We start from the raw sequence: 57,671 nt of genomic DNA on the forward strand, positions 1-57,671 counted from the left end.
CGGCTGCTCTCAGTGAAGAGCGCGTGGTGGTAAGTGGTACGGAGAAATTGTCGGGCTTCAGCAATGGAAGAACGTCGTCGTGGGCAATCAACGAAACGTCCTTTCCGGGCTTTAGGCCGCGCTGATTGAGCGAACGGACGGCGCCCAAGGCAAGCGCGGTACTGGCGCAGAGAACCGCGGTCGGGCGTTCAGCCTGCGAAAGCAGTGCTTCCATGCCCAAAAAACCTTCCTCATCGGTCATGCTGCCGTAACGGACGTGGTCTGGTCGGAGTGGCAGACCATGAGCGGCAAGGGCGCTCTCGACACCGAGAAAGCGTCTGAAGGTGAAATCGTATCCTTCCGGCCCATTCAGAATGCCAATGCGCCGATGACCAAGCTGCAGCAGCAGATTGGTTGCGTCCTTGAAGGCACCTTCGTTGTCGACATCGAGAAACGGATAGTTTTCGTCCAGGCCCCAGGAACGACCATGGACGAGGAAGGGGATGGATAGCGACCGCATCATCCCCACACGCGGGTCGTTTTTCTTCATGTAGGCGAGGTAGATGCCGTCGACGCTGCCGCTGGCGGCCAGTCCGCGCAATGCTTCTTGCTCGCGCTCCAGTTCGGTGGGCATGATGACGAGGTGAAAGCCGTTGCGGGCTGCCTCTTCGCCAAGTCCGCTCAAAAATTCTCCGTAGTGGACGTCCGAGCGGTGATGCGCGCCGATCGGCATGACAAGTCCGATGGACCCGACCTTGCCGGTTGCCAGTCGTTGTGCGGCGGCATTTGGCCGATAACCGGTTTTTTCGGCGGCTTCCATGACGCGGCGGCGCGTTTCCGCGCTCACTTCAGGATATCCGTTGAGTGCCCGGCTGATCGTTGTCTGTGAAATGCCAAGCAATTGCGACAGTTGTTTCAAGTTCATGTCGCTTTTTCCTCCATGCAATTGCTTTGGCAACAAAGGCGAAACGCCCCTCCTCAAAAGTTCCAAAGCGCTTAGATTTTTATCAGCGCTGTGGATTTATCTCAATGGAAAACAATGGACCAATTTTCACGAATTGCCTCTTGGTCGATTTACTGTAACGTTTCCGTGCAAAGAGTCTCTTGACTCGCTCTTGCAGTCGATGAGATGAATAGGCAGCCAAAGCGCTTTGATTAATTTTTGAAAGTGTTCAGCGGTTGATGTGATGGGAGGTAAATCACATGCATAAGACTTTTTTGACGACGGTAGCCGTGATGTCGCTTCTGTCGGGAGCAGCCTTCGCTGCTGATCTGAAGTTTGCACCTGGTCAGGATGCCAAATTCAACTGGAAAAGCTACGAGGATTTCAAAACGGCGAATGCTGACCTGAAGGGGCAGACGCTGACGATCTTCGGTCCGTGGCGTGGTGAAGACGAAGCTCTGTTCCAATCCGTTCTGGCCTATTTTGCCGATGCTACGGGTGTGAACGTTCGTTACTCCTCCTCGGAAAACTACGAGCAGCAGATCGTTATCGACACGCAGGCGGGTTCGCCGCCGAACATCGCCATTCTGCCGCAACCTGGCCTGCTGGCAGATCTTGCCGCCAAGGGTTTTCTTGTTCCGCTCGGCGATGAGACCGCCAGTTGGGTCAAGGAGAACTACGGCGCCGGACAGTCCTGGGTCGATCTCGGCAGCTACAAGGGCAAGGATGGCAACAAGGCCTACTTCGCGTTTCCCTTCAAAGCTGACGTGAAGTCGCTGGTCTGGTACGTGCCGGAAAACTTTGAAGAAGCGGGCTACGAAGTTCCGCAGACGATGGAAGACCTGCTCAAGCTGACCGACCAGATCGTGGCCGACGGTGGCACGCCCTGGTGCATCGGTCTTGGTTCGGGTGGCGCAACCGGTTGGCCGGCGACCGACTGGGTAGAAGACCTGATGCTTCGCACGCAGCCGCTTGATGTCTACCTGAAATGGACGACCAACGAGGTGAAGTTCACCGATCCTGCGGTTGTCGGAGCGATCAACGAATTCGGCAAGTTCGCCAAGAACGAAAAATATGTCAGCGGCGGTGTGGCTGCCGTTGCCTCCACCGACTTCCGTGACAGCCCGAAAGGCCTCTTTGACATTCCGCCGAAGTGCTATCTGCATCATCAGGCATCCTTTATTCCTTCCTTCTTCCCGGAAGGCACGAAGGTCGGAACGGATGCGGACTTCTTCTACATGCCGACCTATGCATCGAAGCCGGATCTCGGCAAGCCTGTTCTGGGTGCTGGCACGCTGGTCACGGTCACCAAGGAATCTCCGGCGGCCAAGGCTTTTGTCGAGTTCTTGAAAACCCCGATCGCGCACGAAGTCTGGATGGCGCAGTCCAGCTTCCTGACGCCTTACAAGGGTGTGAACGTCGAGACCTATGCCAACGAGCAGATGAAGCGTCAGGGTGAAATCCTCACCACGGCAACAAGCTTCGGCTTCGACGGTTCGGATCTGATGCCGGGCAAGATCGGTGCTGGTGCATTCTGGACCGGCATGATCGACTTCGTCGGCGGTAAATCCGCTGATCAAGTTGCGGCCGATATCCAGAAGGCCTGGGACGGCCTCAAGTAACGTCAATTGGACTTGGCCCGGCAGAGCAAATTTGCCGGGCCTTTTCCCAACGGAACGGCTCCGGCGATCGCTGACAAAAACAGGGCGACGCGGATAAGGAATCAAGGGAGGGGAAAATGGCTGCCCAACTCGTTTCGGCGATCGGCGTCATGGTTGCCGGCGTTTTTGCCTGCGCTGCCTATTACTGGCTGTCCGATAAATTGCTGCAGGTTATCTTTCCAGTGCGATCGGGTGACGTCATTCATGCGTCCCGCAACCTCAATCGCCGCGCAGCGGTCAGACCATGGCTTTTCATTGGTCCGGCTGTTCTTCTTCTTCTCGTCTATCTCGTCTACCCTGTCGTCGCGACGCTGATCCTGTCGTTCCACGACCGAACGGGCAATGAATTCGTCGGCCTTGCCAACTATCGTTGGGCACTGTCTGACGCCGGGTTCCGTCAGTCGATTTTCAACAACATACTCTGGCTCGCCGTCGTTCCGGCTGCCTGCACCTTCTTCGGGCTGGTCATCGCCGTGATGACGGACCGTATCTGGTGGGGCAACATCGCCAAGTCGATCGTCTTCATGCCAATGGCGATCTCCTTTGTCGGTGCCTCCGTCATCTGGAAGTTCATCTACGAGTATCGCGCCGAAGGGCAGGTTCAGATTGGCCTGTTGAATGCCATCGTCGAGTTCTTCGGCGGCAACCCGCAAGTGTGGATCTCGATGCCGTTCTGGAACAATTTCTTTCTGATGGTCATCCTCATCTGGATTCAGACCGGCTTCGCCATGGTCATCCTGTCGGCGGCGTTGCGCGGTATTCCGGAAGAAACCGTCGAAGCGGCTGTTATCGATGGCGCCAACGGCTGGCAGATTTTCTGGAAGATCATGGTCCCGCAGATCTGGGGCACCATTGCGGTTGTCTGGACGACGATCACCATTCTTGTCCTCAAGGTGTTCGATATCGTGCTGACCATGACCAACGGGCAATGGAACACCATGGTTCTGGCCAACCTCATGTTTGACTGGATGTTCCGTGGTGGTGGCGATAGCGGCCGAAGTGCCGTGATCGCGCTGATCATCATGGCGGCCGTAACGCCGATCATGGTCTGGAACATTCGCCAGGCCAACCGCGAGATGGAGGGGCGCTGACATGGATATCGTAAAGCGCATCCGTCGCGTCGGGCTGCCGCGCCTCATCGTTCACGCCAGCGTTCTCTTCGTTGTCCTGCTCTGGCTCCTGCCCACACTCGGCATTCTGGTCAGCTCGCTGCGCGACAAGGATCAGATTACCGTCTCGGGCTGGTGGACGGCTTTTTCCAGCTCTGAACAGACGGCTGCCGTTCGCCTGGCCGACGCTTCGGTTCAGAAACAGGATGGCAACCGCTACGTCATTTCCGGTAGTGTTTTCGAAAATGGCGCTGGTGGAAAAGTCGCGGCTTTCGGTGTTCGCGTGCAGGAGCCGCGAGCCTTCAAGGCGGGCGAGGCTGCCGATATCGGTGATGGTGAAACCCTGCTCATCAATGCCGATGGCACTTATGAATATAGCAAGACATCGAGCTTTGAGGGTGCGCGCGGCAAACGCGTCTACATTTCCGTCGCCACACCGCCGGTCTTTACGCTCGACAATTATCGCACCGTTCTGACATCCGAAGGCATCGGTCAGTCCTTTGTCAATTCGCTGACGGTTGCAGTACCGGCGACCGTGATCCCGATCCTCATTGCCGCATTCGCTGCTTATGCGCTGTCATGGATGAGCTTCTCCGGACGCAATCTGCTGATTGCCATGGTGGTGGGTCTGATCGTTGTGCCGTTGCAGATGTCCCTGATCCCGCTTCTTAGGCTCTACAACGAGATCGGCAACATTTTCGGAGTTCCCTCCAAGACTTATGCGGGCATCTGGCTGGCGCACACCGCTTTCGGTTTGCCGCTCGCCATCTATCTGTTGCGCAACTACATTTCCGGTCTGCCAAAAGAGATCATTGAAAGCGCGCGTGTCGACGGCGCCAGCGACTTCGAGATTTTCGTCAAGATCATCCTGCCGCTGTCATTCCCGGCGCTGGCCTCCTTTGCCATCTTCCAGTTCCTGTGGACATGGAACGACCTGCTCGTCGCCATGGTCTTCCTTGGCACGCAGAAGGATGAGCTGGTTCTGACTGGCGCGCTGAATGCGCTGCTCGGCTCGCGCGGCGGTAACTGGGAAATCCTCACCGCCTCGGCCTTTGTCACGATCATTGTGCCGCTGCTCGTCTTCTTCGCTCTTCAACGTTATCTCGTGCGCGGCCTGCTTGCAGGCTCCGTCAAGGGAGGCTGACAACCATGAACGCCCATACCAAACAGGATTCGACAATGACCGCTTCGGTGACTTCCGCTCTGACACCCAACAAGGATTGGTGGCGCGGCGCTGTTATCTATCAGATCTATCCGCGCTCCTATCAGGACTCGAATGGCGATGGCATCGGCGATCTGAAGGGCATTACCGACCGCCTGGAATACATCGCCAATCTCGGTGCCGATGCAATCTGGATCTCGCCATTCTTCACCTCGCCGATGAAGGACTTCGGCTACGACGTATCGAACTATGTCGATGTTGATCCGATGTTCGGCACGCTTGCCGATTTTGACGGTCTGATTGCAGAGGCGCATCGCCTCGGCGTTCGCGTCATGATCGATCTGGTGATGTCGCACACATCCGACCAGCATCCCTGGTTCGTCGAAAGCCGCTCCAGCCGCAACAATCCAAAATCCGACTGGTATGTCTGGTCCGACGGCAAGCCGGACGGCACACCGCCAAACAACTGGCTGTCGATCTTCGGTGGTCCGGGCTGGCAGTGGGACCCGACCCGCATGCAGTATTACATGCACAACTTTCTGACGTCGCAGCCGGATTTGAACCTGCACAATCCGGAGGTCCAGGAAGAGTTATTGAACACCGTCCGGTTCTGGCTGAAGCGCGGCGTCGATGGTTTCCGCCTCGACACCATCAACTTCTATTTCCACGACAAGCTGCTGCGCGACAATCCGGCATTGGCGCCGGAACGCCGCAATGCCTCGACAGCGCCGGCCGTGAACCCCTACAACTTCCAGGAACATATCTACGACAAGAACCAGCCGGAAAACATCGAGTTCTTGAAACGCTTCCGCGCCGTGCTGGAGGAGTTCCAGGATATCGCTGCCGTGGGCGAAGTTGGCGACAGCCAGCGCGGCCTTGAGATTGTCGGTGAATATACCTCCGGCGATGACAAGATGCAGATGTGCTACGCCTTCGAATTCCTTGCTCCGGACGCGCTGACGCCACAGCGTGTCGCAGACGTTCAGGCCGATTTTGCCAAGGCTGCTCCCGAAGGCTGGGCCTGCTGGGCCTTTTCCAACCACGACGTGGTGCGCCATGTCACCCGTTGGGGCGAGCATGTCGAGGACAAGGATGCCTTCGCCAAGGTTCTGTCTGCTCTGCTGCTGACGCAGCGCGGCTCTGTCTGCATTTATGAAGGCGAAGAGCTTGGTCTTACCGAAGCGGACATCGCTTTCGAGGATTTGCAGGATCCTTACGGCATTCAGTTCTGGCCGGAATTCAAGGGGCGTGACGGTTGCCGTACTCCGATGGTGTGGGATGCCGGTCATGCGCAGGCTGGTTTCTCGACCTCCGAGAAGACCTGGCTGCCTATTCCCGTCGAGCATAAGCAGCGTGCCGTCAGCGCCCAGCAGGGCAATGATGCGTCGGTTCTTGAACACTATCGACGTTTTCTCAGCTTCCGTAAGCAGCACGCGGCATTCGCCAAGGGTGGTATCGAATTCCAGCCTGTCGAGGGCGAGGTGCTGAGCTATAGCCGTAAACTTGGCAATGAGACCATTCTTTGCCTCTTCAACCTGTCAGCAACTGCGGCAACCGCCGCTCTTCCTGATGGGGACTGGGAGGTGCTGGAAGGGCACGGCTTTGCGAGCAGCGCGAATGGCAACAAAATTGAACTGCCGGCCTGGGGCGCTTTCTTCGCCCGTTACGCTTGAGCAGATAGGGAGGAACGCCGTATGACAAGTCTCGTTCTCAAGGATATTCGCAAATCCTACGGACAGGTGAAGGTTCTGCACGGCATCGATCTGAAGATCGAGCAGGGCGAATTCGTCGTTTTCGTTGGCCCGTCGGGCTGCGGTAAATCCACGCTGTTGCGCATGATCGCCGGTCTTGAGGAGATTACTGGCGGTGAAATGTTCATTGACGGCCAGCTCGTCAATGAAATTCCGCCGTCGCGTCGCGGCATTGCAATGGTGTTCCAGTCCTACGCGCTCTATCCGCACATGACTGTTTACGACAACATGGCCTTCGGCATGAAGATCGCCAAGGAAAGCAGGCAGGAGATCGACCGCCGCGTTCGCGCTGCTGCCGAAATCCTGCAGTTGACGCAATATCTGGAGCGGCTGCCGAAGGCGCTTTCGGGTGGCCAGCGTCAGCGTGTTGCTATCGGTCGTGCCATCTGCCGCAATCCGAAAGTCTTTCTGTTCGATGAGCCATTGTCGAACCTCGATGCTGCGCTTCGTGTTGCCACACGTATCGAGATTGCCAAGCTGTCAGAGCAGATGTCGGATACGACGATGATCTACGTCACCCACGATCAGGTGGAAGCGATGACACTGGCGGATCGTATCGTCGTCCTCAATGCGGGTCGCGTCGAGCAGGTTGGCGCGCCACTTGAGCTATACGAAAATCCCGCCAATCTTTTCGTTGCGCGTTTCATTGGATCGCCTGCGATGAATATTCTCGCTGCAAAGGTCGCGGCCACCGGTGAGCGGACCACGATCGAATTGGCAGGCGGCAAGTCTCTTGCCATCAACGTTGCAACCGCTGCGTCGGAACAGGGCAAGGCTGCAAGCTTCGGCGTTCGCCCGGAAGATTTGAACGTCGTTACCGGTGACGACTATCTGTTCGAAGGCAAGGTCGCGATTGTCGAAGCACTTGGTGAGGTAACGCTGCTTTATCTTGAGGCGCCGAAGGGGCAAGAGCCGATCATCGTCAAATTGCCAGGCATTGTCGCGGTGCAGAAAGGGGAAACGCTACGCTTCGCTGCCCCCCAGGAAAAGCTGCATCTCTTCGACGCTGACGGCAAAACCTACCGGACGTAGCCGAAGCAATAGGATAAAACGAGAGGCCCGGAACAGGATCTGTTTCGGGCTCTTATTTTAGTGCGGGATACGCCGCGCCGATATGAATTGTTAAAGACTGCACGCTACTCTCTGAGCCATGAATTGCATACGGGGGTATGGAAGTTGCAAAGCGGTGCGAGCAGTTTCAAAAATAGCTATTTGAGCAAGGAAGAATCCTTCATGTACGACCGCGAAGGGCGGTTCCGCATGGAGGACACGATGAACGCGGCGCGCATCGAATACACCGAAAAGGCTGTCATGCACATGGCGGCGCGTCGTTGTGATGTGATCCGTATTTCTCAGACGGAAGCAGTGCTCGCGCTGTTGACGCAGTATAATCTGCCGAACCAGTTTTACCTTGATATTCCCGACGCCCGTATCAGCAAGATCGGCTGCATGCTCTTGCGTGTTAACGCCAACAACACGATCCACGTCCGTTTCCTGCGCATGTTGGCGCAGAAGGAACTGGACCGTATCTTCGTGTTCAGCACGCATCCAGCACACCGGGACCGCAAGCTCGATATCCGCTCTTTCTGAGCAACCCCGGACTACGAAGTGGCGCGCGACCATCACGGTTGCGCGTTTTGCATTTGAGGAACGGTAATCGGGCCGACGTGCCGCCTCTAACTCAGGCTCTCAAGCACTATCTGCTTCAGCTTGACATCGGGAAGCTCGGCGAATGTCAGGTCGCTGCGGCCGAAATAGGATTTCTGGTTCATGGCCGACCAGTCGTTGCAGACGAGCTTGTAGCGCTGCTTTGTTTCAGGCTCTTCAGGCATCGCGTAGAGATAGTCGCCGGTGCGCTTGGAAAGCGCAATGTCGCCATCTTGATTGCAACGCGTGAGAATTTCCGCAAGAACGTTACCATCGACCTCTGTGACCATCAACTTGCCGTCGAAACGCAGCGAGGCATTGAAGTCGTAGCGACGAATGTCACCCTTCGGCAGACCTGCACCGAACGACGTATGGCCGAGAAAACCGATGTCCGAGCCTGTCTTCGCGGCAATGGCCATGGCTGCATGCCGCCCGGCCTGGTCGACCGTCAATGCTGCTGAAGATGTGCCAACGACCGTTTTTTCCTCGTCAGTCAAATGCTTTTCCAGCGTCTGTGTGATCAGTGTTTTAAGTGCGGGTGAAGCCGGAGCCGTGTCGTCGATGGCGATGGCCTCGATCGTCGGTGCTTTTCCGGGGTAACCGAATGTCGCAACGGTCATGGATGTGCACCACGAACCGGTGTGGACGTAGCGCGTGGCGTTCTCATCATGGACAAAGTTTAAATGGTCGTGGCCACCGACGAGCAATGTCCCATCCGGCAAGGTTGGCAGGATATCGCGATCGGCAACGACGCCGGCGTGGCTGAGGATGATGCTGAACGCATCCTGCTTCACGATGGCTGGAAGGTTATTTCTTGCCCACGCCGTTGGCTCTGGAATATCCAGCGTGTCTCGTGTGGCCTTAGGGTAGGTGTTGAGCGCATTGGTCGCAAGCCCTGCTACGACTACCTTCTGTCCCCCGACACTTATGTCGGCATGGGCTGGAGCGTAGGGAGCGCCGCTACGTTTATCGACGATGTTGCTGAGAACCGTAATGCCGAGTTCGCTGGCACGGCTGACGAAATGGGCCAGGTCGTTGTCAATGTCGGGCTCGTGGTTGCCGATGTTGATGACAGTCGGAGCAAGTTTTGCGAGCGCGGAGAGAAAGGCCCATTCGATTTCACCGGCCGAGCGCATTGCCACAGCGTTGCCGCTTTCAAACAGGTCGCCATTCAGCAGAATGATGTGCGGCGTCTTGTCGGAGGCAATACGGGTTTCGATTGCGGCAAGAAGCTGACCGATACGCTCATAGGCGGAGTGCAGGTCGGCAATCACGATGGCGCGCAACGCCGTTTCTTGCGCGACTGCGGACGTGACGGCGACCATCATTGGAAGGATGGCTGTCCCCGCCATCAGCTTCAGAACGTCGCGGCGCTTGCTGGAAAAAATCGTCATGTCTTGTCCCATTCCGTCCAGTCGCCTGATCATCTGCGGCTGGTTGAGGAGGGGACTATAGGGCAATCATCACAGTTGCATGACAATTTTTTGCGCCGGCCATGAAAGGCCGGAAGCCGGAGATGATTGTTCGACTGAGCAAAAGCCGGAAGCCGATGGCTTCCATCATCATCCCTTAGTGGAACACGCTGGCGCCCTGGTCGGCAGGGCCGGCATTGCGGCGGAAGGTTGCGAAGAGTTCGCGGCCCATACCCCATTCATTGCCGGAGAGGTCAGCTTGAGCCGGTTCGCGTTTTGCCAGTTCGGCGGCAGAAACCAGCACCTCCAGTGTGCCGGATACAGCATCAAGGCGGATGATATCGCCATCGCGGATTAGCGAGATCGGGCCGCAGTCGGATGCTTCCGGTGTCACGTGGATGGCGGCAGGCACCTTGCCCGACGCGCCGGACATGCGGCCGTCGGTCACGAGCGCGACCTTGAAGCCGCGATCCTGAAGGACGCCAAGCGGCGGTGTCAGCCGATGCAGTTCAGGCATGCCGTTGGCTTTCGGACCCTGGAAGCGGACAACGGCGATAAAATCGCGCTCAAGCTTGCCTTCCTTGAAGGCGTCCTGAAGTTCCTGCTGGTCGTGGAAGACGATTGCCGGTGCCTCGATGATATGGCGTTCCGGTTTGACGGCGGAAATCTTGATGACCGATTTGCCAATATTGCCGGTCAGCATCTTCAGACCGCCCGTCGACTGGAATGGCGTTTCGATGCTGGCGAGAACCTTCGGGTCGTGGCTCTGTTCCGGTGACGGCTGACGCGCCACCGCGCCATTTTCGCCGAGCTTCGCGTCAACGGTATAGGCTTCCAGGCCATGGCCGAAAACAGTGCGAACATCGTCGTGGACGAAGCCATGTTTCAACAGTTGCTTGATCAGGAAGCCCATGCCGCCGGCGGCGTGGAAATGGTTCACGTCGGCCAATCCGTTGGGATAGACGCGGGCAAGCAGCGGAACCGTATCGGAGAGATCGGAAATATCCTGCCAGGTCAGAACGATGCCTGCAGCACGCGCCATGGCGATGAGGTGCATTGTGTGGTTCGTCGAGCCGCCGGTTGCGTGCAGTCCGACGACGCCATTGACGACCGAACGCTCGTCGATCATTTCACCGGCCGGCGTAAACTCGTTGCCCTGCGCAGTAATGGCCAGCGCACGCTTTGTCGCCTCGCGGGTCAGCGCATCGCGCAGCGGCGTATTCGGATTGACGAAGGACGATCCGGGCATGTGGAAGCCCATGATCTCCATCAGCATCTGGTTGGAGTTAGCCGTACCGTAGAACGTGCAGGTGCCTGGGCCATGATAGGACTTCGATTCTGCTTCGAGAAGCTCGGCGCGGCCGACCTTGCCTTCTGCATAAAGCTGGCGGATGCGCGACTTCTCATCATTCGGCAGGCCTGATGTCATTGGGCCTGCGGGAATGAAGACGGATGGAAGATGACCGAAGGAAAGAGCTGCGATCACGAGGCCCGGCACGATCTTGTCGCAGACGCCAAGATAGACGGCTGCATCGAACATGTTGTGGGAGAGGCCGATCCCGGCTGCCATGGCAATTGCGTCGCGCGAAAAAAGCGAAAGCTCCATGCCCGGCTGTCCCTGGGTGACGCCGTCGCACATGGCCGGAACGGCGCCGGCCACCTGTGCCACGCCACCAGCTTCCTTTGCGGCATCGCGAATGATTGCCGGAAAGGTTTCGTAGGGCTGATGGGCCGAAAGCATGTCGTTATAGGCGGTGATGATGCCCAGATTGGGAACCCGGTCGCCGGCAAGGAGATCCTTGTCGGCGGGGGAACAGACCGCAAAGCCGTGTGCAAGATTGCCGCAGGAAAGCACCGAGCGATGCACGCCCTTGGAAACCTGTAACCGAAGCCGCTCCAGATAGGTTTCGCGGTAGGGCTTGGAGCGTTCGACAATGCGGTCAGTGATAGCCTGAATGCGGGAATCGGCGGCCATGGGCGTTCATCCTGTTCGTTGGTCGGCAACCGGCCCCTCCTTGGGAGGTGAAAGGCCGGTCGTCGTGTTTCTCTCTTACGTCGCTTTGGGCGCCTGGGCGGGCTGCGATGAGCGCAGCCTCAGGCTTAGGGTGCCCAGTAAATGTCGACGGGCGTGTCTGCGCGGTTCAACACGGCGCGGATTGGCATCTCGTCTTCGTCTTCGCCCGACTGTGCTTTTTCAAGCGTCGCCTTCTTGGCCGCACCTTCGATGTGCAGCACCAGAAAACGGGCATCGGCAAGGCTGGAGAAATTGAACGTCAGCCGTTCTTCTCCGGCATTTTCAGCCGCCATCGTCAGAACGCCACGCGGTTCGTCGAGGTCGAGCGCTTCCTCGAGATTGTCGCCGCCCGGGAAAAACGAGGCGGTGTGGCCATCCGTTCCCATGCCGAGAATGACAACATCGAAGGGATCGCAGATCGCTTCGGTCTTTACCGTTGCCAGCGTTGCTGCATCTTCAGGCGATGCGGCAGGCTGGAACAGCGGAACGAAATAAGCTGCTTTCGCTTCGTTCTGAAGCAGGTTGTCTGCGACAAGCTTGTGGTTCGAACGATCACTGTCGGCAGAAACGAAACGTTCGTCGACAAGGGTGACGCTGATATTGGGCCAATCAAGCGCATGGCGGGAAAGCGCCTGGAAGAACAGCTTGGGCGTCGAGCCCCCGGAAACGGCAATGCTCGCCGTTCCCCGTTCTTCCGTCGCGCTTGCCAGACGGCTGGCAACATCAGCTGCCAGCGATGATGCCAGATCGGCGGTGTTATCGAAGACATGCATGGTTTCAGTCATGTCAATCCACCCTCAGTCGGCATCGTGCCAGGTGCGACCATCGCGCTCGATCAGCGCAATCGAACCGCTCGGACCCCATGTGCCCGCAGTGTAACCCTGCACGCCCTGACCCGTTTCTTCCCAGCTCTTGAGGATCGGGTCCACCCAGTCCCATGCAGCTTCCACTTCGTCGCGGCGCATGAACAGCGTCTGGTTGGAGCGGATCGTGTCCATCAGCAGGCGCTCGTAAGCATCCGGGCTACGGACATTGAAAGCCTCGGCAAAGCTCATGTCCAGCGAAACCTGTCGCAGGCGCATGCCGCCCGGACCTGGGTCCTTGATGAGCAGGGACTGCTTCACGCCTTCGTCCGGCTGCAGGCGGATGACGAGCTTGTTGGCTTCGATCTTTCCGGCTGCGTCGTCAAAGATCGAGTGCGGGATCTGCTTGAACGTGACAACAATCTCGGACACGCGCGTTGCAAGACGTTTTCCCGTGCGGATGTAGAAGGGAACGCCAGCCCAGCGCCAATTGGCGATCTCAGCCTTGATGGCGACAAAGGTTTCGGTGTTGGAAACGCCGCCTTCGAGTTCTTCCAGATAGCCACGGACGGGACCGCCGGCAGAAGCGCCAGCGCGGTACTGGCCGCGAACCGTCTGCTTTTCGACATTGCTTGCATCGATCGGTTTCAGCGAGCGAAGCACCTTGAGCTTTTCGTCACGAACAGCTTCCGCATCCATGGATGCCGGCGGCTCCATCGCGACAAGGCAAAGCAATTGCAGAATGTGGTTCTGCACCATGTCGCGCAGCGCACCCGCCTTGTCGTAGTAACCGGCACGGCCTTCCAGACCCACGGCTTCCGCCACGGTGATCTGCACATGGTCGATATGCGCGGAATTCCAAAGCGGCTCGTAGAGCGCGTTGGCGAAACGCAGCGCCATCAGGTTCTGTACGGTTTCCTTGCCGAGATAGTGGTCGATACGGAAGATCTGCTCTTCCTTGAAAACGTGGCCGATGGTGTCGTTCAGTTCCTGCGCAGACGCAAGATCACGACCAATCGGCTTTTCAACCACGATGCGGGTGGATTTGGTGATCAGCTTGTGTTCGCGAATCTTGTCGGCGATATCACCGAAGATGCCGGGTGCAACAGCGAGATAAAAGGCGCGAACGCGTTCCTTGCCTTCGTCCAGCAGCTTTTTCAGCGTGTCCCAGCCATTATCGCCCTTGGCGTCGACCGGTACGTAGAAAATCCGCTCGATAAAACGGGCGACCTGTTCGTCGTCGTACTCTCCGGCCTTCAGGTGCTCCTTCAGCGCATCCTGCGCGAATTTGCGATATTCCTCATGGCTCATTACTGAGCGGGACGCACCAATAATGCGGGTCGGCTCGGTAAACTGACCTTCGATCTGGCGATGATAAAGGGCAGGAAGCAGCTTGCGCTCTGCCAAATCGCCTGTGCCGCCGAACACGACACAATCAAAGGGGTCAACGGGAATGATCTGACTGCTCATCTCGATTCTCTCGATCTTTAGGGTTGGGGGCATCAATAATCTAATCGATTTAAAAATGCCAGTCTCAGTGAAGCGAATTCTGAATTTTGATTTTTAGCCGATGCCGCGCACGGCGCCCGGCATTCTGCAAAGTGGTTCCTAGAACCTGTCTCGAAGTGCAAACCACGACAGCGCAATGAATAATAAGGGTGCTCTGAGCGAAGCCCCACCCGGGAAAGGAGGCACTTTCAGCCGTGCGAACGGTGCAAGCAGATCCTGCCGTCCCAGAACCATGTCGGCATAGAGTTTGCCGCAGTAGTTTGCGAGCATGACGCCGTGTCCCGAGTAACCGCCAATCGACATCACGCCAGGCATGACTTCGCGCACGAAAGGTTGCCTTGGCATGGTGATGCCGACGGAGCCGCCCCAGGAGTGGGTAATCTCGACGTCTTTCAACGCCGGATAGATTTCTGCGATCTGCTTGCGGATATGCACTGAAATATCGCGTGGTGTATCGGCCGTGTAAGCTTCGCGTCCGCCAAACAGCAGCCGATTGTCATTGGTCTTGCGGAAATAGCGCACCACGAAACGGGAATCCGCAACGGCTTCCTGGCCGGGAATGACATGCGGATGATTGTCGAGGGGAGCTGTCGCGCCGATGAAGGAACGGATCGGCATGATGTGTGCGGCGGTAACCGGCTCCAGGTTGCCGATATAGGCATTGGTGGCGATCAGAACGCGCTTTGCTGTCAACGTCCCGAAAGGCGTCTCGATGATGGTCTTGCCGCCCGATTGCCGAATGGATTTGGCCGGCGTCATTTCGAAAATATCGGCACCCGCTGATCTGGCGGCCTTGGCAAGTCCGACCAGTAGCTTCAAAGGGTGAATATGCCCGGTGCCGGTGTCGCGTGTGCCGCCGAAATAATGACTGGAACCGACACGTTCGCGCGCTTCCGCCTGCTCCATGAAAGAGATGTGCGGATAGTCGTAGCGTTCATTCATCGCCGCGACACTTTTGCGATAGTCGTCTTCGTACGCTGCCTTGTGCGCCACATTGAGTTGGCCCGGCAGATAATCGATGTCGATGCCATGATCGCGGGCGAAATCGAGAACGTAATGTTTGGCGCCTTCGGCAATATCGAAAAGAAGCTTCGACTGTTCGAAACCGACGATATCCTCAAGCTCATCCGGCCAGGATCGTTGGCCGCTGCCGAACTGCCCGCCGTTACGTCCCGACGCGCCGTCACCAAAGCGGTTTGCTTCGATCAGAACGACCGGGACGCCGTTGGCCGCGAGATTGCAGGCAGCTTGAAGGCCGGTATAGCCGCCACCAATAATGGCGACCTCCGTATCCCTGGAGCCGTCCATGGACGGATATTCCGGTCGCTCACCGACAGTCGCCTGATACCAGGAGATGCCCGGTGCGATCGGGCTTTGCCATGCCATGTGAAAGTCCTCACACGTTGAGAAGCAGGAATTCCCGCTCCCACGGGCTGATGACCTGCATGAAGGTTTCGAATTCCCCCCGTTTCAGTCCGGCATATAGCCCGACGAATTCATGACCGAACACCCGGTCGAACTGCGGTTCGGCCTCGAGAAGTGCCACGGCTTCGAGAAGGCCGCGCGGCAGGTCGATGGAACCTTCATTCGCCGTTTCATAGGTCGGCTCGGTCGGCTCGATATTGTTCATGATGCCAAGCCAGCCGCACCCGAGCGATGCCGCAAGCGCAAGGTAGGGATTGGCATCGGAGCTGGGCAGACGGTTTTCCACGCGCCGTGCCTGCGGTCCGGAGATCGGTACGCGGAAAGCCGTCGTGCGGTTGTCGTAACCCCAGGCATTGTTGACCGGGCAGGCCATGTCAGGCGTCAGACGTCGGTAAGAGTTCACGTAAGGCGCCAGCATCACCAGCGCATTCGGTACGTAACGCTGCATGCCACCAACGAACGAGAAGAACTCCTTGGAGGCGCTGCCATCCTTGTTGGAGAAGATATTCCGGCCACTGTCGATCTCGATGACCGACTGATGGATATGCATCGCCGAACCTGGCTGGCCCTGCATCGGCTTTGCCATGAAGGTAGCGTAGATACCGTGCTTCAGGGCAGCTTCACGGATGGTGCGCTTGAACAGGAACACCTGGTCGGCCAGTTCGATCGGATCGCCGTGACGCAGGTTGATTTCAAGCTGGGCCGGTCCCTCTTCATGGATCAGCGTGTCGATCTCAAGTCCCTGTTTTTCGGAGAAGTGATAGATATCGTCGATCAGTTCGTCGAATTCGTTGATACCGGCGATCGAATAGCTTTGACCGCCAACAATCGAGCGACCCGAGCGGCCTTTTGGCGGATGCAGCGGATAATCCGGGTCATCGTTCATGGCGACGAGGTAGAACTCGATTTCCGGGGCAACAACCGGCTTCCAGCCTTTCTCCTTGTAAAGAGAAAGGACGTTTTTCAGAACGTTGCGGGGCGTATAGGGAACGGATGCGCCTTCGGCATCGACCACATCGCAGATCACCTGCGCCGTCGGATCGCTTTCCCACGGGACAACGGACAGCGTTGACAGGTCGGGCACCAGCTTCAGGTCGCTGTCGCGCGGCTCATAACGGAAATTCGCCGTCTCGTCGGGATACTCACCGGAAATCGTATGGCGGTAGAGTGCCGAGGGCAGCGCAAGCGACGTGTCGCCGGTAAATTTCGCCGTTGGCATCATTTTGCCGCGCGGAACGCCGGCAAGGTCCGGCGTGATGCATTCGATGTCCTCGATGCCGCGGGCCCTCAACCATTGGGAGGCTTCGCGCCAGGAAGAAACACCACGGGGGGAGGAAAGGTCGAGAGGGGGTGTCTTTGCCATGGTTGCCGGCTTTTTGGGGCGGAGCATGGTTTTCTTGGGGGGCATGTATCACCGGGTCTCAGTTTCGACTGGCGGCATCATAACCAGAGTTTGGCAATTGGCGAGGGGGAAAGCGCCATTGACAAGAGCCCACGGTTCGAAAAGAGGAAGGAGATGGAAGCGGGGATGATCGATGGCCGAGAAATGTGATGTGCTGATTTTGGGTGCTGGTGCTGCCGGCATGATGTGCGCCATCCGTGCCGGACAGCGCGGTCGCTCGGTGATCGTTCTCGATCATGCCAAGGCGCCGGGCGAGAAAATCCGCATCTCTGGCGGCGGTCGCTGCAACTTCACCAATATTCACGCCGGCCCTAAAAATTATCTGTCGACCAACCCGCATTTTGCCAAGTCGGCGCTCGCGCGCTACACGCCGAGGGATTTTATCGCTCTCGTCGAAAAACACGGCATCGCCTGGCATGAAAAGACGCTTGGCCAATTATTTTGTGATGATAGCGCGAAGGACATCATTCGTATGCTGCTTGCTGAAATGCAGGCAGTGGGTGCAAAGCTTCGGTTGCAGACCGACATATCGGCTGTTGCGCACGACGGGCATCGCTTTCGCGTAACAACCTCGGCAGGCACGATCGAGACTGAAAGTCTTGTGGTCGCGACGGGTGGGAAATCGATCCCGAAAATGGGCGCCACCGGCTTTGCCTATCAGATTGCAGAACAGTTTGGTTTGCCGCTCATCGAACCTCGGCCCGGCCTTGTTCCGCTGACGCTCGATCCGGCCCAGTTGGAAAAGCTTGCGCCTCTGTCCGGTGTTGCCGTTCCCGCCGAAGTATTTCATGGAAAGACCTCGTTCGTAGAGGCGTTGCTGTTCACCCATCGCGGCATCAGTGGGCCGTCGATCCTGCAAATATCGTCCTACTGGCGCGAGGGCGATACGATCCGGCTGAAACTGGAGCCCGAAGTCGATATGCTGTCGCACCTGAAGGACGCGAAAAAAGCAAACGGACGCCAGTCTGCGCAAACCGCTCTTTCCGAGATATTGCCTAAACGGCTCGCTCAGCATGTTGTCGACAGGGCTGCGATGACAGGCAATCTCGCCGATATGTCCGACAAGGCGCTGGCCAAGCTGGTGGCGGAGGCGCAGGAGTGGCACATCAAGCCTGCCGGCTCCGAGGGCTATCGAACCGCCGAGGTGACGCTTGGCGGCGTCGACACGACACATCTCGATTCCCGCACCATGGCAGCCAAATCCATACCTGGCCTGTTTTTCATCGGCGAGTGCGTGGATGTGACCGGCTGGCTTGGCGGCTACAATTTCCAGTGGGCATGGGCTTGCGGCCATGCCGCGGGCGAGGCTGCCTGACGTCAGCCACGTTAACCCGAAATTGGCGCCCTTTAACATTGTGTTAACAGGCATGGAGTCATGCTGGCCGAATGCCAGCGAAGTCGGCCCATGGTTGCCGTCTTGCACATGATGTCATGCTGGAAGCCTTCGGAAGAAGGCATGGATCGGTTGAGTATTTCGTCAGGAAAACCGCGTATGAACAGATCCGCAAACCGCCGTCCCCGCGCTATTGCCCTTGCTCACGTTGCCAGCGAGACCGCGCAGATAACTCTGCGTCTGACCATGATTACAGCCGGTGCTCTGACTGCTTTCGCCGTGCTTCTTTTCTAGGTTGCGGCCCTTTGACCTTATTGTTTTGGCAATTGCTTTAAAAAACCGCCAGAGCCGCGACGCTTCCGCCATGTCGGCATAGAATTTTTCTTCCTGTCTGATGGCTTCCCGCCGCGTGCGCGGTTGCTGGTTTTCGATGATCGCCAGAGCTGAATAAAACGCGTGCATATCTCAATCCTCCTTGAGTTCGGAGGGCCATGATGCACGCCGTTTTTTGTTTTATCTGCGCAAGATATTGCGCTATGTTTTTCACTGATGAAAAACATCACTTGGGATTCTTACCAGCTTTTTCTTGACGTGTCACGCAGCGGCGGCCTGACAGGGGCTGCGTCGCTGACGGGTCTCAGCCCCGCGACCGTCGGCCGGCGTATGGTTGAACTGGAAGAGCGTATCGGCAAGACACTCTTTCAAAGAAGCCAGACGGGATACACGTTGACGGTGGAGGGCAGGGCATTGTTCGACCGCCTTCAGGCGATGGAGAACGCCGCCAAAGACGTGGAAGGCTGGCAAAAGTCTTCAGCTGGGTCGTCGCTCGTGCGCATCGCTCTCGGAACATGGAACGCATGGCTGTTGACGGCGAACTTCGCTGCGATCTGTACCGAGCGGGACGATTTTCGCATCGATCTTTTTATCGCCGAGCAGAGGGCAGCGCTGGCGCACCGGGAGCACGATATCGGCATCCGTGCGTTCGCGCCGGAGGAACGCAATCTCGCGGCGATCAGGACGGGAGACGTCGCTTATGCGCCTTATCGGCTGCGCAACGCCGCGACCTCGGTCATCGACCGCTGGCTTGCGGTGTCCAGCGAGCAGGCAATCTCGGCTTACCTGCAATGGCCCCATGCGAACCGGTCTGATCGTCTGGTCGTGACCGTGAACCGACCGACCGCCTTGTTGGATCTGGCGTTGTCTGGCGCCGGGGTCGCTATACTCCCCTGTTTCGTTGGGGATACGGATGCGCGGTTGATGCGCGAAGGTGGGGAGATCGAGGAACTGCGGCATTCGCAGTGGATCGTCATGAACAATGACGATCGCCACCGTCGCGATATACGGACGGTGGCGGACCGTATGACCCGTCTGATCAAGGGGCATTCGGATTTGTTTGCCGGGCGCAACAGTCGCCCGGCTTGAGGTTGTGGGCCTTCTCAGGCCGCAGCGCTTCCCTGCGCAACGATGACAGGGATCAGCAGATCGCCCCAGTTTCCTCCGCCGCCATGGTGGCGCGCCGAGCGAACCAGCTCGACGGAGACACCGGCTTCGACCGCTTTCATAACCGACTGATTGAGCCGGTGCAGGTCGTTTGCCAGCATGCGGATCGCTGCCTGCTGGTCCTGGTTCATGGCAGAGGATTGTTCGTCTGCCCGTTCTCTAACTCTCGAAATCGAAGCCATTTTTTCCTCCGTTAAGCTGGCTTTTTCATTCATTCCGCAGCCGGGCGGAACTGGTCATGCTCGGTCGATTCTTTCATGGCGGTGGTCGAAGACGTGCCGCCGGAGATCGCAAGCGATACGGCATCGAAGTAACCGGTGCCGACCTCTCGCTGATGTTTCGTCGCGGTGTAGCCGTTGGCTTCTGCCGCAAATTCCGCTTCCTGAAGCTCGGAATAGGCCGACATCTGCCGATCCTTGTAGCCGCGCGCCAGCTCGAACATGCCGTAGTTCAACTGGTGGAAACCGGCAAGGGTGATGAACTGGAACTTGTAACCCATCGCCCCCAGTTCACGCTGGAACTTGGCAATCGTCGCGTCGTCGAGGTTCTTTTTCCAGTTGAACGACGGCGAGCAGTTGTAGGCGAGCTTCTTGCCCGGATGGACCTTGTGCACGCCTTCTGCGAATTTGCGCGCCTGCTCCAGATCCGGTTTCGATGTCTCGCACCAGATCAGATCGCAATAGGGCGCATAGGCGACCGCACGTGCAATGCAGGGCTCAAGGCCGTTCTTCACCTGGTAAAAGCCCTCGACCGTGCGGCCGGCGTCATAATCCACGAACGGGCGGTCGCGCTCGTCGATATCTGACGTCAAAAGCTTGGCAGCTTCCGCATCCGTGCGAGCGATAACCAGGGTCGGCACGCCCATGACATCTGCGGCAAGACGTGCGGCCGTCAAGTTGCGGATATGCGCCGCCGTCGGGATCAGAACCTTGCCACCCAGATGGCCGCATTTCTTCTCGGATGCAAGCTGGTCCTCGTAGTGAACGCCGGCGGCACCCGCTTCAATGAAAGCCTTCATGATCTCGAACGCATTGAGCGGTCCACCGAAGCCGGCTTCGGCATCTGCAACGATCGGGGCAAACCAGGTGTCGACCGACAATCCCTTGCCTTCTGCCGTCTCGATCTGATCGGCACGCTGCAAGGTGCGATTGATGCGCTTGGCAAGCTCCGGTGCGGCATTGGCCGGGTAAAGCGACTGATCGGGATACATGGCCGACGCGGTGTTGGCGTCCGCGGCAACCTGCCATCCGGAGAGATAGATCGCCTTCAACCCGGCACGAACCATCTGCATGGCCTGATTGCCGGAAAGAGCGCCGAGAGCGTTGACGAAATTTTCCTCATTGATGAGTTGCCACAGGCGGTTCGCACCCATTTCCGCCAGCGAGTGCCTGATGTTGACGGAGCCACGAAGTCGCTCCACATCCGCTGTCGTGTAGCTGCGTTCAATGCCGTCATAACGACCCTGTGGTGCGCCTGGAACAAGTTTGTAAAAATCCGTCATACTTCTCTCTCCCTGTGAATGCCTGTTTGGAAAGGCGCCTTTTGACTCCGTCTAAAGCGCTTTTCTGTGTGACTACATTTACATTCTCGGGATTGGTGACGCCAGAATAAACATAAAAACAGTGACTTGAAAGAGGTTATCCTGTAGTGTGTATGACATGGTGGAGCTGTAAATTTGTAAATATTGTAAAAAATCGAGTTACCTGAAGTTGTAACAGGTTTGTAAAGGTGGGGCGTGTCGGAGAACAAGATTTTCGCGGGACCGCGTGTGCGTCGCGTTCGCAACGGGCTGGGCCTGACCCAGACGGCCATGGCCGAGGCGCTGGCGATCTCGCCTTCCTATCTCAACCTCATTGAGCGTAACCAGCGGCCTTTGACGGTTCAGCTTCTGCTGAAGCTCGCCTCAGTCTACAGGGTCGACCTGGATGATCTTCAGGGTGAAAGCGCGGGATCTGCCGGGCAATTGCGAGAGGTCTTTGCTGACCCGCTTCTGGCGGGGGAGGTGCCGTCGCCGCAAGAACTGGTGGAGGTGGCCGACGCTGCGCCGAATGCCGCAAGCGGCGTTATCAAGTTGTACCGTGCTTACAGGGAGCAGGCCAAACGTCTCTCCGACCTCTCGGAGCTGCTGGCACGCGAGGGGCATGAGACTGCGCTTTCGGCAACCCGTTTGCCGATCGATGAGGTCCGGCATGTTTTTGAAAACAGGCCATACTATTTTCATGTGATCGATGTGGCAGCGGAGGCTTTACACAAGGAGCTTGCGGCCGGTGACGACCTGGCAACAGGCTTGCGGAGCTGGCTGCAGAAAAACCACGGCATCGTCGCTCGAACCCTCCCGGTTCATGCGATGCCCAATCTGCGTCGGCGTTATGATCGCCATTCCATGCGGTTGTTCATTTCAGAACGGCTTTCTCAAGCCGATCAGCTTCGGGAAATGGCAATGGAGGTCTGTCTGCTGGCGCTACGCGAAGCTATCGATGGCGAACTAGAAGGGCTTGGCCTGGCAGGCCAAGAGGCGCGTCGTATCGCCCGCTTCGAGCTGGCACGCTATGCTGCACACGCCTTGATGATGCCTTACGGCGCGTTTCTGGCTGCGGTGCAGAGAGCGAAATACGATCTTGATGTCTTGCGTTCCCGTTTCAACGTGTCCTTTGAACAGGCGGCAAACCGTCTTGTTACGTTGCAACGATCATCGGCTTGCGCCATTCCGTTTTTCCTGATGGAAATCGACAATGCCGGTAACCGCTTCCGTATGGCGGGAGCGCAGGGGTTCCCTCGTGCCCGCTTTGGCGGGCTCTGTCCGAGGCTCAACATTCATGCCGCTTTTGCACAACCAGGTCAGGTCCTCGTGGAAACGGCGCAGATGCCGGATGGTGATTCCTTTTTGACCGTTGCGCGGACGCTGGAAGGGCCGCAGGCGGGCTTTGGCGAACGCATCAGGCGCACGGCACTTCTGCTGGGGTGTGATGCGGGACTGGCGGGCGAAACGGTATATGGCGCGGCGGTTGGGGCTGGGACCGTGGCCATCCCAATCGGGCCTTCCTGTCGTCTGTGCGAAAGGCAGGGCTGTCTTTCGCGCGCCGAAGCGCCTCTGACACGGCCCCTCGGGCTGGATGAGATGGTGACGGGGCTCAGCGTCTTCGACTTCCAGTAGTTTTTTACGCTGATTTTTTTAGTGCCGAACACATTCAGTTGAAAATGCTGTGGTGCACATTTCCCGCTTGCTACCGTCAGTTTTCCTTTCTAGTCTCTCCTCAAAAAAGGGGATAACGCTCCCGCAACGAGGATGCGTAAACAGGAGATATCATGAATTACCGTTCGCTCCGCATGACCTTGGCCATGACCTCCGCGCTTGTTGCAGCGGGCTCTGCTATGGCTCAGGAGAAGGTCGTCCACGTTTATAACTGGTCCGATTACATCGACGAATCGATTCTGACCGATTTCACCAAGGAAACCGGCATCAAGGTCGTTTACGACGTTTTCGACAGCAACGAACTGGTTGAAACCAAGCTGCTGGCCGGAAGCTCCGGTTACGATGTCGTGGTTCCCACAGCGCCGTTCCTGGCCCGTCAGATCACCGCTGGCGTTTTCCAGAAGCTTGATAAGTCGAAGCTGCCGAACCTGAAGAACATGTGGCCGGAAGTGTCTGAGCGTCTGGCGAAGTATGACCCCGGCAACGAGTATGCCGTCAACTACATGTGGGGCACGACCGGCATCGGCTACAACGTCGCCAAGGTCAAGGCTGCTCTTGGCGATGTGCCGGTCGATAGCTGGGATATCCTCTTCAAACCGGAAAACGCAGAGAAGCTGAAATCCTGCGGCATCAACATTCTCGACGCTTCGGATGAAACCTTTGCGATCGCCATGAACTATCTTGGCAAGAACCCGGACAGCAAGGAAACGGCTGATCTGGAAGCCGGTGGCGAGGTCTATATGAAGATCCGCCCCAACGTGAAGACCTTCAATTCCTCCGCCTACATCGATGAACTGGCGAACGGCGATAGCTGCATCACCATCGGCTGGTCGGGCGATATCCTGCAGGCCAAGAGCCGCGCTGAGGAAGCCAAGAACGGCGTGGAAGTGAACTACGTCATTCCGAAGGAAGGGACCTACATGTGGTTCGACAACCTGGCGATCCCGGCGGACGCAAAGAATGTCGATGAAGCACATGCCTTCATCAACTACCTGATGAAGCCGGAAGTCATCGCCAAGGCTTCCAACTATGTGCAGTATGCCAATGGTAACCTTGCCTCTCAGCCACTGATGGATGAATCGGTGTCCAAGAACCCGTCAGTCTATCCTGACGAGGCGACGATGAAGAAGCTCTTCACCATCTCGCCTTACGGACCGAAGGAACAGCGCGTTCTCAACCGCGTCTGGACACAGATAAAAACCGGTAGCTGATCTATCCGCTCGCTGGTTGAGGAATGGCCGGCGGGCGCATTCCTCGACAAATGCCTCAGCCAGCGGACGATTGATCCGCTGGCAGTTTGCCCGCCTTTTTCAGACAAAGAATTTAAGGGTAGGGCGAATGGCGAAAACTTTGGGACCGGTGAAACGGAAATTCAGTCCTTGGAACAGTCCCGATGCGGTTCCGTTTATCCGTTTTGAAAATGTCACCAAGCGCTTCGGTGACTTTGTCGCTGTCAACGATCTGACCCTCGATATTTATGAACGCGAGTTCTTTTCGCTTCTTGGCCCTTCCGGCTGCGGAAAGACGACGCTGATGCGCATGCTGGCCGGTTTCGAGGACCCGACGTCGGGTCGTATCTTGTTGCAGGGAAAAGATATTTCCGGCGTGCCGCCCTACAAGCGCCCGACCAACATGATGTTCCAGTCCTATGCCCTGTTTCCGCATATGAGCGTTGAAAAGAACATTGCATTCGGTCTGGAGCAGGATGGACTGCCCAAAGCGGATATTGCCAACCGCGTCGCGGAAATGCTGCGCCTCGTCAAACTGACCGAGTTTGCCAAACGCAAGCCCAGCCAGCTTTCAGGCGGACAGCGGCAGCGTGTGGCACTGGCGCGTTCGCTCGCCAAGCAGCCTAAGGTTTTGCTTCTGGATGAACCGCTTGGCGCGCTCGACAAGAAGTTGCGCGAAGAAACCCAATTCGAGTTGATGGACTTGCAGCAAACGCTTGGCCTGACCTTCCTGATCGTCACGCACGATCAGGAAGAGGCGATGACCGTGTCCGACCGGATCGCGGTCATGGACAAGGGCATTGTCGTTCAGGTTGCGACACCTGCGGAAATCTATGAGGCGCCAAACAGCCGCTACGTCGCGGACTTCATCGGTGACATCAATATTTTCGACGCGACCGTCGCCTCCAATGATTCCGCCGCTGGAAAACCCGGGGCCGTTACGCTGGATTGCGACGGGCTAAAGGTTACAGTCGAACAGGAATGCTCGGCCGTTCCCGGCAACAAGGTTGCCTTCGCCATTCGTCCAGAAAAGGTCCGTATTTCGCTCGACCAGCCTGCGGACACCTCAGTGAACGCCGCCTATGGCGAAGTCTGGGATATCGGCTATCTCGGCGACTTCTCGATCTTCATTGTCAAACTGGCAGACGGGCGTGTCATTCGTGCGGCCCAGGCCAACGTCTCTCGTCTCGTCGATCGCCCGATCACCTTCGGCGACATGGTCTGGTTGAAATGGACGCCGGATTCCGGTCTGGTTCTGACGCGTTGAGGAGGGGCTGACATGGCAACCACCACTCCAGAAAACCGGCAAAGCCCCTGGCGATGGCTGGTCGTTGCGGTTCCTTATTTCTGGTTGCTGCTTTTTTTTGCAGCGCCCTTCTTCATTATTTTGAAGATATCGCTGTCCGATACCGCGATTGCCATGCCGCCCTACACGCCCGTTTTCGAAGGGTTTTCGAAGCTGGGCGAATTTTTCTCCCAACTGGATTTTGAGAACTACATCTTCCTGACGGAAGATCCGCTCTACGTGGACGCCTATCTCTCCTCGTTGCGGATTGCACTGATTTCCACCTTCCTGCTGTTGCTGATCGGTTATCCGATGGCACTCGCCATGGCGCGGGCGCCTTCAAGTGTGCGACCGACCTTGGTTATGCTCGTCATCCTGCCCTTCTGGACATCGTTTCTGATCCGCGTTTACGCATGGATCGGCATCTTGAAGCCGGAAGGTCTGCTGACAGTTCTCTTTCAATGGATCGGTCTTCTCGGGCCTGACCAGCAGGTCAATATTTTCCGCACAGAGACGGCGATCTTCATCGGCATCGTTTATTCGTACCTGCCATTCATGGTGCTGCCGCTCTATTCGGCACTTGAAAAGCTGGACAACACCCTGCTGGAAGCTGCGGCAGATCTCGGCTGCCCGCCCTGGAAAGCCTTCTGGAAGATCACCTTTCCACTGTCATTGCCGGGCGTGATTGCCGGGTCGATGATCTGCTTCATTCCGATTACCGGCGAGTTCGTCATCCCGGATCTTCTGGGTGGCGCACAGACCCTGATGATTGGCAAGACGCTCTGGACCGAGTTCTTCGGCAATCGCGACTGGCCTCTGGCTTCTGCCGTTGCCGTGTTGTTGCTGCTTTTGCTTGTGGTGCCAATAGCCATCTTCCAGAACCAGCAGAAGAAGGTGGGGTGAAGCCATGAAGCGCGGCAAATTCGATATTACCGTTCTAACGCTCGGTTTCGCGTTCCTCTACATCCCGATCATCATTCTGGTCGTCTACTCGTTCAATGCTTCCAAGCTGGTCACCGTCTGGGGCGGTTTCTCATTGCAATGGTATTCGGCGATGTGGTCGAACCAGGGCTTGATGGATGCTGCTTGGGTGACACTTCGTGTGGGTATTCTCAGCGCCACGATTGGTACGATTCTGGGAACCCTTGCAGCCTTGTCGCTCACCCGGTTTGCGCGCTTTCCGGGGCGTGTGCTGTTTTCAGGAATGATCTATGCGCCGCTGGTCATGCCGGAGGTAATTACCGGCCTGTCGCTGCTGCTGCTGTTTGTTGCCGTCGGTGTCGACCGTGGTTTCTGGACGGTCGTTATCGCTCACACGACCTTTACCATGTGTTACGTGGCAATCGTGGTGCAGTCGCGGCTATTGACCTTCGACCGTAGTCTGGAGGAGGCCGCACTCGATCTGGGTTGCCCGCCGGTCAAGACCTTCTTCCGCATCACCCTGCCACTGATTTTCCCGGCGGTGATCGCCGGCTGGATGCTGGCCTTTACGCTCTCGCTGGATGACCTTGTGATTGCAAGCTTCGCAACCGGTCCCGGCGCAACGACGCTGCCGATCAAGATTTATTCGCAGGTCCGTCTTGGCGTTACACCGGAAATCAACGCGATTTGTACGATCCTTATCGGCCTCGTCACCATTGGAGTGATCGCTGCGTCGGTAGCCTCGAAGCGCACTGAACTGCAGCGTATGAGGGACGAACACGTGGCGGCCAGAAATTGAAAAAAGGCGTCTGGCAATCGAACCTTTCCGCATCGCTTGATTGTTTCGGAACGGGAGATTGTCGCAATACGAGACGCCGTACGGTATCGAAATAGGATTTTTCGTCGGTAATTGATCGATCGCAGTTTTAACTGCTTGTTAAGACGGGTTGGCGGAAAGTAAATCCAACGCAGGGTCGTCCTTCTTGTGGCGACCGGGGCTCATGATTTTCGAATTGCGAGACTATTCCCCTCACTCTCGTTGTAAAAGCACATCTTATACAGGCGGTCGAAAGACCGCCTTTCTTTTTGGTGTCATTGGCCTACTTCAAAAAATGCTACTCGGGGTGGTCCATCGACTTCGAAACTAGCAAGACCGGCACCAGTCCAGCGATAATGATGATGATGGCCGGAATAGCGGCATCCTGTACCTTTGCGCGCGATGCATCCTCGTAAACGAGGGTTGCCAGTGTATTGAAGCCGAAAGGCCGCAGCAAAATGGTCGCGGGCAGTTCTTTCAAGGATTCGATCAGCACCAGCAGCGATGCAGTCAGTGCTGCTGGGCGCATGTTGGGCAAAAGTACGCTGACCAGCGTTTGCAGGCGGTTACGACCGAGCGTTCGCGCCGCCATGTCGATATGCGGCGACAACTTGTGAAAGCCGGCGTCCAGCGTGCCCTCAGCCATCGTCATGAAACGCACTGCATGGGCATAGATGATCGCAAAGGCGGTGCCGGATAGAAGCAGCCCGCTCGAGAAACCGAAATGCGATCGCAAAAAGCCATCGACCTGGTTATCGAACCCGGCCAGCGGGATGAGCACACCAATCGCAAGCACGGTTCCAGGTACGCCATATCCCATGGACCCAAGGCGCGCTGCCACCTTCGACGTGGGCGAACGGTTGACACGCAAGGCATAGGAAAAAACGAAGGCTGCAACAAGCGTAACAAGCGCCGCTGAGACAGAGACCTGGAAACTATGTCCCAGTGCTTTGAGAAGGCGCGGTGCAAGAAACATGTCCAGCCGTTTGACCGCGTAACCGCCCAGCACGCTGACGGGAATGAAAAAGCCGCTCAGTATTGGCAGGACACAGAAGAGTGGCGCTGCCCAACGGCGCCAGCCCTTAAGGCTTTTCAGCGCATGCCGCTGCGCCATGTTCGTGGCTTTTGGCGAGGAGAAACGCTGTTTTTCCCGCGCGTTTCGCTCGATGACGATCAGCGCGCCGACAACCACAAGGATCACGGCGGCAATCTGTGTCGCATTTGCTAGGTTGCCACGGTTGAGCCAGGTTTCGTAAATCGTGAAGGTCAGCGTTTGCACGCCAAGATATTCAACCGCGCCAATATCGTTCAGCGTCTCCATCAAAACCAGCGACAGGCCAATGGCGATGGCGGGACGGGCCATTGGCAACTGCACCGACAAGAAGACGTTAAACGGTTTTGCACCAAGCGTTCGCGCGGCTTCGGCGGCAAAACGTCCCTGCATGGAGAAGGCGGCACGGGCGGAGAGATAGACATAGGGATAGAGGACGGAACTGAGAACAAGAACTGCGCCGCCAAGCGAGCGGACGTCAGGAAACCAGTAGTCGCGAATGCTGTGATAACCGAAAAGGGCGCGAATAGCGCTTTGCACCGGTCCGGTGAAATCCAGAAATTCACCAAAGGCATAGGCTGCCAGATAGGCAGGAATGGCAAGCGGCAGAACCAGCGCGAAGGAAAACACGCGGCGTAACGGAAATTCGAATGTGGTAACAAGCCAGGCGCAGACAATGCCGAAGAAAGCAGTGGCCAGAGCCGTCATCGACAAAAGAAGGAAGGTTCGCAATCCGGCACGTGGCAGCACATTGACCAGAAGATGATGCCAGCCATCGGTACTGCCGGTAAGTGCCAACCAGAAGATCGCCACGATAGGCATGGATGCAATGGCGGCGACAACAACGGTTGTGACGGGCAGCACCGTAAAACGCTTCGCTGCCGGAAGGGAAACCGCCATGGATGTGCCAGCCTGTCGTCTTGCCAAAACTTCGATGAGCCGTAGTGGCTCATCGTCTGGCTAGCTAACGCGCCTCAGCCCTAGTTCGCAAGGACGCGCTGTGACGGAAATGTGATTTCCACCAGCGTTCCTTCGTTTGGGGTGGACGTGATGGAGAAATTGGCGCGGTTGGCGTCGACCATCGCCTTGGTTAAGGGAAGGCCGAGTCCCGTGCCATCGCCGCGAACGCGTTTGCCTGACGAAGCGACCTGACGGAACGGCTTCATGGCCTGATCCAGTTCCGCACGGGTCATGCCGATACCGGTATCCCTGATCCGCAAGGTCACGCTGCCGTTTGCCTCGTAGGCTGTGGAAACGACGATCTGTCCGCCCGACGGCGTGAAGCGAATGGCATTCGACAGAATGTTGAGCACGATCTGTTTGATCGAGCGCAGATCGGCAACAATTTGCGGAACGGACTGCGAAAGAGCAGTTCGGATGATGACACGCTGGTTGTTCGCCTGCGGCTGAACCAGCGATACGGCTTCTGCCACGGTTTCATTCAGCGCAACAGCGACAAAGTCGACGTCCATCTGACCAGCTTCGATCTTAGAAATATCCAGGAGATCGTTGACGATATCGAGAACGTGACGCCCGGAGCGTCCGATGTCGTTCGAATATTCGACATATCGCGGGTGGCCGATCGGACCGAAACGTTCCGTTGCCATCAGGTCGGAAAACCCGATAATTGCATTGAGCGGTGTGCGGATTTCGTGGCTGACACGCGCCAGAAAATCCGTCTTGTGGGCGTTGGCCGTTTCCGCCGCCCGTTTTGCGTTTCGCAATTCCTCTTCCGTCCGCTTCCACTGGGTAATATCGCGGATCACGGCGCAGTAGCCGTGCGAGGATTTAAGGCGTCCGATGGTCATGAACAGCGGCAGGAACCCGCCGGAGGCTTCGCGACCGATCACCTCACGCCCGTCATTCAGCACGCTTGCGACGCCATTGTTGGCAAGCCCGGACAGATAATCGAGCACGGCGCGTTGGCTTTCATGCGCAAACAGCGTCACGAACGGCTTTCCGGCAATCTCGTCATTGTCGTAGTTGAAAAGTGCGCTGGCAGAGCGGTTCAAAGAGCGGATTTCACTCTCGTCACCCAGCAGAACGACACCATCCGTTGCCGTTTCCAGGATTGAATGAAGCTCTTCGACCTCGCCCTGCAGGGCGGAGAGAGATTCGTCTTCCGTTGCCGCTGTGTTTTCGGTCACTGCAATGCTCGCGGCGGCCGGCTCCGCGGCGGGGATAAGAGAAAGCATCAACGCTGTCGTTTCTTCCCAGCGGATCGATTGCAGACGTGCCTTGACCGGGATCACGTCGTTCTCGGCATTCACGATGACCATCCCACCTTCATGGCCGGGCATGCCCTCCAGATCCTGTCGCTGCAACAGCGCGTCCAGTCCGCCGACCTCTTCGAGCTCGCTGGTGGAATCATAGCCTGTAAGGCGCAGGAAATCTGGATTGGCGTGGATCAACCGCTCGCCAGCATGGACAAGCAGTGCAACGGGCATTTGATCCAGCGTTTCCGCAGTGAGTGAATCAGACGAACGTGTGCGCGATGGGCTCACCTGTGCGGCAACATCCGTTGCAGGTGCCACAGCGGCCTCGTCTTCAGAAGCTTCGACATCCGTTGCTGCCGTCGTGACGGCAGGCTGTTCGCCGCGCACGTAATCGGCAAACAGATCCTCTTCTTCGGCCTCGACAGCATCCTCGACCGATGTCTCAGACTGTTCCGTGCTTGTTGCCGCAACACCGGTATCGATTTCAGGTTCGGCGGGTTCGCTCACCGCACTTGCCGCCTCTTCCTCCCTCGCAGGAACGGCCTGTTCCTCGTCAGAATGGTCGGTTGGCGCAAGCGTTCTGCCGATTTCCCGGAAGGCAGCCTGTTCGCTGGCGCTCAACGCCTCCCGAGACCGTGCGCGCCGCTCTTCGAGCTGGACCACCTTGTCGGAATAGCGGCGCCCAGGTGTGAGTGTAATGTCCAGGACCGGGACTTCAAACTCCGGCGGCGTATAATCGCGGCTTGTGTCTTCGATCGGCGTATCGTCCGCCACGTCAGCGGGCGCGTCATCTTCAAACGCCGCTGCGCTGTTTTCCTCGATCACATCGACGGTTGCTTCGCCGACATCGTCTTCCTCGGGCAACGCCAACAATGTTTGGCTTTCCTCATCGGCGGCAATTGTGGACGGCGCAGTCGGTGCCTCGGTCTTTGTTGCGAAAGTCAGGCCGATAGCATGCGGGTCTTCCACTGCATCTGCCAGACGCACAATGCCGAACCCACGGAAACCATCGAATTCGCGTGAGCGGGTGTAGGTAGGCAGGGCCGCAAGATCGATCGGCACGACGAGCGAGGTATTTTCCACCGGCCAGTAGATCGTCTTGCCGGACCAGGTATCGCGGCGACCGAGAAGCTCACGGATTTTGCCATCTGTGTCGAGATTGAAGAGCGCTGCGACGTCAGCGAAGTTCATCCCGTCGACTGCAGCCGCTTTAGCACCAACAGCTTCGGCAAACTCATGCGATATGGAGCTGAAGCGTCCCTCGGCATCGATTTTCCAGACGAAACGTGACGCGCGTGATGTCGGATTGAAGACGAAAGAACTCACCGCGTCAGTCTCGTCTCCGACAACGGCATCGGTGTCCAGTGGTGAAACAGGAGACATCTTTGTCTCAACCGTCTCGATAGGCGCTTCCGTCGTTTCGGTTGCCATTTCGGCAATCTCTACATGCTCAACGGTGTGACGAACTTCGTCTTCGGCCTCTTCGGTCGGCAGTATCAATTCGGCCTGCTCATCCTCCGAATTTGAGATGGCGATCGACGGTGTGTCGTCGCTTTCCGTCGGATCGGCTGAAAACTCGAAGTCCTGAGCCGTATCTGAGACGACTGTATCCTCGTCGACGTCCACGAACTCCTCGACATCATCCACATCCTCGATGTCGGCGACGGCATCGAGGATCGATGCAAAGGATGTCGTTTCAACCGTCGGCGTGGCGACGTCTTCTACCGATGCGACAAGAGACGGAGGAGTGATGGTTTCCAGTGGCTGGTCATCGCCAAAATCGCTGACAGGGTCGAGCCTGCCAAGGGCGGTTTCAACCACGAACAGCAGGTTCAGTTCGGGCGACTGCGTAATCTGCCCGGTCGCGGCGGGCAGATAGCCCTTGCCGGTCGGCACTGGGCGTTTCACCAGTCGTCCCGACTGGCCGGAGGCCATGCTTACAAGCGTTCTCGCGGTGCTTGGTGTGATGCCGAGTGCGGAGAAACCGGTTGATGCCGCGATAATGGCGGATCTGTCATCCAGCACGGCCATATGGATGTCAGGGTCGTCAAAGCCCTCGATCATGCGGCGGGCACACTCGGCCATATCGGGGGGTGTCTGATCGGTAAAGGCAGAAAAAAGAATGGCGCTTTGACCAAGCTCAGCTTCAATGACTTCTACCTTCGCTCGGACGGGCAGGCTCTTGAAACCCGAATTGATTCGAATGGTGACGGGCAGGCTCTCGCCGATCCCCGAAAGTCGGGCCGCAGTCGCTGACAGTTGGCGGAATGTGACGTCCTGCCGTTTTGGTCCCTGCTCGAGAAAGTCGTAGACCATAGGCGTGCCGAACAGTGCTGCTCCGCGTCCGTTTGCCCATAGAACGGTTTCCAGATCCATGGAAAACAGCGCCATTGCCTCACCGCGGCCGAAACCTTCCCGCACACGTTCATGCACTGCGATATCGATAAAGGGATATTGAACGGCGGGCATGTCGAAACCTATTCTGGCACTACCGGACCTCGTGCGGTTTCGTCGCTTCCTCATGAAGCCGAAATCTGAACCCGCACAGGCACCACGTTAACAGAATTTTAAATAACTTCACAGGGCCGCACGGTCCATCGTCTGGCGCATTAATCGCCAAACAGAGTTAACATGAACAGGTGCGCAGAAGGAGACGGAAACTCAGTGCGTCACCATAATTGGAAGGAAAGCTCCACAGAAAATCCCTTGCCTTTCGAAAGCTTTTTCCGCAAAATTTAAACTGGGTCTTGCAAATCGGGAAAACACCTTTTATTGGACCCTCCACGACGGCGCTTCGGCGCGTTGGTGTGCGGTTGTAGCTCAGTTGGTTAGAGCGCAGGTTTGTGGCACCTGAGGTCGGTGGTTCGACCCCACTCAACCGTACCACTCTCCCCTCCCTGAAAGTTCAGTCATGATTATGGACTTCCAAGGAGGGGAGAGAATTTTCTCCCATAGTTTTCCGTATTGTCCATCAGCACGATTTTTTGGCTGCGCTCTCGTGTGCGTTTCGGTCCGGCAAAAACCAGTTGGCTAAAATGAGTTGCGCTGGTATTGTCGCGCCAACGAAACCTAATGAAAGCCTGCTGCATAGCGACAACGCTTGTGCGCGGCGAAATGGACAAGACAGTGATCGACCCCGGAAACGGCCCAAAGCCGTCGGACCAAGGGGCGTCGGTGGTTGACAAAGGGAAGGCGAAGCGTTCCCGTCGCGGCAAGAAGAACAGGCGTCACGGTAAGCCCCGCGACGTTGCTGTGGTGTCGCATGATGTTGTCACTGATGTTCCGGCCGGTTCCCACTATGCATCGGCTCTCGAGTCGAACGAAGAACCGCGCAAGCGCAAGCGTCGCAGGCGTTCACGCGGGAAGGGCACGTCCCAGCAGGCAAGTGCTCCTGCCGCGGCGGCAAAGCAGTCTCCCGATATCGCAATTCAGGCGCCTAACCCGAGTGGTGTTCCCGGCGGCAGCCGCAAATCGCGCAATCGCAAGCGGGTGCACCGCGATCCGCAGGGTCGCCCTCTTGTACCGTCTCACGCGCCCAAGCATGTAGCCAAGCCGAATGGCCGTGGTCACGGTGCGGCCGTTGTGGAGCAGCAGAAGAAGCATGAGGGCGCGGGCCGCCATGCGTCGAAATCGCATGACCATGCTGATGCTGGCGCGGACATGTACGCGGCACTTGATCTTGGCACCAATAACTGCCGCCTTCTGATCGCGCAGCCGACTCGTCCCGGCCAGTTCCGGGTCGTCGATGCATTTTCGCGCATCGTCCGCCTGGGTGAGGGGCTGGTGTCGAGTGGTCGCCTTTCCGACGACGCGATGGATCGTGCTGTGGAAGCGCTGAAAGTCTGCGCGGCGAAACTGTCCGGGCGTCCGATCAGGCGTATGCGACTGATCGCGACGGAAGCCTGCCGTGCTGCCGCCAATGGCGAGGAGTTTCTGGCCCGCGTCACACGCGAGACAGGCCTGAGGCTCGAAATCATCAGCCGCGAAACGGAAGCACGCCTTGCCGTCTCGGGATGTGCATCTCTGGTTGGCCGTGAGGCTCGCTCTGTCGTACTGTTCGATATCGGTGGCGGTTCTTCTGAAATCGCTGTCATCAGGGTCGGTGAGAACCGTTCCAACCGGCTTGCCAATCACATCACCCATTGGACGTCTCTGCCTGTCGGTGTTGTCACCCTGTCTGAACGTCATGGTGGTCGCGATGTGACGCCCGATGTCTTTGCCGCCATGGTGCGCGAAGTTGAGGGGCTGCTGGATGCCTTCCATTGCCCACCGGTTGTTGTGCAGGCCGCCCATGAAGATTTCCATCTGATTGGTACATCCGGCACCGTTACGACACTTGCGGGTGTGCATCTTGATCTTCCACGCTATGACCGCCGCAAGGTCGATGGCCTGTGGCTTTCAGATGCAGAAGTGACGGCCATGCAGGACAAGCTGCTGGCCTGGGATTTTGCCGGTCGTGCTGCCAACGCCTGCATCGGGCCCGACAGGGCGGATCTGGTTCTGGCCGGTTGCGCCATTCTGGAAGCAATTCGCCGCCGTTGGCCCGCACGCCGCATGCGTGTCGCCGACCGCGGCTTGCGCGAGGGCCTGCTGACGGACATGATGGCAGATGACGGGGCGTGGCGGCGCAACCGTATACGGCGCATGCAGACGGCGCGGCAAGAACGGACAGAAGGTTTGACATGAGCAAGGCGCCGACAAGCAACAACCGTACCGGACGAAAGATTGGCCAGAAGGTCAAGAAGACCAAGCTCAAAGCGTCTTCTCGTCGCTGGCTCGAACGTCATATCAACGATCCCTATGTGCAGCGCGCCAAGCTCGAAGGCTACCGCGCCCGCGCGGCTTTCAAGCTGCTCGAGATCAATGATAAGCACCAGATCCTGAAGGATGCACGCCGCATCATCGACCTTGGTGCAGCACCTGGAAGCTGGTCGCAGATTGCCGCCAAGGTAACGGATTCCACCGAGGATGACATCCGCGTCGCCGCAATCGACTTCCTCGAACTCGATCCTATCCCGGGCGTGAAGATCCTGCAGCTAGACTTCCTGGACCCGTCTGCACCTGAAAAATTGATGGAAGCCGTTGGTGGCACGCCTGATCTGGTTCTGTCCGACATGGCGGCGCCGACGACCGGCCATCAGAAAACGGACCACATCCGCACCATGCACCTGTGCGAAGTCGCGGCCGACTTCGCTATCCAGGTGCTTGCGGAGGGTGGCCATTTCCTCGCCAAGACCTTCCAGGGCGGCACGGAAAAGACGCTGCTCGACATGCTGAAGAAAAACTTCAAGCAGGTCCTGCATATCAAGCCTGCGTCTTCACGCTCCGAATCCGTCGAGATGTTCCTGCTGGCCAAGCACTTTAAAGGCCGCAAAGCGGAGCCGCAGAGCCGGGATGATGAAGATGAAACCGTCGCCGGCGAATAAGCTATACTAAAGACAGAAAAAGGGATCGGTTCGGCTGATCCCTTTTTTTGCACGGGCCGGGCGTGTCTTGACCGCGTCGCCTGATACAGTCTTTTTATATTACTCTGCCGGTTGCGAGACCTTGCCACGATGGCCTGAAACCGCCGCTCCCGCATTGCCATCCATGCGAATGATCGGGAAGATCGCGAAGAGTGAAACGGCAGCGACGATTGCAAAGGCAATGTGGAAATCGGCAAGCTGCAGGTGCGAACCCGAGATCATTGCGCTCACCTCCAGGATCGATGCGGCGAAGGCGACACCCAGGGCAAGGCTGATTTGCTGCAACACCGATGCCATCGAAGTTGCCTGGCTGGCCTGACTGTCCTCGATGTCCGAATAGCTGAGCGCATTCGAACCTGTGAAGAAGAACGAGCGCGCAAAACCTGCGGTCACGAGGAAGATCATGATCAGCGGGTAGGGCGTTTCGGGGGTGAAGAAGCTGTTGGCGAGCGTCGTAAAGGCTCCAACAATACCCGCGCCGATCAGCGTCGTCCGGAAGCCGGTCGTCGCAAATACACGCTTGGCAATGAATTTCGTGGTGATCGCGCCGATCGCCCCGGCAAAGGTGATCATGCCGGATTGGAACGGGTTAAGCCCGAAACCGATCTGCAACATCAGCGGCATAAGGAAGGGGATGGCACCCGTCGAAATGCGGAAAATCGTGCCACCCACCGAGGCTGCGCGGAATGTCGCATTCTGGAAAATACGGAAATCCAGAATGGGTGCGGGATGGTTGGCCGCGTGCCGCAGATAGAGAATGCCGCTGATGAAACCGATGATCGTTGAAGCAATGCCGATGGCTGGCGGAAGTGCGGGAAGGCTGACCACGGAAACGCCGAACACCACGCCCGAGGCTGCAACGCCGGACAGGATGAAGCCTTTGCCGTCCATTGGCGGCGGGTTGGTTGTCTCTATTTCCGGTAGAAAGATTGTCGACAGCCAGATCCCGATAATGCCGATCGGTACATTGATCAGGAAAATCCAGTGCCAGGAGAAATAGGTGGTGATGAAACCGCCGATCGGTGGGCCGGTCAGGGGCCCGACCAGGCCGGGGATCGTCAAAAGCGCCATGGCAGAGACAAGCTCGCTGCGCTTTGTCGTTCGCAGGAGAACGAGACGACCGACCGGCGTCATCATTGCACCGCCCATCCCCTGCAGGAAACGGGAAACAACAAACTCGAAGACAGAAGAAGACACCGCGCAGCAGATCGATCCGACGACGAAAACACCGATGGCGATGCGGAAGATTTTCTTGGCGCCATATTTGTCCGCCATCCAGCCGCTGATCGGGATGAAGATCGCCAACGCCACCATATAGGCGGTCAATGCAAGCTTCAGCGTGATCGGGCCGACATTGAGGTCGGCGGCAATCGCGGGCAGCGATGTTGCGATGACGGTGGAGTCCATCTGCTCCATGAAAAGAGCGACAGCAAGGATCAATGGGATAATGCGGTTCATAGGCTGCCTGCGGCGTTGCGCTGCGACAAGGATGCTGGCCTCCTCCTACGCCTGATAAGCGGGCTTGCCAACTGGATATTTGTTAATTTTAGTCCATGTCATCAAACCTGCGTGAGACCCCGTTTCCTTGTAATTTTCTTGGCTTATTGTTCGCGGGCACGAATTTGGGCCCTCAACGATATCGGAGAAAGATCATGACGCAGTTTTTGCATATGAGCAGGCGCGGCCTTATGGGAGCGGTCGGCGCCGGCGCTCTCGGTACGCCTTTCTTGATGACGCGGGCAGTCGCTCAGACGGCACAGCCGCAAACCTCCATGGAGATCGATCACGCCATGCCTCCGGAAACGAATCGCTTCAAGCTCGGCCAGTTCGAAATTTTGGTCGTGAAGGACGGCGCACGTGCCGCCCCCAACCCGGGAGAAACCTTCGGCACCAATCAATCTGCCGAAACGGTCGGCGCATTGCTGGAACAGAATTTTCTGCCGACGGATCAGTTCGTCAACTCGTTCTCTCCCGTTCTGGTGAATACGGGATCTGAACTCGTCCTGTTCGATACCGGCTTTGGTGAAGCTGGACGCGGTTCTGGTAACGGCCGTCTGATCGAAGGCATGGCTGCGGCCGGTTACACGCCGGAAGATGTGACGGTGGTTGTGCTCACCCACATGCATGGCGATCACATCGGCGGCCTGATGGAAAAAGGGGCTCCGGCGTTTCCAAAGGCACGCTATGTGTTCGGGCAGGCGGAATATGATTTCTGGACAGATGAAAAGCGTGTTGGCACGCCTGCTGAGGGTGGCCACAAAGGCGTTCTGGCCAACGTCAAGCCGTTGGCGGAGAAGGCAACCTTTATCGGTGACGCCGCAACTGTGGTGTCTGGCATTACCAGTGTAGCTGCTTTCGGCCATTCTCCCGGACATCTGATTTTCCAGGTCGAGTCGGATGGCAAGCAACTGGTCCTGACGGCCGATACCGCGAACCATTTCGTGCTGTCGCTGCAGCGCCCGGAATGGGAAGTGAAATTCGACATGGACAAGGCGGCGGCGGCTGCGTCGCGCAAGAAGGTATTCGACATGATCGCGACAGATCGTCTTCCCTTCCTCGGCTACCACATGCCGTTCCCGGCAGTTGGCTATGCGGAAAAGCAGGAGACCGGCTACCGGTTCGTGCCGAAATCCTACCAGTTTGACATCTGATCGTGCTGCAATGCAGCAACAGCGAAAACCCGGAATCGCTTTCCGGGTTTTTTCTATTCCCTTCCTGTCATGAACGTGTTACCAGCCCTCGCCAACTTCCACGCAATCCTTGCAGGACCGCCGGGGTGAACTAATCGTTCCGGACCGGCCATGCATTTTCAGTCTGAAGGAATTTGGCCATGGCACGCATCATTCAAACACCCACTGGTTTGGACGCTCTCACATTTGACGATGTGTTGCTGCAACCCGGACATTCGGAGGTCATGCCTGGCCAGACGAATATTTCCACCCGTATTGCCCGTGATATCGACCTGAACCTCCCGATCCTTTCGTCCGCTATGGACACAGTGACCGAAGGTCGTCTTGCCATTGCGATGGCACAGGCCGGCGGTATTGGTGTTATCCACCGCAACCTGACGCCAATCGAGCAGGCCGAGGAAGTTCGCCAGGTCAAGAAGTTTGAAAGCGGCATGGTCGTCAACCCGGTGACAATCGGACCGGATGCAACGCTGGCGGAAGCCCAGGCTCTGATGAAGGCCCACGGTATCTCCGGTATCCCGGTGGTCGAAAACGGTGGCGCCGGCGGTCACAAGAACGGTCGTCTCGTTGGTATCCTCACCAACCGCGATGTGCGTTTTGCGTCTGATCCGCAGCAGAAGATCTACGAATTGATGACCCGCGAAAATCTGGTCACGGTCAAGGAAAGCAGCGTTGACCAGCAGGAAGCGCGGCGTCTGCTGCACAAGCATCGCATTGAAAAGCTGCTTGTTGTCGATGCGAAGGGCAACTGCGTTGGCCTCATCACCGTCAAGGACATCGAGAAGTCGCAGCTTAACCCGAATGCCACGAAAGATGCGCAGGGCCGTCTGCGTGCCGCTGCCGCAATCAGCGTTGGTGCTGACGCCATCGAGCGTGCCGAGCGTCTGATCGACGCCGGCGTTGACCTTCTGGTGGTCGATACGGCACATGGCCATTCGCAGCGCGTTCTCGACGCCGTTGCCCATGTAAAGAAAATGTCGAACTCGGTTCGCATCATTGCCGGTAACGTCGCGACGGCTGACGGTACCAAGGCGCTGATTGATGCGGGTGCGGATGGCGTGAAGGTCGGTATCGGCCCGGGTTCTATCTGCACGACACGTATCGTTGCCGGTGTCGGCGTTCCGCAGCTTGCCGCGATTATGGCATCGGTTGAAGTTGCCAATGCTGCCGATATCCCTGTCATTGCCGATGGCGGCATCAAGTTCTCCGGCGACCTTGCCAAGGCAATTGCCGCAGGCGCATCCGCCGTGATGATCGGCTCGCTTCTCGCCGGCACGGATGAGAGCCCCGGTGAGGTCTTCCTCTATCAGGGTCGCTCCTTCAAGGCTTACCGCGGCATGGGTTCCGTTGGTGCCATGGCGCGTGGTTCGGCAGACCGTTACTTCCAGGCGGAAGTCCGCGACACGCTGAAGCTTGTGCCTGAAGGCATCGAAGGTCAGGTTCCGTATAAAGGTCCGGTCTCCGGCGTTCTGCACCAGCTTGCAGGCGGCCTGAAGGCTGCAATGGGTTATGTCGGTGGTGGTACGATCAAGGAATTCCAGGAACGCGCTACCTTCGTGCGCATTTCCAGCGCTGGCCTGCGCGAAAGCCACGCGCACGACGTGACGATCACCCGCGAAAGCCCGAACTATCCCGGTTCGGTTTGATCTTTCGAAGCGAATCCGTAAAAAGGTTCCTGAGTATTTGGCGCTCTCCGATCCGTGCCGGGTCGGAGAGCGTTTTCGTCATTGAAGGAGAAAGCATGTCACCGACGACCGCAATGTTCTGGCCGATGATTGCCCATGTCTTTCTCGTTTTCGCGCTCTATGCGCTGCTTCTTGTTCGGCGTCAGAAATACACCTTCGTCGATCGCGACGCTGTCATGCGTTACAAGGACAGCGGCGAAGAAGCGCGCGAAAGCCGCCTGGTAAACCGGAACATCGCCAATCAGTTCGAACTTCCGGTGCTGTTTCACATCGCCTGCCTGCTGCTTTACATCACCGACGCGGACAATATCGTCACGGTCGTGCTGGCATGGATTTTTGTGCTCACGCGTTATGGCCATTCCTTTGTTCATGTGACCAGCAACAGCCTGCGCTACCGGGCCCCGCTTTTTGGACTGGGGTTTGCCGTTCTGGTCGCTCTCTGGGGCTGGCTAGCTGTCTGGCTGGCGCTGGAATAAAACAGCTGCGCCTTGTTGCCTCATAAGTGAGACAGTCGGTCGGCTAAAATGCCTCGATTTGCTCTAGGTCAATTCCATGACGTGCTTTCCTCGTTAATCTCTCTATCGTGAGTTGAGATTTAGGGAGTATGTCATGGCAAGAACAATGAAGGCGGCTGTTGTCCGCGCATTTGGAAAACCGCTGACGATCGAGGAAGTGCCGATTCCTGATCCCGGTCCGGGCGAAATTCTCATCAACTACAAGGCAACGGGTATTTGCCACACGGACCTTCATGCCGCGACAGGTGATTGGCCGGTCAAGCCGAACCCGCCTTTCATCCCCGGTCATGAGGGTGTTGGTTACGTTGCCAAGATCGGCGCTGGCGTTACCGGCATCAAGGAAGGTGATCGGGCCGGAACACCATGGCTTTATACGGCCTGCGGTTGCTGCATTCCTTGCCGAACGGGATGGGAGACCCTTTGCCCGAGCCAGAAAAATGCCGGTTACTCGGTAAATGGCAGCTTCGCCGAATATGGTCTCGCCGATCCGAAGTTCGTCGGGCGCCTGCCGGATAATCTCGAATTTGGTCCCGCCGCTCCCGTTCTTTGTGCAGGCGTCACCGTCTACAAGGGCCTGAAGGAAACCGAGGTGAGACCCGGCGAATGGGTTGTGATCTCCGGCATCGGTGGCCTCGGCCACATGGCCGTGCAATATGCCAAGGCCATGGGCATGAATGTTGTCGCAGCCGACATTTTCGACGACAAGCTGGAGCTTGCGAAAAAGCTGGGCGCCGATGTCACCGTCAATGGGCGCGCGCCGGATGCGGTCGAGCAGGTACAGAAGGCCGTCGGTGGCGTACATGGCGCCTTGGTCACGGCGGTCTCTCCCAAGGCCATGGAGCAGGCGTACGGCTTCCTTCGTTCCAAGGGTACGATGGCACTGGTCGGCTTGCCGCCGGGCTTCATTTCCATTCCGGTTTTCGACACGGTGCTGAAACGCATTACTGTGCGTGGTTCCATCGTTGGTACGCGGCAGGATCTGGAGGAAGCACTGACCTTTGCGGGTGAGGGCAAGGTCGCAGCCCACTTCTCCTGGGACAAGCTCGATAACATCAACGATATCTTCCACCGAATGGAAGAAGGCAAGATCGAAGGCCGCATCGTGGTTGACCTCGCCGCCTGATGCACTGCGACCAAGGGTGGTGGGACTTCACGCAAACGTGTGCCGCCGCCACTATTTGACATCATCGCGGACGATGTGATCTGCGTTATCCTCCCTCATCATGAGTTGAGGGAGGATACGGCGATGGATAAGCCGAAAATCACGCAGGCAATGATCGATGCTTACGATGAATATACGCATCTCAGCCTTGATCGCCGTAAGTTCATGGAAAAGCTGAGTTTGCTTGCCGGTTCAGGAGCGGCTGCCGCAACGATTGCGCCGCTTCTTGCGGCCAATAGTGCAAAGGCTGCGGTTGTCGCGGCTGATGACGAGCGTATTGTTGCGGAAGACGTGGCCTATCCGGGTGCGTCCGGTGAGATGAAGGGTTATCTCGTCACGCCGAAATCAGCATCCGGTCCATTGGGATCGGTGATTGTCATCCACGAAAACCGGGGTCTGAACGATCATATCCGCGATGTTGCACGTCGAGCTGCCCTGGATGGCTTTCGGGCACTCGCCGTTGACTTCCTGTCGCCACAGGGCGGAACGCCCGCCGATGAGGAAAAGGCGCGCCAGATGTTCAGCGGCCTCGACATGGATGCGACTGTGGCCAATGCCGAAGCAAGCCGTGTATGGCTCGCGGCGCGGCAAGGTGCAAACGGCAAGGTTGGCGCGGTTGGTTTCTGCTGGGGCGGCGGGCTCGTCAATCGCTTTGCCACCAAATCGGAAGGGCTGAATGCCGGCGTTGCCTATTACGGTCAGCAGGCACCGGCAGCCGATGTTCCGGCGATCAAGACGCCGTTGCTGCTGCACTACGCTGGCCTGGATGAACGGATCAACGCCGGAATAGACGCTTACAAAAAGGCGCTGGAGGAAAACGGCAAGACGTTCGAGATATTCATTTATGACGGCGTCAATCACGCCTTCAACAATGATACCTCTTCAGCCCGTTACGACAAGGCGGCAGCAGATCTTGCCTGGAGCCGGACGACGGAATTCTTCAAAAAATATCTCGCCTGAGCCGAGACGCCCTCAACAAAAAAGCCGGGGCGTGTGCTCCGGCTTTTTTATTCGTGAGAGGTTCTACCAGCCAGGCAACATATGCCCCGCCCTCAGACGGGGTAGCTTCGGGTAGGTCTTGACGTCGCTGTCCATTTCGTCGGCCACGCTTGCGGGTGAAATATTGTCGAGGCAGGCGGTGATGTGGTCGGTAATGGCATTGACGAGCGACGGCGACAGACCGGGGCGCTTCATCAGGCCAATCTGCACTGGAGGCAAAGGCGGGAAGCCATCTGCGGAGGTCAGTACCTTCATGCCGGTGCGTAGAGCCGATTCCGGCAGGACGGAAACCGCCATGCCTGCAAGAACGGCGGCTGCAACGACCGTGGACGACCAGCTTGTGAAGAGGATTTGATAGTCGCGGCCATCGGCGTCAAGCGCGGAGCAGGCGAGCTGCCTCCAATGACAATCGCGGCGACCAACAGCAAGTGGCACCGGTGCGTCGTCCTTGAGCGGATGGTTGGCGGAGGCGACCCAACAGAGAGGCTCCGTGCGCACGACATCGGAAGAGCGGGCGCGGGGATTATGAGTGACCAGTGCGATATCCAGTTCGCCGCGCGCCATTTTCTCGCCGAGACTGACGGAAGGCTCACAGACGATGTAAAGTTCGACATTCGGATGGGTTTTTGCAAAACGGCCGATGATTTCGGGCATATAACGATCGGCATAGTCGTCCGGTGTGCCGATCCGAAGCGTACCTTCCAGTCGATTGTCATCGAAGGCTGCAATCGCCTCGTTGTTCAGACGGATGATGCGACGGGCATAATTCATCAGCTTCTCGCCTTCCGCCGTCAGGCGGTTACCACGCCCGTCCTTGGCGAAAAGCTGTTTGCCGATCCGCTCCTCAAGTCGTCGCATCTGCATGGAAACGGCCGATTGCGTCTTGAAAACGCGATCCGCTGCTTTCGTGAAACTTCCGGTATCGACGATGGCGATGAAAGTGTGAAGCTGATCTATGTCGAGGGGTGCGGACATGGATATTGATCCATAAGAGCTATTGATACCTTACATTAGAAACATTCGTTGGACTGATCAATAGTCTTGCGACATTTTGACGCCAGCAAATCAACTCAACCCCGAGGCAAGCATTCAGCTTCGCCTCTCAGCAAAGGCAGCTTTCCGCGCGTGGTGCGCCGGAGGCGGTGCCGCATCGTGCCGTTACGAAAGGATAAGTGTTATGCGCACGGCAGAACGGAGAATGGAACTGGAACTCGCAACCACCAGGCAGAGCGAAACGTGGGTTCGCGTCGCCGTGCGTGCGGCCTCGTCTGTGAAAACGTTTCTGCGGCGTATTGGCAATCGTATCGCGGCCAATGAATTGACGGAACTCGATGATCGTCTGCTCGCCGATGTCGGAATTGCCCGGTCGGATGTCATGAGGGCACTCGATAGCGGCCTGCTCGAGGACCCGACCGAACATCTGACCCGCGCGGCGAGATTACGCGCTTTATCGAGGTTCGAGATCCGTCGTCCGGACTAAGGCGTCAGATCGAAGAGCGTACGCGCCTTCGCTTGACCGATGTTCACACTGATCTGGGTTGCGGCAAACGACGTTGTGCCCCCGCCCAGTATGATTTTCCCCGCAGGGTGATTTGCCAATAGCCCTGCCTTTGCCCGGTGTACGGCCAGCCCGGCCGCACCGGGCTTTTTTGTTTTCAGTCGGCGCGGCCTAACACCGCGCCGCCCTCATCAATACTGGTACTCGTCGAAAATCGGCAGGACTGAACCGTTCCAGCGGCCGTTGTAGAGCGACAGCAGGTCTTCAGCGAGCGTGGTTTTCTTGGCAAGAACCTCGTCGAGCGATGACAGGAAAACGCTTTCGTCCTGTCCGTCACCGTTCAGACGATTGCGATTTTTCAGGCCGCGGCGAGAAATATCGACGACCTCGCGGGCAACGTCGAGGAGCGATTTTCCAGCGATCCCGGCATTCAGACCTTCGACCGGTACGGCATCGCGCAGTGCGAGAACATCGTCGTAAGACCAGTCCGCTGTCAGAGCGTCTGCTGCCGAAAGAGCCTCGCGATCATAAAGAAGGCCAACCCAGAAAGCGGGCAGGGCGCAAATGCGGCGCCATGGCCCGCCATCGGCACCACGCATCTCCAGGAAACGCTTCAAACGTACGTCCGGGAAGAGCGTCGACAGATGGTTGGTCCAGTCACCCATGGTTGGTTGCCATTCGGCAACCTCGCCCTTCAATGCGCCGTTCATGAACTGGCGGAAGGTCACATGCGTGCAATCGTGATATTTGCCGTCGCGCACGATGAAGTACATCGGCACATCCAGCGCCCACTCCACGTAATCCTTGAAACCAAAGTCCGGCTTGAAGGTGAAGGGTAGAACGCCGGAACGCTGGTTGTCGGTGTCGCGCCAGATATCGCCGCGCCAGGAGAGCAGACCATTCGGTTTGCCTTCTGTAAACGGTGAGGAAGCAAACAGTGCGGTTGCCAAAGATTGCAGCTTCATCGAAACCCGCATCTTCTGGCGCATGTCCTCTTCCGAGGAGAAGTCGAGGTTCACCTGAATGGTGCAGGTGCGGTACATCATGTCGAGACCCTTGGTCCCGACTTTCGGCATATAGCGCGTCATGATCGCGTAGCGCGATTTCGGCATGCGTGGTGTGTCTTCAAAGCTCCACAGAGGGCTGCCGCCAACGCCAAGGAAACGGATACCCATGGGTTCGGCGACCTCGCGCAGGGTCGCCAGATGCTGGTTCGATTCCTTGCAGGTCTGATGCAGGTTCTCAAGCGGTGCGCCCGAAAGTTCGAACTGACCACCGGGCTCGATGGAGATCGCGCCCATGCCATGCTGTTCGCCAAGGCCGATGATGTTTTCACCGTCCATGATCGGTTCCCAGCCGAGCTTCTCCTGCATGCCCTTCAAGAGGGCCGAAATGCTGGCATCGCCGAAATAGGGAACCGGCGTATTGTCCTTTCGGAAGAACGCGAACTTTTCATGTTCGGTGCCAATGCGGAAGTCCGCTTCAGGTCTGCAGCCACCGGCCAGATAGTCAGTAAGCTCCTTGACGGAGGAGAGGGGTGTCTGGTCGGTCGTATCGCGTGCCATGGCTTACCTTGTTATGCGGTCTCTGTTGCGGCGAGGCATATGATTGGCAGATAGGGCCGGATACTACGCCGAGGCAAATGAATTTCTTTTAAAGATGGATGAAGCGCAAAATTCGCGCCCCGATGTCGGTTACTTCCAGTCGCCGATTGCCGCCTGGATAACGGCAAGAGCGGCGACTGCGGCCGTATCGGCCCTGAGGATTCGGGGCCCAAGCGGAATGGGCGTAATGAAACTCCTGGCGCGCAAAAGCTCTCGTTCCTCTTCCGAAAAACCGCCTTCCGGGCCAACCAGTAGTGCAAGCTTCTTCTCGGTGATGCCGCGAAGAATGGGAAGAGGGTTTTGACCGGCGTCGCCCTCATCGCAATAGATAATCCGCCGATCCTGACGCCATGTATCGAGCAAATCCTTGAGCTTCACGGGCTCAGCCACTTCGGCGATGGAGAGGATGCCGCATTGCTCGGCCGCCTCGATGGCGTTGGCACGGAGTTTTTCGGTGTTGTGGATTTTGCCCTGAACATGCTGCGTCATGACGGGCTGTAGCTGTCCCGCGCCCATTTCCACCGCTTTCTGCACGAGGTAGTCCATCCGTCCGACTTTCAGCGGCGCGAACAGATAGTGCAGATCGGAAGGAGAGGGTTGCGGCCTTGTTTGCTCAGATGGTGTCAGAATGATTTTCTTGCGGCTGGGGAAAGAAACGGTGGCCTTCCATTCGCCATCGCGCCCGTTGAACAGCAGGATTTCGGAACCATCGCTCATTCGCAGCACATTGGCGAGGTAGTTGAACTGTTCAGCATTCGCCTCGCACACCGCTTCAGCGTGTAACGGGACGTCGATAAACAGGCGTTGCATCCGGAAATTTGCGCGCATGAGGGGTCTTCGGTTCTCTCAAATAAACAGGGTATACATAATCCAATACAGCAGGGCTGCAAGCAATGCGCTGGACGGAACCGTAATCAGCCAGGCCGCAATGATCGTCATGAAGTGCGAGCGCCTGACCAGATAACGGCGACGCACCTCTGACGGATTATCCTGAAATTTGTTGAATTTTCCGCCTGTGGCGATCGCGGAGTGAATGACTTCCTGTCGTCGCCTTGACGTGCGCGTGTACCATTCGCGGAAAAACCCGACGCCGAAAACAGCACCAATTGCCGTGTGCGTGGTGCTGACCGGGAGGCCGAAACGGGACGCTACAAGCACTGTCAGGGCCGTTGCCACAGAAACGCAGAATGCCCGCATGGGATTAAGCTTGGTAATCTGCTCGCCAACGAGGCGGATGAGGCGCGGACCGTAGAGAAGGATACCGCACGAAAGCCCGAATGCGCCGATCAGCATCACCCACAACGGCGCTCGCGCCGAGGTGCTGACGGCCTCGTCATGCACAGCGCGTACGATTGCCACCACCGGGCCGATGGAGTTGGAAATGTCGTTGGCACCATGGGCGAAGGACATCAACCCAGCGGCCAGAATGAGTGGCCACTGGAAAAGCGTCCTCAACGACTGGTTACGATTTTCCAGCCCTTCCGACTGCTTGCGAATGACGGGAACGCATATGCGCCAGGCAACGACGCCGGCGATTAGTCCCAGCCCACTCGCAGAGCCAAGCGATATATGGAAAATCTGCCGCAGACCGACCCATATCAGGTAGGCCGTAAAAACGCCTGTCATCATGCCGATCAGAACGGGAACCCAACGCCGTGCAGCGTCAATCTTTTCCTCGCGATAGATGATGAATTCCTTGATGAATGCGAGGATGGCGATGGCAATGGCGGCTGAGATGAACGGCGCAAACATCCATGCAAAGGCGATGCGGCTTAATGAAAGCCAATCGACTGCACTGACGCCATAAGCCGCCACGCCGGCTCCGGCGACACCGCCGACGACCGTGTGCGTGGTGGAGATCGGCGCCTTTGTCCAAGTCGAGACGTTGACGAGAAGGCCTGCTGCGAGAAGGGCCGACAGCATTGCCCAGGAGAAAGCCGTCCGGTCTGGAATGGTGTCGATGTTGATGATGCCACTGGAAATTGTCTCCACGACATTGCCGCCAGTGATCAGCGCGCCGGCAATTTCGCAAATGGCGGCGATAACGAGGGCAATTCCAAGAGGCATCGCCTTGGCGCCAACGGCAGGACCGACATTGTTCGTCACGTCGTTCGCGCCGATGTTGATCGCCATATAGGCGCCAACCATCACGCCGGCGATGATGATAAAGGCGTTGGGATCACCGGTGACGAAGGTGCTGGCGAAAAACGCCGCCAGGACAACAAACATGAAGCCCGCACCAACGCCGGCCATTTGCCGGGTCACGTGCAGGGTCGCCTCTTCGACGCGAGTGATCTTGTCGAGATCCTTGTCGAGAGTCGGTTTCATGTTCGATGGCGGTTTTGTTGCCATTCAGACCTCGGTTGCCAGAATTCCTTTTCGTCCGGCAGTTTTGCGGGCTGAAGGTAAGATACAGGAGGATTGTTCCATCTCTTAGGGCCTTGGGAAAAGAAAGGCCAGAGAGACAGCTTCGTGAAGGTTGGCAGTTTTCAGGTGATGAGGCTATTTCGATTGCGTCATCTGTTGGCCGAAAGTCTGCATCAATGCTTTCAGCTCCGGCTCGTTGACGCGCAACGCAGCTTCCTCAGGCGTGACCCACTCCAGGGTGCGACTGCCTTTCTCACGGAAATCGTCTGCAAGTTCGGCCACTTCGAGCAGATGCACCTGAACGCGGCACTGCACGTTCACGCCGCTATTGAGCTTTTTCCGATACTCATAGAACCCGAATGGCGACTTTTTGGCCTTGCCGCGAACGCCAGCTTCTTCGAAGGCTTCCTGTTCGGCGACAGCGTGCGCTTTTTTTCCACCCATGGGCCAACCCTTGGGAATGACCCAGCGTCCGGTATCACGGCTTGTCAGCAGGAGAACGTCCGGTGTGGCGCGCTTGTCAGAGAAACGATAGCAAAGCGCAGCATATTGCTGCCGCGGTGGTCTGCGGAGCATCAAGCTGACTTCTGTTGCCAATCGATCCAATATGTTCAACCCTTGAGAACCTCTCTCTATTAACGTGCGTAAATACTAATATAAGGTGTTTGCGGCCAGGTCCAATGGTGTCCCTGATCGCAATACACGCCTGATTCGATATTGTCTTATTGCTTTTAGGCACCGTCAATATAGACGGGCTTTATACATGCGCTGAAATTAGCGCTGCCTAGCGATTGTGCAAACCCCAGTGTTGCAGTCCGTCGATCACACCATCAGCTTCGGCTTTTCCGGAGAGAAAGACGCTGTCCATCGTCGGTGCGAGTGCACGCAGTTCCGGAAGGGCATTGTCGACCACAATGCCTCGCACACCGCTCAATTCGAACATGGCGCGGTCATTGCCGGTATCGCCGGCGACAGCCGTTTCGCTCAGGTCGATGCCGAGCCGATGGCAGAGCCAGCTTATGGCGGCGCCCTTGTCTGCTGCTCTCGGCAGGATATCGAGGTCGCGACTGCTGGAATAGACGACCCGGGCGTCAACGCCTGCTCGTGCCAGTGCGGTTTCGACGTCACGAAGTGCCTGTTCATCTGCATCGTGTAAAAACCAGCTCGATTTCAGGCCGTGCTGGTACCGGTCGGGCTGCATGGTCACGCCGGATATCCGGGTCATGACGCTTTCTATCGCGTTCGCATCGAAGCCGCTGCCAAGCGATTTGGTATAAGCCGTCTCCAGATCCGCTTGGTCGCGGGTGTGTAACATGGTGCCCACCCCGCCAAGGATGTAGTCGGGGCGGGGCAACGGCACGTCTTCAATCAAGGCCAGTTGATCATCGATCAACCTGCCGCTGTTGAAAACCAGGAGCGGTCGCGTTTCGTCCGGCAGCGAATACCAGAAATCGCGGAAACGCCGTGTCGCGTCATTGTTGCCAACGACGGTTCCGTCGAGATCGGTGGAAAAAAGGCGCAGCGGTCTCAATCGCCGTCGTTCCATGGTTCGGCCCAGTCGGATTCTTCCAGCACGGGCATCATTGTCCTGCCTTCGACCAGTGCCAGCAACTGCTGGGCAATACCAGTCCAGGTGAACAGACTGCGAGCCTTGTGCGCGCCCATACGGGAAAGCCTGCCATAAAGCCGCTCATGCTTGAATGGCTTCATCATGGTAATGCCGAGATCTTCCTTGTCGAAAGGATCGGCAAACAGTGCGTGACGACCATAGCTGATGGCGCGGAAAAGGCCGCCATGGATGGTCACGACAGTTGGTGTGCCGCTGGCCATGGCTTCGATCGCCGTCATGCCGAACGGTTCGTAGCGGCTCGAGAGCACGAACAAATCCGCTGCGCGGTACATGTCCGGCAGGTCTTCGTCCGATACGTAACCGGAGAAGGCGACCCTGTCTTCAAGCCCAAGCGATTTCACGCGCTCCTTAAGCTGATTGAGGATCGTCGTTTCCTGCTCGTCCATATTCTCGCCGCCGACGGCGAGATGAAGGCGGGCCTCGGGCTCGCGTTGCGCCAGAACCGAAAAGCCGTCGATCAGCAGATCGTAACCTTTGTTGGTGGCAAGGCGTCCAAGTGCCAGAACGGTTTTACCTTCAAAGCCGAAACGCTGACGGATCATCTGGCGAGAGGCGTCCGACACCGGGAAGAAGCGGTTGTCGTCGTAGCCTGGCGGAATCATATGTATATGTTTGCGCTTGAGGCCGTAATCCTCGATCAGAACATCCAATTGAACCGGCGTCGTCGCAATCACCATGTCGCAGCTACGATAGATGATGAGTTCGTGCTGGATGCGCTCCTTGAAATTGAACTCCAGTTCGAACGTGTCGGCCTTTTCAGGATAGTCCGTCTCCATCTGGCGTTTTTTCCAGATGCCGATCGAATGCGGCGTATGCAGATGCGGGATTTTCAGGGCTTCAGACAGGCGCTGACCGGCAACGCCGGCGTCCCAGTAATGGCTGTTGATGAACGAGTAGGTCAGATCATTTTTTTTGATGAAGCGCAGTGCGTTCTCGCACCATTCCATCAGATGTCGGTGCAGATATTCTTTCGGGATGAAATCGCGCCCCCCGCAGGGAATGCGTACAACGCGAACACGATCATCCACCTCGTCAAATTCCGGCTGGTCCTCGAAGCGGCGGGTGAAAAGGTCGACCTTGTAGCCGAGTTGTCCAAGCTTGCGCGCGAGTTCGAGGACATAAACAACCTGTCCTCCGGTATCGGCAGCTCCCAGAGGCGGGTGCGCGGCGACATAGCCATGCGTCGATATGAGAGCTATCCGCGGATAGCGTTCAGTTTCGCTCGTGGTCGTCATGGGTCCCATCTTGGTAAATTTTTTCAATCAACCAGATAAAAATGCCCCTTGATCGGAAAGGTTCCAAATAAAAATGAATAAAAAATTTGCTGACAGCGCGGTTGCGCGTTTTTTAAGCGTTGCGGTGTATCTGCCTCAAACGTGAGATCCGGTCCCATTCTTTCGCCTGATGCGCCTTGGCCGTTGTTTCGACAATGAAATCGATGTGTGCTTCCGCTGCGGCGCGGGCCGCCGCCGCGTCGCTTCTGGAGATTGCCTCCTGAATGGCGATGTGCTGCTGCAACACGGTATCATGCGCACCGGGGAGCGAGAAAATGAGATGGCGGTTATAGAAGATGTCGTCGCTCAGCAGACGGTAACAGGAGCGGAGCGTGTGCATCAAAACGATGTTATGGGCGGCCTCGCCAATGGCGTTGTGAAACTCCACATCACTTGCCAGTTCATCTTCAAACCTGCCGGTCATATGCGCTTCCCGCATGGTTTCGATGATTGCGGCAAGATTGCTCTTGTCCGGCTCGGTCGCGCGCTGCGCAGCGAGTTCGGCAGCCATGCCTTCGATGTACCGACGATATTCAAGGAAATCACGCGTTGCGCGACTGTGGCGCGTGATCAGCGCGCTCAACGGATCGGAAAAGACTTCGCCGACGATATCGGCAACAAAGGTGCCGCCGCCGTGCCTGCTGACAAGCAGGCCGCGCGTTTCGAGTTCCTTCAGTGCTTCTCGTAAAATCGGCCGCGAAACGTCAAGTCGTTCGGCAAGGTCTCGCTCGCCGGGCAATCGATCGCCGTCACGCAAAACTCCGTCGAGAATGAGTTCCTCAAAGCGCAGCACGACTTCCTCGGAGGTGCGTGTGTGCTGTATCTGCGCAAAAAGCGTCTCGTCCATCGCAGCATTCTCCAGCAGAAACCTGCCGGAAACTATCAGCGAAGCGCCGCACTGGTCAAATATTCTGTCCAGTTGGTGCGAGCTGCCTGCGTCAACTCGGCATCTGCCCTTTCAAACTGGCTTTTGTTAAAGCAGGCGTACGTCAGCGCAGTGCGATTTCTTTCCGGAAGTGCCTCAAAACAAAGACAGGTTGCTTCCGTGACGATTTTGCCGGCGTGTTGGATGATTTAAGCCGGACTTTGGATAAGGCAGGAGGCGGGATCGCAATGGCCAAGGGTAGATTTGCATTTGCGAGTGCGCCGGAACGGGCACTTGCGCTCGGCGAAGTCCATGCCAGACCGACGGTGCTTCTGGCGCCGTCGCGCATCATCATCCAGCTTGCCTTCATGATGGATGGCGGAGCCTCGGTGCATCACGCGGTCATTGCTCAAATGTCGCGCAGTCGTGGTATCGCGCCACCGGAACGGGATGCTCGCCACCACGCAATGCCTTGGGGACAGGGCACGTTGCGGTGGGAGCAGCACACGGAATTCTCAACCTGGTTCTGGGATGGTCCTGCACCTGATGCATTTGGTGGAGATGTCATCGGTGATCCATTCGGTGACGGTTTCTCGCCGCCTGGGACCCTGATATCGGGTGTACGTCTGGAAGTCCGGCCTGATGTCGGGGCGACGACGGATGCGGAAGCGGTTTTTGATCCGACGAGCCTCTGTCACAGTGATGTGCGCGGCGGCGAGGCCACCATCCTCACCGATTTCCGACAGGACCGCGATGGCCTGACGCAGATTCTGGTGATTGACCGCGGTTTGAGCAGCCATGGGCGCGGCGCTTTGGTGCAGAGGCTGCTAGACATCGAAACCTACCGTACGCTTGCCATGCTTGGCCTGCCAATGGCGCAAACTTTATCGCCGGAAATCCGCCGCATCGAAGATGGATTGACGGCGATTACCCAGCGCATGAAGAACGGCGCGCGGGACGAGGCAGACGCCTTGCTTGCAGAAATGACCCGGCTTGCCGCCGAGCTGGAGGCGAACGCTGCGCTCAGCCTTTATCGTTTCGGCGCCAGCCGCGCTTACGATGGCATCGTGCGGGAGCGCATCCGGGCACTGGCGGAGACGCCGGTACAAGGGCATGAAACCATGGGCAGTTTTCTGGAGCGACGCATGGCGCCCGCCATGCGCACCTGTCAGTCTGTTGAGGAGCGGCAGGCGAACCTGTCGCGCAAACTCTACCGCGCCACGGCACTTGTCAGAAGCTGGATCGATGTTGAACTGGAACGCCAGAACACGGTGCTTCTAAACACCATGAACAAGCGTGCTGCCATGCAACTGCGTCTGCAGCAGACGGTGGAGGGGCTTTCGGTTGCCGCCATCTCCTATTACGTCGTTGGTCTGGTCGGATATCTCACCAAGGCGATCAGCCATGATGTGCTGCCCGTCGATCCAGCAGTTTTGACGGGTCTTTCTGTTCCCGTAGCGGTTTTGGGTGTCTGGTGGGTGGTGCGGCGCATTCGTCGCTCTCATGCCGAGGGCGCACACTGAACCCTGGAGCATCGGATCGAAACTGTCCGATGCTCCAGCAATTGTGTCAGCCGCGCTCCCAATAGGGTGTCGGACCATAAAGCTCGGCTAGAAAGTCGATGAACAATCGCACCTTGGCAGGCAGGAACTGACGGCTGGGATAAACCGCAGACAGCGTCACGTTCTTTGAACCTTCGTAGCCAGGCAGCACCTGTACCAGCTTGCCGCTGCGCAATTCGTGGCCGATATCCCAGGTTGAACGGAGCGCAATGCCGAGGCCGGAGATCACGGTTTCGCGGATCACTTCGCTGGAATTGGTGGTCAGCATACCTTCAGGACGAATACTGAATGCTCCACCCGGCCCCTCCAGCCGCCAGACATCATTGTTGTGCGCAGGCAGGCAGCGGTGGCGCTTCAGATCTTCGATCGTCTCAGGCATCCCATGAACTGCAACATAATCCGCGGAAGCGCAGAGAACGCGCCGAACAGGTGCAAGCCGCCTCGCCACAAGGCTCGAAGAGTTCAGATCGGCAATGCGGATCGCCAGATCGTAGCCGCCTTCAATGATGTCGATGAACTCGTCGCTCAGAACCAGATTGATCGATAGCTCAGGGTGTCGCTCCATGAAGGTCTTCAGATGCGGTGCGATGTGCATGCGACCAAAGGACGTCGAGGCGGAAATTTTCAGGGTGCCGTTGACGGTATTGGCGCGGCCCGAGACGAAATCCTCAGCATCTTCCAGCCCTTCGAGAACCGCGCGCACGCGCTCGTAAAATCCCTGTCCCGCCTCAGTCAGAGATATCCGGCGTGTCGTTCGCTGGAAAAGTCGAGCGCCCAGCTTTTCTTCAAGCCGTTTGATGCGTTTGGAGATGACGGCTGGCGAGTAACCAAGCTCCTTGGCAGCATGCGACATGCTTCCGGACGCAGCGACGCTCGCAAAGACTTCCAGATCGCCGAGATTGGTCACAGTTGGGCTCCTATTCTTTCCAAAACGGAAAAAATCTATAGCATTTGCCTGGGTTCAATCAAAGTGGTAAAGAAAGAATACCACTTTGAGGATAGTGCAGCGGGAGGAACGATGACGCAGCCGATCCGGTTTCTGGAACCGCGCCCTGCGGTGCTTTCACGGCGTGAGCAGATTATTGCGGGCCTGGCCGACATCTTGCCTGCCGACTGTCTTGTGCACGAGGCGCGCGAACTCGTTCCTTTTGAAACGGACGCCTTTGTGTCCTATCGGCGTCTGCCACTTGCGGTAGCCCTTCCGAAAACCACCGAACAGGTATCCACGGTTTTGAAATATTGCCACGAAAATGGCGTGCCCGTCGTACCGCGTGGTGCCGGCACCTCGCTGTCTGGCGGTGCGATCCCGCAGGAAGACGCTGTCGTGATTGGCCTTTCGAAGATGTCTTCGATCCTCGAACTGGATTTTTACAATCGCACCGCGCGCGTACAGGCGGGTGTCACCAATCTCTCCATTTCCGATGCTGCCGGTGCCGAAGGGTTTTTCTATGCTCCGGACCCAAGCTCGCAACTGGCCTGCACCATTGGCGGCAATATCGGCATGAATTCGGGTGGTGCGCACTGTCTGAAATACGGCGTCACCACCAACAATCTGCTGGGTGTAAAGCTGGTGCTGGTGGATGGCACGGTGCTGGAACTGGGCGGCAAACATCTGGATGCCGCCGGTTATGATCTTCTTGCTCTCGTCTGTGGTTCTGAGGGGCAATTGGGCATCGTCACGGAAGCGACAGTTCGGTTGATCGCCAAGCCGGAAGGCGCTCGCCCCGTTCTCTTCGGTTTTGAAACCTCGGAAGAGGCCGGCTCCTGCGTGGCCGATATTATTGGATCGGGCATCATTCCGGTCGCGATCGAATTCATGGACAAGCCCGCCATCGAGATTTGCGAAGCTTTCGCCAAGGCCGGATACCCGCTCGATGTCGGTGCGTTGCTGATCGTCGAGGTGGAGGGTTCTGAGGCGGAAATGGATGCGATGCTCGCCGACATCGTTGCCATCGCCAGAAAACATGCGGTGAAAACCGTGCGCGAATGCCAGTCGGCCATGGAGGCGGCAGCAATCTGGAAGGGTCGGAAGTCGGCTTTCGGGGCGACCGGGCGTATTGCGGATTATATCTGTATGGATGGCACGGTGCCACTGTCGCAACTGTCCTATGTGCTCAAAAAAACAAGCGAAATCACCGACCGGCTTGGCCTGCACGTCGCCAATGTCTTCCATGCGGGTGACGGCAATATGCACCCGCTCATTCTCTTCAATGCCAATGATCCCGAGGATGCGGCAAGAGCGGAAGAGGCGGGCAACGAAATACTGAAACTTTGCGTCGATGCTGGCGGATGTCTCACCGGCGAACATGGTGTCGGGATCGAAAAACGCGATCTGATGCGCCACCAGTACAGCGATGCCGATCTTGCACAACAAATGGCAGTTCGCGCTGCCTTCGATGAGGCCTGGATCATGAACCCTTCCAAGGTATTTCCACTGGAAGGACGGAAGAGCGTATGACGGATATGTTCACACCGGTGACGGAGGACGAGGCGGCCGACATCGTCCGCGAGTGCGCCACCAGCAAAACGCCTTTGCAAGTTTCGGGCGGCAACACACGCGCGGGTTTTGGAAACTCTGTCGCGGCGGACGCCACCCTCTCATCGCTCGGCCTTTCAGGCATCGTCAGCTATACGGCGGCGGAAATGGTCATGACCGTCAGGGCTGGAACAGCTGTGTCCGTTATCCAGACGGCTCTTGCCGAAAACCGCCAGATGATGGCTTTCGAGCCGATGGATCACCGTGGCATCATGGGCACGACGGGAGAGCCGACCATTGGTGGCATTTTCGCCGCCAACGTCTCCGGTCCGCGTCGTTATGTTGCGGGTGCAGCGCGCGATAGTCTGCTTGGCACACGTTTCATCAACGGTGCGGGAGAGATCATCAAGGCCGGTGGCCGGGTCATGAAGAACGTCACCGGACTTGATCTTTCGAGGCTTCTTGCCGGATCTTACGGCACACTGGGTCTTTTGACGGAAGTGACCTTCCGCGTTTTGCCGAAGCCTCCCGTCGAAAGAACGGTTGTGATTTCAGGTCTGGATGACGAGGCTGCCACAACGGTCATGGCCGGCGCGATGGCGCTGAGTGTCGAAGTCTCTGGAGCGGCGCATCTTCCCGAAAGCGTTCGCTCCCGTTTCCTGGGCGGCGCCTTGCCGGAAGGACCGGCAACGATCCTTCGCCTTGAAGGACTTGGCCCGTCTGTTGAGGCACGGGCACAGAAGCTTCTTTCTGTCATGGACAGGGTGGGGCCGTGGGTGGTGCTGGAAGATGAGGAAAGCAATCTGCTGTGGCAGCACGTCCGGGATGTGGCCCCGTATCATGGGCAGGCGGCGAAACCGCTCTGGCGCGTTTCGGTCGCTCCAGGTGCAGGTCACAGGCTGGTTGCTGCACTGCGGATGGAAGCCGGTATCGATGCCTTTTACGATTGGCAGGGCGGGCTTGTCTGGATGCAGATGGAGGCAGATCCGGAAGCCGATCTGTTACGTGGCGCAATCAGGGCTTTTGGCGGCGGCCATGCCACCTTGCTGAGGGCTGATGATATCATGCGTTCGACCATCGACGCCTTCGAACCGCGTTCTGCCGCTGAAGCACTACTTTCGGCACGCATCAAGGAAAAACTCGATCCGGCGGGCATCTTCAATCCCGGCAAGATGACAAGGGCGGCTTGAACCATGCAGACATCATTTACGCCCGAGCAGCTTGCCGACCCGCATGTGGCCGAATCCGAAAAAATCCTGCGCAAATGTGTGCATTGCGGGTTCTGTACGGCGACCTGTCCGACCTATGTCACCCTTGGAAATGAGTTGGATAGTCCGCGTGGGCGTATTTATCTCATCAAGGACATGCTGGAAAACAGCCGGCCTGCGGACAAGGAGGTGGTGACGCATATCGATCGCTGTCTGTCCTGTCTGGCCTGTACCACAACCTGTCCTTCGGGCGTGGACTACATGCACCTTGTCGACCATGCCCGCGCCCACATTGAAAAGACCTACAAA

The 57,671-nt window shown here is 57.5% G+C and carries 47 protein-coding genes and 1 tRNA gene (2 of these 48 only partly in view); 26 read left to right on the forward strand and 22 right to left on the reverse strand.

Translation table 11 applies throughout. The annotated features are described in order from the left end of the window. A protein-coding gene (locus HWX89_RS11460; protein ID WP_138794597.1) for a LacI family DNA-binding transcriptional regulator crosses the window boundary here: on the reverse strand, window positions 1–904 show its 5' portion. It extends 122 nt beyond the left edge of the window; only the first 904 of its 1,026 coding nucleotides appear in the window; its start codon is at window positions 902–904; the stop codon falls past the left edge of the window. 278 nt (window positions 905–1,182) lie between these two features. Here HWX89_RS11460 and HWX89_RS11465 point away from each other — a divergent pair, with 278 nt between their 5' ends. From HWX89_RS11465 to HWX89_RS11490, 6 genes are all read left to right on the forward strand, one after another. Continuing rightward, window positions 1,183–2,544 (forward strand): ABC transporter substrate-binding protein, encoded by a 1,362-nt coding sequence (locus HWX89_RS11465; RefSeq protein ID WP_138794598.1) that lies wholly within the window; start codon window positions 1,183–1,185, stop codon window positions 2,542–2,544. Window positions 2,545–2,660: 116 nt separating this feature from the next. Continuing rightward, window positions 2,661–3,674, forward strand: a complete 1,014-nt coding sequence (locus HWX89_RS11470) for a carbohydrate ABC transporter permease (protein ID WP_178340711.1) — start codon at window positions 2,661–2,663, stop codon at window positions 3,672–3,674. A 1-nt stretch (window position 3,675) separates the two neighbouring features. After that, window positions 3,676–4,836: a carbohydrate ABC transporter permease gene (locus tag HWX89_RS11475; RefSeq protein WP_138794599.1), complete on the forward strand. Its 1,161-nt coding sequence runs from the start codon at window positions 3,676–3,678 to the stop codon at window positions 4,834–4,836. Between the two features lie 35 nt (window positions 4,837–4,871). Next, window positions 4,872–6,527, forward strand: coding sequence for a beta-galactosidase BglA (bglA, locus tag HWX89_RS11480; protein ID WP_138794951.1), 1,656 nt, complete (start codon window positions 4,872–4,874; stop codon window positions 6,525–6,527). A 21-nt stretch (window positions 6,528–6,548) separates the two neighbouring features. Then, window positions 6,549–7,637 (forward strand): ABC transporter ATP-binding protein, encoded by a 1,089-nt coding sequence (locus tag HWX89_RS11485; protein WP_138794600.1) that lies wholly within the window; start codon window positions 6,549–6,551, stop codon window positions 7,635–7,637. A 201-nt stretch (window positions 7,638–7,838) separates the two neighbouring features. Next, complete coding sequence (locus HWX89_RS11490; RefSeq protein ID WP_178340712.1) at window positions 7,839–8,195, forward strand: hypothetical protein; 357 nt, start codon at window positions 7,839–7,841, stop codon at window positions 8,193–8,195. A gap of 86 nt (window positions 8,196–8,281) precedes the next feature. On the opposite strand, the gene HWX89_RS11495 is transcribed toward HWX89_RS11490, so the two are convergent. From HWX89_RS11495 to HWX89_RS11520, 6 genes are all read right to left on the reverse strand, one after another. Then, on the reverse strand, window positions 8,282–9,646 hold the full coding sequence (locus tag HWX89_RS11495) for a metallophosphoesterase (RefSeq protein ID WP_138794602.1): 1,365 nt from the start codon (window positions 9,644–9,646) through the stop codon (window positions 8,282–8,284). A 175-nt stretch (window positions 9,647–9,821) separates the two neighbouring features. Continuing rightward, window positions 9,822–11,639 carry a phosphogluconate dehydratase gene (gene edd, locus HWX89_RS11500; RefSeq protein WP_138794603.1) on the reverse strand — a complete coding sequence of 606 codons (1,818 nt, stop codon included), beginning with the start codon at window positions 11,637–11,639 and terminating at the stop codon, window positions 9,822–9,824. 125 nt (window positions 11,640–11,764) lie between these two features. Next, a complete protein-coding gene (gene pgl / locus HWX89_RS11505) occupies window positions 11,765–12,463 on the reverse strand; it encodes a 6-phosphogluconolactonase (protein WP_138794604.1) in 699 nt (232 codons plus the stop codon). A gap of 12 nt (window positions 12,464–12,475) precedes the next feature. Next, a complete protein-coding gene (gene zwf / locus HWX89_RS11510) occupies window positions 12,476–13,951 on the reverse strand; it encodes a glucose-6-phosphate dehydrogenase (protein WP_138794605.1) in 1,476 nt (491 codons plus the stop codon). A 138-nt stretch (window positions 13,952–14,089) separates the two neighbouring features. Then, window positions 14,090–15,376 (reverse strand): NAD(P)/FAD-dependent oxidoreductase, encoded by a 1,287-nt coding sequence (locus HWX89_RS11515; protein WP_138794606.1) that lies wholly within the window; start codon window positions 15,374–15,376, stop codon window positions 14,090–14,092. Window positions 15,377–15,386: 10 nt separating this feature from the next. Continuing rightward, window positions 15,387–16,823: a glutamine synthetase family protein gene (locus HWX89_RS11520; RefSeq protein WP_138794607.1), complete on the reverse strand. Its 1,437-nt coding sequence runs from the start codon at window positions 16,821–16,823 to the stop codon at window positions 15,387–15,389. A 127-nt stretch (window positions 16,824–16,950) separates the two neighbouring features. Between HWX89_RS11520 and HWX89_RS11525 the strand changes: the two genes are divergently transcribed. After that, window positions 16,951–18,132, forward strand: a complete 1,182-nt coding sequence (locus tag HWX89_RS11525) for a BaiN/RdsA family NAD(P)/FAD-dependent oxidoreductase (RefSeq protein WP_138794608.1) — start codon at window positions 16,951–16,953, stop codon at window positions 18,130–18,132. 162 nt (window positions 18,133–18,294) lie between these two features. Here HWX89_RS11525 and HWX89_RS11530 read toward each other — a convergent pair whose 3' ends face one another. Beyond that, window positions 18,295–18,612 (reverse strand): hypothetical protein, encoded by a 318-nt coding sequence (locus HWX89_RS11530; protein WP_246705134.1) that lies wholly within the window; start codon window positions 18,610–18,612, stop codon window positions 18,295–18,297. A gap of 87 nt (window positions 18,613–18,699) precedes the next feature. Here HWX89_RS11530 and HWX89_RS11535 point away from each other — a divergent pair, with 87 nt between their 5' ends. After that, window positions 18,700–19,572 carry a LysR family transcriptional regulator gene (locus HWX89_RS11535; protein WP_138794609.1) on the forward strand — a complete coding sequence of 291 codons (873 nt, stop codon included), beginning with the start codon at window positions 18,700–18,702 and terminating at the stop codon, window positions 19,570–19,572. A 14-nt stretch (window positions 19,573–19,586) separates the two neighbouring features. On the opposite strand, the gene HWX89_RS11540 is transcribed toward HWX89_RS11535, so the two are convergent. Both HWX89_RS11540 and aceA read right to left on the reverse strand, forming a co-directional pair. Beyond that, window positions 19,587–19,832 carry an SMc00767 family acetate metabolism repressor gene (locus HWX89_RS11540; RefSeq protein ID WP_138794610.1) on the reverse strand — a complete coding sequence of 82 codons (246 nt, stop codon included), beginning with the start codon at window positions 19,830–19,832 and terminating at the stop codon, window positions 19,587–19,589. A 29-nt stretch (window positions 19,833–19,861) separates the two neighbouring features. Continuing rightward, window positions 19,862–21,151: an isocitrate lyase gene (gene aceA / locus HWX89_RS11545; protein WP_138794611.1), complete on the reverse strand. Its 1,290-nt coding sequence runs from the start codon at window positions 21,149–21,151 to the stop codon at window positions 19,862–19,864. 234 nt (window positions 21,152–21,385) lie between these two features. Between aceA and HWX89_RS11550 the strand changes: the two genes are divergently transcribed. The 5 genes from HWX89_RS11550 to HWX89_RS11570 all read left to right on the forward strand — a co-directional run bounded on the left by HWX89_RS11550 (window position 21,386) and on the right by HWX89_RS11570 (window position 27,077). Next, the gene (locus HWX89_RS11550; RefSeq protein WP_138794612.1) at window positions 21,386–22,804 is read left to right on the forward strand and encodes a helix-turn-helix domain-containing protein; all 1,419 of its coding nucleotides are present in this window, start codon (window positions 21,386–21,388) and stop codon (window positions 22,802–22,804) included. A gap of 152 nt (window positions 22,805–22,956) precedes the next feature. Further along, entirely contained in the window at window positions 22,957–24,054 is a 1,098-nt protein-coding gene (locus HWX89_RS11555; RefSeq protein WP_138794613.1) for a polyamine ABC transporter substrate-binding protein, read from the forward strand. 127 nt (window positions 24,055–24,181) lie between these two features. Next, complete coding sequence (locus HWX89_RS11560; protein WP_138794614.1) at window positions 24,182–25,339, forward strand: ABC transporter ATP-binding protein; 1,158 nt, start codon at window positions 24,182–24,184, stop codon at window positions 25,337–25,339. Window positions 25,340–25,351: 12 nt separating this feature from the next. After that, window positions 25,352–26,260 (forward strand): ABC transporter permease subunit, encoded by a 909-nt coding sequence (locus tag HWX89_RS11565; protein ID WP_138794615.1) that lies wholly within the window; start codon window positions 25,352–25,354, stop codon window positions 26,258–26,260. A 4-nt stretch (window positions 26,261–26,264) separates the two neighbouring features. After that, complete coding sequence (locus HWX89_RS11570; protein ID WP_138794616.1) at window positions 26,265–27,077, forward strand: ABC transporter permease; 813 nt, start codon at window positions 26,265–26,267, stop codon at window positions 27,075–27,077. 316 nt (window positions 27,078–27,393) lie between these two features. Here HWX89_RS11570 and HWX89_RS11575 read toward each other — a convergent pair whose 3' ends face one another. Both HWX89_RS11575 and HWX89_RS11580 read right to left on the reverse strand, forming a co-directional pair. Further along, on the reverse strand, window positions 27,394–29,046 hold the full coding sequence (locus HWX89_RS11575) for an ABC transporter permease (protein WP_178340713.1): 1,653 nt from the start codon (window positions 29,044–29,046) through the stop codon (window positions 27,394–27,396). Window positions 29,047–29,126: 80 nt separating this feature from the next. Beyond that, window positions 29,127–32,831 carry an ATP-binding protein gene (locus HWX89_RS11580; RefSeq protein ID WP_138794617.1) on the reverse strand — a complete coding sequence of 1,235 codons (3,705 nt, stop codon included), beginning with the start codon at window positions 32,829–32,831 and terminating at the stop codon, window positions 29,127–29,129. A gap of 340 nt (window positions 32,832–33,171) precedes the next feature. On the opposite strand from HWX89_RS11580, the gene HWX89_RS11585 reads away from it, so the two are divergent. The 3 genes from HWX89_RS11585 (at window position 33,172) to HWX89_RS11595 (ending at window position 35,788) form a co-directional block, all read left to right on the forward strand. After that, a tRNA-His gene (locus HWX89_RS11585) sits at window positions 33,172–33,248 on the forward strand. Between the two features lie 186 nt (window positions 33,249–33,434). Then, window positions 33,435–35,048: a Ppx/GppA phosphatase family protein gene (locus HWX89_RS11590; protein ID WP_138794618.1), complete on the forward strand. Its 1,614-nt coding sequence runs from the start codon at window positions 33,435–33,437 to the stop codon at window positions 35,046–35,048. Continuing rightward, window positions 35,045–35,788: an RlmE family RNA methyltransferase gene (locus HWX89_RS11595; protein ID WP_138794619.1), complete on the forward strand. Its 744-nt coding sequence runs from the start codon at window positions 35,045–35,047 to the stop codon at window positions 35,786–35,788. Before HWX89_RS11590 ends, HWX89_RS11595 begins: the two co-directional genes overlap by 4 nt. A gap of 99 nt (window positions 35,789–35,887) precedes the next feature. On the opposite strand, the gene HWX89_RS11600 is transcribed toward HWX89_RS11595, so the two are convergent. Beyond that, on the reverse strand, window positions 35,888–37,285 hold the full coding sequence (locus HWX89_RS11600; protein ID WP_138794620.1) for an MDR family MFS transporter: 1,398 nt from the start codon (window positions 37,283–37,285) through the stop codon (window positions 35,888–35,890). Window positions 37,286–37,479: 194 nt separating this feature from the next. On the opposite strand from HWX89_RS11600, the gene HWX89_RS11605 reads away from it, so the two are divergent. The 5 genes from HWX89_RS11605 to HWX89_RS11625 all read left to right on the forward strand — a co-directional run bounded on the left by HWX89_RS11605 (window position 37,480) and on the right by HWX89_RS11625 (window position 42,839). After that, the gene (locus HWX89_RS11605; RefSeq protein WP_178340714.1) at window positions 37,480–38,478 is read left to right on the forward strand and encodes an MBL fold metallo-hydrolase; all 999 of its coding nucleotides are present in this window, start codon (window positions 37,480–37,482) and stop codon (window positions 38,476–38,478) included. A gap of 179 nt (window positions 38,479–38,657) precedes the next feature. Next, window positions 38,658–40,163: an IMP dehydrogenase gene (gene guaB / locus HWX89_RS11610; RefSeq protein WP_138794621.1), complete on the forward strand. Its 1,506-nt coding sequence runs from the start codon at window positions 38,658–38,660 to the stop codon at window positions 40,161–40,163. Window positions 40,164–40,276: 113 nt separating this feature from the next. Beyond that, window positions 40,277–40,678, forward strand: coding sequence for an MAPEG family protein (locus HWX89_RS11615; protein ID WP_178340743.1), 402 nt, complete (start codon window positions 40,277–40,279; stop codon window positions 40,676–40,678). A 133-nt stretch (window positions 40,679–40,811) separates the two neighbouring features. Next, the gene (gene adhP, locus HWX89_RS11620; protein ID WP_138794623.1) at window positions 40,812–41,840 is read left to right on the forward strand and encodes an alcohol dehydrogenase AdhP; all 1,029 of its coding nucleotides are present in this window, start codon (window positions 40,812–40,814) and stop codon (window positions 41,838–41,840) included. A 123-nt stretch (window positions 41,841–41,963) separates the two neighbouring features. Then, window positions 41,964–42,839, forward strand: coding sequence for a dienelactone hydrolase family protein (locus HWX89_RS11625; protein ID WP_138794624.1), 876 nt, complete (start codon window positions 41,964–41,966; stop codon window positions 42,837–42,839). Between the two features lie 63 nt (window positions 42,840–42,902). On the opposite strand, the gene HWX89_RS11630 is transcribed toward HWX89_RS11625, so the two are convergent. Continuing rightward, window positions 42,903–43,853, reverse strand: coding sequence for a LysR substrate-binding domain-containing protein (locus tag HWX89_RS11630; RefSeq protein ID WP_138794625.1), 951 nt, complete (start codon window positions 43,851–43,853; stop codon window positions 42,903–42,905). 202 nt (window positions 43,854–44,055) lie between these two features. Here HWX89_RS11630 and HWX89_RS11635 point away from each other — a divergent pair, with 202 nt between their 5' ends. Next, window positions 44,056–44,358 carry a YjiS-like domain-containing protein gene (locus tag HWX89_RS11635; RefSeq protein ID WP_138794626.1) on the forward strand — a complete coding sequence of 101 codons (303 nt, stop codon included), beginning with the start codon at window positions 44,056–44,058 and terminating at the stop codon, window positions 44,356–44,358. 209 nt (window positions 44,359–44,567) lie between these two features. Here HWX89_RS11635 and HWX89_RS11640 read toward each other — a convergent pair whose 3' ends face one another. The 7 genes from HWX89_RS11640 to HWX89_RS11670 all read right to left on the reverse strand — a co-directional run bounded on the left by HWX89_RS11640 (window position 44,568) and on the right by HWX89_RS11670 (window position 52,098). Further along, entirely contained in the window at window positions 44,568–45,941 is a 1,374-nt protein-coding gene (locus HWX89_RS11640; RefSeq protein WP_138794627.1) for a glutamate--cysteine ligase, read from the reverse strand. A 129-nt stretch (window positions 45,942–46,070) separates the two neighbouring features. Continuing rightward, the gene (locus tag HWX89_RS11645) at window positions 46,071–46,808 is read right to left on the reverse strand and encodes a 16S rRNA (uracil(1498)-N(3))-methyltransferase (protein WP_138794628.1); all 738 of its coding nucleotides are present in this window, start codon (window positions 46,806–46,808) and stop codon (window positions 46,071–46,073) included. Between the two features lie 18 nt (window positions 46,809–46,826). Continuing rightward, the gene (locus HWX89_RS11650) at window positions 46,827–48,332 is read right to left on the reverse strand and encodes an inorganic phosphate transporter (protein WP_138794629.1); all 1,506 of its coding nucleotides are present in this window, start codon (window positions 48,330–48,332) and stop codon (window positions 46,827–46,829) included. A 150-nt stretch (window positions 48,333–48,482) separates the two neighbouring features. Then, the gene (locus HWX89_RS11655; protein WP_138794630.1) at window positions 48,483–48,923 is read right to left on the reverse strand and encodes an NUDIX hydrolase; all 441 of its coding nucleotides are present in this window, start codon (window positions 48,921–48,923) and stop codon (window positions 48,483–48,485) included. A gap of 208 nt (window positions 48,924–49,131) precedes the next feature. Further along, entirely contained in the window at window positions 49,132–49,878 is a 747-nt protein-coding gene (locus HWX89_RS11660; RefSeq protein WP_138794631.1) for an HAD-IIB family hydrolase, read from the reverse strand. Further along, window positions 49,875–51,221, reverse strand: coding sequence for a glycosyltransferase family 4 protein (locus tag HWX89_RS11665; RefSeq protein ID WP_178340715.1), 1,347 nt, complete (start codon window positions 51,219–51,221; stop codon window positions 49,875–49,877). The genes HWX89_RS11660 and HWX89_RS11665 overlap by 4 nt, the downstream gene beginning before the upstream one ends. Before the next feature lie 103 nt (window positions 51,222–51,324). Further along, window positions 51,325–52,098 (reverse strand): FadR/GntR family transcriptional regulator, encoded by a 774-nt coding sequence (locus HWX89_RS11670; protein ID WP_138794633.1) that lies wholly within the window; start codon window positions 52,096–52,098, stop codon window positions 51,325–51,327. A gap of 266 nt (window positions 52,099–52,364) precedes the next feature. On the opposite strand from HWX89_RS11670, the gene HWX89_RS11675 reads away from it, so the two are divergent. After that, window positions 52,365–53,639, forward strand: coding sequence for a DUF3422 family protein (locus tag HWX89_RS11675; RefSeq protein ID WP_138794634.1), 1,275 nt, complete (start codon window positions 52,365–52,367; stop codon window positions 53,637–53,639). A 46-nt stretch (window positions 53,640–53,685) separates the two neighbouring features. Here HWX89_RS11675 and HWX89_RS11680 read toward each other — a convergent pair whose 3' ends face one another. Beyond that, on the reverse strand, window positions 53,686–54,585 hold the full coding sequence (locus tag HWX89_RS11680) for a LysR family transcriptional regulator (protein WP_138794635.1): 900 nt from the start codon (window positions 54,583–54,585) through the stop codon (window positions 53,686–53,688). 111 nt (window positions 54,586–54,696) lie between these two features. Between HWX89_RS11680 and HWX89_RS11685 the strand changes: the two genes are divergently transcribed. The 3 genes in view from HWX89_RS11685 to glcF are tightly spaced (at most 5 nt apart) and all read left to right on the forward strand, a layout consistent with a single transcriptional unit that may run on beyond the window. Continuing rightward, window positions 54,697–56,136: an FAD-linked oxidase C-terminal domain-containing protein gene (locus HWX89_RS11685; protein ID WP_138794636.1), complete on the forward strand. Its 1,440-nt coding sequence runs from the start codon at window positions 54,697–54,699 to the stop codon at window positions 56,134–56,136. Window positions 56,137–56,141: 5 nt separating this feature from the next. Further along, window positions 56,142–57,344, forward strand: a complete 1,203-nt coding sequence (gene glcE / locus HWX89_RS11690; RefSeq protein ID WP_138794954.1) for a glycolate oxidase subunit GlcE — start codon at window positions 56,142–56,144, stop codon at window positions 57,342–57,344. 3 nt (window positions 57,345–57,347) lie between these two features. After that, on the forward strand, window positions 57,348–57,671 hold the beginning of the coding sequence (gene glcF, locus HWX89_RS11695) for a glycolate oxidase subunit GlcF (protein WP_138794637.1). It continues 978 nt past the right edge of the window; only the first 324 of its 1,302 coding nucleotides appear in the window; its start codon is at window positions 57,348–57,350; the stop codon falls past the right edge of the window.

Origin of the sequence: Rhizobium sp. RM, from assembly GCF_013390595.1 — a bacterium.
Classification (GTDB): Bacteria; Pseudomonadota; Alphaproteobacteria; order Rhizobiales; family Rhizobiaceae; genus Agrobacterium.

Bases quoted from the DNA above. Each gene is read 5' to 3' on its own strand.
- edd (WP_138794603.1), bottom strand. From the start codon at position 11,639: ATGGCCGCCGATTCCCGCATTCAGGCTATCACTGACCGCATTGTCGAA.
- HWX89_RS11570 (WP_138794616.1), top strand. From the start codon at position 26,265: ATGAAGCGCGGCAAATTCGATATTACCGTTCTAACGCTCGGTTTCGCG.
- glcE (WP_138794954.1), top strand. From the start codon at position 56,142: ATGTTCACACCGGTGACGGAGGACGAGGCGGCCGACATCGTCCGCGAG.
- HWX89_RS11640 (WP_138794627.1), bottom strand. From the start codon at position 45,941: ATGGCACGCGATACGACCGACCAGACACCCCTCTCCTCCGTCAAGGAG.
- HWX89_RS11675 (WP_138794634.1), top strand. From the start codon at position 52,365: ATGGCCAAGGGTAGATTTGCATTTGCGAGTGCGCCGGAACGGGCACTT.
- HWX89_RS11540 (WP_138794610.1), bottom strand. From the start codon at position 19,832: ATGGCTTCGATTTCGAGAGTTAGAGAACGGGCAGACGAACAATCCTCT.
- pgl (WP_138794604.1), bottom strand. From the start codon at position 12,463: ATGACTGAAACCATGCATGTCTTCGATAACACCGCCGATCTGGCATCA.
- HWX89_RS11530 (WP_246705134.1), bottom strand. From the start codon at position 18,612: ATGCACGCGTTTTATTCAGCTCTGGCGATCATCGAAAACCAGCAACCG.
- HWX89_RS11685 (WP_138794636.1), top strand. From the start codon at position 54,697: ATGACGCAGCCGATCCGGTTTCTGGAACCGCGCCCTGCGGTGCTTTCA.
- HWX89_RS11520 (WP_138794607.1), bottom strand. From the start codon at position 16,823: ATGCCCCCCAAGAAAACCATGCTCCGCCCCAAAAAGCCGGCAACCATG.
- HWX89_RS11630 (WP_138794625.1), bottom strand. From the start codon at position 43,853: ATGTCCGCACCCCTCGACATAGATCAGCTTCACACTTTCATCGCCATC.
- HWX89_RS11595 (WP_138794619.1), top strand. From the start codon at position 35,045: ATGAGCAAGGCGCCGACAAGCAACAACCGTACCGGACGAAAGATTGGC.
- guaB (WP_138794621.1), top strand. From the start codon at position 38,658: ATGGCACGCATCATTCAAACACCCACTGGTTTGGACGCTCTCACATTT.
- HWX89_RS11635 (WP_138794626.1), top strand. From the start codon at position 44,056: ATGCGCACGGCAGAACGGAGAATGGAACTGGAACTCGCAACCACCAGG.
- HWX89_RS11490 (WP_178340712.1), top strand. From the start codon at position 7,839: ATGTACGACCGCGAAGGGCGGTTCCGCATGGAGGACACGATGAACGCG.
- HWX89_RS11575 (WP_178340713.1), bottom strand. From the start codon at position 29,046: ATGGCGGTTTCCCTTCCGGCAGCGAAGCGTTTTACGGTGCTGCCCGTC.
- HWX89_RS11475 (WP_138794599.1), top strand. From the start codon at position 3,676: ATGGATATCGTAAAGCGCATCCGTCGCGTCGGGCTGCCGCGCCTCATC.
- HWX89_RS11485 (WP_138794600.1), top strand. From the start codon at position 6,549: ATGACAAGTCTCGTTCTCAAGGATATTCGCAAATCCTACGGACAGGTG.
- HWX89_RS11655 (WP_138794630.1), bottom strand. From the start codon at position 48,923: ATGCTCCGCAGACCACCGCGGCAGCAATATGCTGCGCTTTGCTATCGT.
- HWX89_RS11605 (WP_178340714.1), top strand. From the start codon at position 37,480: ATGACGCAGTTTTTGCATATGAGCAGGCGCGGCCTTATGGGAGCGGTC.
- HWX89_RS11580 (WP_138794617.1), bottom strand. From the start codon at position 32,831: ATGCCCGCCGTTCAATATCCCTTTATCGATATCGCAGTGCATGAACGT.
- HWX89_RS11535 (WP_138794609.1), top strand. From the start codon at position 18,700: ATGAAAAACATCACTTGGGATTCTTACCAGCTTTTTCTTGACGTGTCA.
- zwf (WP_138794605.1), bottom strand. From the start codon at position 13,951: ATGAGCAGTCAGATCATTCCCGTTGACCCCTTTGATTGTGTCGTGTTC.
- HWX89_RS11515 (WP_138794606.1), bottom strand. From the start codon at position 15,376: ATGGCATGGCAAAGCCCGATCGCACCGGGCATCTCCTGGTATCAGGCG.
- HWX89_RS11465 (WP_138794598.1), top strand. From the start codon at position 1,183: ATGCATAAGACTTTTTTGACGACGGTAGCCGTGATGTCGCTTCTGTCG.
- HWX89_RS11650 (WP_138794629.1), bottom strand. From the start codon at position 48,332: ATGGCAACAAAACCGCCATCGAACATGAAACCGACTCTCGACAAGGAT.
- HWX89_RS11470 (WP_178340711.1), top strand. From the start codon at position 2,661: ATGGCTGCCCAACTCGTTTCGGCGATCGGCGTCATGGTTGCCGGCGTT.
- HWX89_RS11525 (WP_138794608.1), top strand. From the start codon at position 16,951: ATGGCCGAGAAATGTGATGTGCTGATTTTGGGTGCTGGTGCTGCCGGC.
- HWX89_RS11625 (WP_138794624.1), top strand. From the start codon at position 41,964: ATGGATAAGCCGAAAATCACGCAGGCAATGATCGATGCTTACGATGAA.
- HWX89_RS11590 (WP_138794618.1), top strand. From the start codon at position 33,435: ATGAAAGCCTGCTGCATAGCGACAACGCTTGTGCGCGGCGAAATGGAC.
- HWX89_RS11600 (WP_138794620.1), bottom strand. From the start codon at position 37,285: ATGAACCGCATTATCCCATTGATCCTTGCTGTCGCTCTTTTCATGGAG.
- aceA (WP_138794611.1), bottom strand. From the start codon at position 21,151: ATGACGGATTTTTACAAACTTGTTCCAGGCGCACCACAGGGTCGTTAT.
- bglA (WP_138794951.1), top strand. From the start codon at position 4,872: ATGACCGCTTCGGTGACTTCCGCTCTGACACCCAACAAGGATTGGTGG.
- HWX89_RS11645 (WP_138794628.1), bottom strand. From the start codon at position 46,808: ATGCGCGCAAATTTCCGGATGCAACGCCTGTTTATCGACGTCCCGTTA.
- HWX89_RS11560 (WP_138794614.1), top strand. From the start codon at position 24,182: ATGGCGAAAACTTTGGGACCGGTGAAACGGAAATTCAGTCCTTGGAAC.
- HWX89_RS11665 (WP_178340715.1), bottom strand. From the start codon at position 51,221: ATGGGACCCATGACGACCACGAGCGAAACTGAACGCTATCCGCGGATA.
- HWX89_RS11495 (WP_138794602.1), bottom strand. From the start codon at position 9,646: ATGACGATTTTTTCCAGCAAGCGCCGCGACGTTCTGAAGCTGATGGCG.
- adhP (WP_138794623.1), top strand. From the start codon at position 40,812: ATGGCAAGAACAATGAAGGCGGCTGTTGTCCGCGCATTTGGAAAACCG.
- HWX89_RS11670 (WP_138794633.1), bottom strand. From the start codon at position 52,098: ATGGACGAGACGCTTTTTGCGCAGATACAGCACACACGCACCTCCGAG.
- HWX89_RS11555 (WP_138794613.1), top strand. From the start codon at position 22,957: ATGAATTACCGTTCGCTCCGCATGACCTTGGCCATGACCTCCGCGCTT.
- HWX89_RS11615 (WP_178340743.1), top strand. From the start codon at position 40,277: ATGTTCTGGCCGATGATTGCCCATGTCTTTCTCGTTTTCGCGCTCTAT.
- HWX89_RS11565 (WP_138794615.1), top strand. From the start codon at position 25,352: ATGGCAACCACCACTCCAGAAAACCGGCAAAGCCCCTGGCGATGGCTG.